Source organism: Streptomyces sp. Ru62 (genome assembly GCF_002920615.1).
GTDB lineage: Bacteria > Actinomycetota > Actinomycetes > Streptomycetales > Streptomycetaceae > Streptomyces.
This window is the reverse complement of the sequence record NZ_PQSU01000045.1, coordinates 1-56,927: the sequence shown is the minus strand read 5'-3', so window position 1 is coordinate 56,927 and position 56,927 is coordinate 1. Positions and strand designations below refer to the sequence as shown.

The 56,927-nt window shown below is 71.0% G+C and carries 51 protein-coding genes and 2 pseudogenes; 30 read left to right on the top strand and 23 right to left on the bottom strand.

Annotated elements, in window-relative coordinates; translation table 11 throughout:
- Window positions 1-56: 56 nt before the first annotated feature.
- The 18 genes from C3492_RS39310 to C3492_RS39220 all read right to left on the bottom strand — a co-directional run bounded on the left by C3492_RS39310 (window position 57) and on the right by C3492_RS39220 (window position 16,901).
- Window positions 57-452 (bottom strand): CBS domain-containing protein, encoded by a 396-nt coding sequence (locus C3492_RS39310; RefSeq protein WP_181140789.1) that lies wholly within the window; start codon window positions 450-452, stop codon window positions 57-59.
- A 984-nt stretch (window positions 453-1,436) separates the two neighbouring features.
- Window positions 1,437-2,654, bottom strand: coding sequence for a helix-turn-helix domain-containing protein (locus tag C3492_RS39295; protein ID WP_181140787.1), 1,218 nt, complete (start codon window positions 2,652-2,654; stop codon window positions 1,437-1,439).
- 176 nt (window positions 2,655-2,830) lie between these two features.
- Complete coding sequence (locus C3492_RS44985; protein WP_181140786.1) at window positions 2,831-2,971, bottom strand: hypothetical protein; 141 nt, start codon at window positions 2,969-2,971, stop codon at window positions 2,831-2,833.
- Between the two features lie 167 nt (window positions 2,972-3,138).
- A complete protein-coding gene (locus C3492_RS39290) occupies window positions 3,139-3,936 on the bottom strand; it encodes an ABC transporter permease (protein ID WP_103817400.1) in 798 nt (265 codons plus the stop codon).
- Window positions 3,937-3,962: 26 nt separating this feature from the next.
- Window positions 3,963-4,760: an ABC transporter permease gene (locus C3492_RS39285; RefSeq protein ID WP_181140785.1), complete on the bottom strand. Its 798-nt coding sequence runs from the start codon at window positions 4,758-4,760 to the stop codon at window positions 3,963-3,965.
- Entirely contained in the window at window positions 4,760-5,758 is a 999-nt protein-coding gene (locus C3492_RS39280) for an ABC transporter ATP-binding protein (protein ID WP_103817399.1), read from the bottom strand. Before C3492_RS39280 ends, C3492_RS39285 begins: the two co-directional genes overlap by 1 nt.
- 16 nt (window positions 5,759-5,774) lie before the next feature.
- On the bottom strand, window positions 5,775-7,991 hold the full coding sequence (gene asnB / locus C3492_RS39275; RefSeq protein ID WP_103817398.1) for an asparagine synthase (glutamine-hydrolyzing): 2,217 nt from the start codon (window positions 7,989-7,991) through the stop codon (window positions 5,775-5,777).
- Window positions 7,992-8,397: 406 nt separating this feature from the next.
- A complete protein-coding gene (locus tag C3492_RS39270; protein WP_103817397.1) occupies window positions 8,398-8,679 on the bottom strand; it encodes a PqqD family protein in 282 nt (93 codons plus the stop codon).
- On the bottom strand, window positions 8,679-9,476 hold the full coding sequence (locus C3492_RS39265) for a hypothetical protein (protein WP_103817396.1): 798 nt from the start codon (window positions 9,474-9,476) through the stop codon (window positions 8,679-8,681). Before C3492_RS39265 ends, C3492_RS39270 begins: the two co-directional genes overlap by 1 nt.
- Before the next feature lie 47 nt (window positions 9,477-9,523).
- The gene (locus C3492_RS39260) at window positions 9,524-10,549 is read right to left on the bottom strand and encodes a diiron oxygenase (protein ID WP_103817395.1); all 1,026 of its coding nucleotides are present in this window, start codon (window positions 10,547-10,549) and stop codon (window positions 9,524-9,526) included.
- Complete coding sequence (locus C3492_RS39255; RefSeq protein WP_181140784.1) at window positions 10,506-11,138, bottom strand: pyridoxamine 5'-phosphate oxidase family protein; 633 nt, start codon at window positions 11,136-11,138, stop codon at window positions 10,506-10,508. Before C3492_RS39255 ends, C3492_RS39260 begins: the two co-directional genes overlap by 44 nt.
- Entirely contained in the window at window positions 11,135-11,884 is a 750-nt protein-coding gene (locus tag C3492_RS39250; RefSeq protein WP_219822123.1) for an SDR family NAD(P)-dependent oxidoreductase, read from the bottom strand. The genes C3492_RS39255 and C3492_RS39250 overlap by 4 nt, the downstream gene beginning before the upstream one ends.
- Window positions 11,881-12,915 (bottom strand): Gfo/Idh/MocA family protein, encoded by a 1,035-nt coding sequence (locus C3492_RS39245; RefSeq protein ID WP_103817393.1) that lies wholly within the window; start codon window positions 12,913-12,915, stop codon window positions 11,881-11,883. The genes C3492_RS39250 and C3492_RS39245 overlap by 4 nt, the downstream gene beginning before the upstream one ends.
- Complete coding sequence (locus C3492_RS39240; RefSeq protein WP_103817392.1) at window positions 12,916-13,701, bottom strand: hypothetical protein; 786 nt, start codon at window positions 13,699-13,701, stop codon at window positions 12,916-12,918.
- Between the two features lie 68 nt (window positions 13,702-13,769).
- On the bottom strand, window positions 13,770-14,720 hold the full coding sequence (locus C3492_RS39235) for a hypothetical protein (RefSeq protein WP_219822122.1): 951 nt from the start codon (window positions 14,718-14,720) through the stop codon (window positions 13,770-13,772).
- A complete protein-coding gene (locus C3492_RS39230) occupies window positions 14,717-15,370 on the bottom strand; it encodes a dTMP kinase (protein ID WP_103817391.1) in 654 nt (217 codons plus the stop codon). Before C3492_RS39230 ends, C3492_RS39235 begins: the two co-directional genes overlap by 4 nt.
- Window positions 15,364-16,224, bottom strand: coding sequence for an HAD family hydrolase (locus C3492_RS39225; RefSeq protein WP_103817390.1), 861 nt, complete (start codon window positions 16,222-16,224; stop codon window positions 15,364-15,366). Before C3492_RS39225 ends, C3492_RS39230 begins: the two co-directional genes overlap by 7 nt.
- On the bottom strand, window positions 16,221-16,901 hold the full coding sequence (locus tag C3492_RS39220) for an HAD-IA family hydrolase (RefSeq protein ID WP_103817389.1): 681 nt from the start codon (window positions 16,899-16,901) through the stop codon (window positions 16,221-16,223). Before C3492_RS39220 ends, C3492_RS39225 begins: the two co-directional genes overlap by 4 nt.
- A gap of 274 nt (window positions 16,902-17,175) precedes the next feature.
- On the opposite strand from C3492_RS39220, the gene C3492_RS39215 reads away from it, so the two are divergent.
- Genes C3492_RS39215 through C3492_RS39180 form a run of 9 tightly spaced genes read left to right on the top strand, consistent with a single transcriptional unit; the run spans window position 17,176 to window position 25,847 of the window.
- Window positions 17,176-18,360, top strand: coding sequence for a hypothetical protein (locus C3492_RS39215; protein ID WP_181140783.1), 1,185 nt, complete (start codon window positions 17,176-17,178; stop codon window positions 18,358-18,360).
- The gene (locus tag C3492_RS39210; RefSeq protein ID WP_103817388.1) at window positions 18,360-19,460 is read left to right on the top strand and encodes a formyltransferase family protein; all 1,101 of its coding nucleotides are present in this window, start codon (window positions 18,360-18,362) and stop codon (window positions 19,458-19,460) included. Before C3492_RS39215 ends, C3492_RS39210 begins: the two co-directional genes overlap by 1 nt.
- 4 nt (window positions 19,461-19,464) lie before the next feature.
- The gene (locus C3492_RS39205; protein WP_103817387.1) at window positions 19,465-20,433 is read left to right on the top strand and encodes a nucleoside-diphosphate kinase; all 969 of its coding nucleotides are present in this window, start codon (window positions 19,465-19,467) and stop codon (window positions 20,431-20,433) included.
- Window positions 20,430-21,758, top strand: coding sequence for an aminotransferase class III-fold pyridoxal phosphate-dependent enzyme (locus C3492_RS39200; RefSeq protein ID WP_181140782.1), 1,329 nt, complete (start codon window positions 20,430-20,432; stop codon window positions 21,756-21,758). Before C3492_RS39205 ends, C3492_RS39200 begins: the two co-directional genes overlap by 4 nt.
- Complete coding sequence (locus tag C3492_RS39195; RefSeq protein WP_103817385.1) at window positions 21,755-21,931, top strand: (2Fe-2S)-binding protein; 177 nt, start codon at window positions 21,755-21,757, stop codon at window positions 21,929-21,931. The genes C3492_RS39200 and C3492_RS39195 overlap by 4 nt, the downstream gene beginning before the upstream one ends.
- A 49-nt stretch (window positions 21,932-21,980) precedes the next feature.
- Complete coding sequence (locus C3492_RS44040; protein ID WP_181140781.1) at window positions 21,981-23,246, top strand: FAD-dependent oxidoreductase; 1,266 nt, start codon at window positions 21,981-21,983, stop codon at window positions 23,244-23,246.
- Complete coding sequence (locus C3492_RS39190) at window positions 23,243-23,734, top strand: NUDIX hydrolase (protein ID WP_181140780.1); 492 nt, start codon at window positions 23,243-23,245, stop codon at window positions 23,732-23,734. Before C3492_RS44040 ends, C3492_RS39190 begins: the two co-directional genes overlap by 4 nt.
- Window positions 23,731-24,408, top strand: a complete 678-nt coding sequence (locus tag C3492_RS39185; protein ID WP_103817383.1) for an HAD family phosphatase — start codon at window positions 23,731-23,733, stop codon at window positions 24,406-24,408. The genes C3492_RS39190 and C3492_RS39185 overlap by 4 nt, the downstream gene beginning before the upstream one ends.
- Window positions 24,405-25,847 carry an MFS transporter gene (locus C3492_RS39180; RefSeq protein ID WP_103817382.1) on the top strand — a complete coding sequence of 481 codons (1,443 nt, stop codon included), beginning with the start codon at window positions 24,405-24,407 and terminating at the stop codon, window positions 25,845-25,847. Before C3492_RS39185 ends, C3492_RS39180 begins: the two co-directional genes overlap by 4 nt.
- Window positions 25,848-26,087: 240 nt before the next feature.
- On the opposite strand, the gene C3492_RS44980 is transcribed toward C3492_RS39180, so the two are convergent.
- On the bottom strand, window positions 26,088-26,969 hold the full coding sequence (locus C3492_RS44980) for a hypothetical protein (RefSeq protein ID WP_181140779.1): 882 nt from the start codon (window positions 26,967-26,969) through the stop codon (window positions 26,088-26,090).
- 552 nt (window positions 26,970-27,521) lie between these two features.
- Here C3492_RS44980 and C3492_RS39170 point away from each other — a divergent pair.
- From C3492_RS39170 to C3492_RS39160, 3 genes are all read left to right on the top strand, one after another.
- Window positions 27,522-28,778, top strand: coding sequence for a serine/threonine-protein kinase (locus tag C3492_RS39170; RefSeq protein WP_258056169.1), 1,257 nt, complete (start codon window positions 27,522-27,524; stop codon window positions 28,776-28,778).
- A 329-nt stretch (window positions 28,779-29,107) separates the two neighbouring features.
- On the top strand, window positions 29,108-30,427 hold the full coding sequence (gene hisS / locus C3492_RS39165; RefSeq protein WP_103817380.1) for a histidine--tRNA ligase: 1,320 nt from the start codon (window positions 29,108-29,110) through the stop codon (window positions 30,425-30,427).
- A gap of 190 nt (window positions 30,428-30,617) precedes the next feature.
- Window positions 30,618-31,448: an FkbM family methyltransferase gene (locus C3492_RS39160; RefSeq protein WP_103817379.1), complete on the top strand. Its 831-nt coding sequence runs from the start codon at window positions 30,618-30,620 to the stop codon at window positions 31,446-31,448.
- A gap of 5 nt (window positions 31,449-31,453) precedes the next feature.
- On the opposite strand, the gene C3492_RS39155 is transcribed toward C3492_RS39160, so the two are convergent.
- Window positions 31,454-32,395, bottom strand: coding sequence for a LuxR C-terminal-related transcriptional regulator (locus C3492_RS39155; RefSeq protein ID WP_103817378.1), 942 nt, complete (start codon window positions 32,393-32,395; stop codon window positions 31,454-31,456).
- Window positions 32,396-32,933: 538 nt separating this feature from the next.
- Here C3492_RS39155 and C3492_RS39150 point away from each other — a divergent pair.
- The 12 genes from C3492_RS39150 (at window position 32,934) to C3492_RS39090 (ending at window position 46,685) form a co-directional block, all read left to right on the top strand.
- On the top strand, window positions 32,934-34,238 hold the full coding sequence (locus tag C3492_RS39150; protein ID WP_181140778.1) for an MFS transporter: 1,305 nt from the start codon (window positions 32,934-32,936) through the stop codon (window positions 34,236-34,238).
- Window positions 34,239-34,263: 25 nt separating this feature from the next.
- Window positions 34,264-35,481 (top strand): acetyl-CoA carboxylase biotin carboxylase subunit family protein, encoded by a 1,218-nt coding sequence (locus C3492_RS39145; RefSeq protein WP_146075783.1) that lies wholly within the window; start codon window positions 34,264-34,266, stop codon window positions 35,479-35,481.
- 52 nt (window positions 35,482-35,533) lie between these two features.
- Window positions 35,534-36,817 carry an ATP-grasp domain-containing protein gene (locus C3492_RS39140; protein WP_103817375.1) on the top strand — a complete coding sequence of 428 codons (1,284 nt, stop codon included), beginning with the start codon at window positions 35,534-35,536 and terminating at the stop codon, window positions 36,815-36,817.
- A gap of 92 nt (window positions 36,818-36,909) precedes the next feature.
- Entirely contained in the window at window positions 36,910-37,728 is an 819-nt protein-coding gene (locus tag C3492_RS39135) for a class I SAM-dependent methyltransferase (protein ID WP_103817374.1), read from the top strand.
- Between the two features lie 9 nt (window positions 37,729-37,737).
- On the top strand, window positions 37,738-38,763 hold the full coding sequence (locus C3492_RS39130) for an LD-carboxypeptidase (protein WP_103817373.1): 1,026 nt from the start codon (window positions 37,738-37,740) through the stop codon (window positions 38,761-38,763).
- A 107-nt stretch (window positions 38,764-38,870) separates the two neighbouring features.
- Window positions 38,871-40,235: an ATP phosphoribosyltransferase regulatory subunit gene (locus C3492_RS39125; protein ID WP_181140777.1), complete on the top strand. Its 1,365-nt coding sequence runs from the start codon at window positions 38,871-38,873 to the stop codon at window positions 40,233-40,235.
- Between the two features lie 76 nt (window positions 40,236-40,311).
- The gene (locus C3492_RS39120) at window positions 40,312-40,851 is read left to right on the top strand and encodes a hypothetical protein (RefSeq protein WP_103817371.1); all 540 of its coding nucleotides are present in this window, start codon (window positions 40,312-40,314) and stop codon (window positions 40,849-40,851) included.
- Between the two features lie 11 nt (window positions 40,852-40,862).
- Window positions 40,863-41,864, top strand: coding sequence for a hypothetical protein (locus C3492_RS39115; RefSeq protein WP_103817370.1), 1,002 nt, complete (start codon window positions 40,863-40,865; stop codon window positions 41,862-41,864).
- On the top strand, window positions 41,857-43,056 hold the full coding sequence (locus C3492_RS39110) for a cytochrome P450 (protein ID WP_103817369.1): 1,200 nt from the start codon (window positions 41,857-41,859) through the stop codon (window positions 43,054-43,056). The genes C3492_RS39115 and C3492_RS39110 overlap by 8 nt, the downstream gene beginning before the upstream one ends.
- Window positions 43,057-43,088: 32 nt before the next feature.
- Window positions 43,089-44,003 carry a hypothetical protein gene (locus tag C3492_RS39105; protein WP_103817368.1) on the top strand — a complete coding sequence of 305 codons (915 nt, stop codon included), beginning with the start codon at window positions 43,089-43,091 and terminating at the stop codon, window positions 44,001-44,003.
- 186 nt (window positions 44,004-44,189) lie between these two features.
- The gene (locus tag C3492_RS39100; RefSeq protein WP_103817367.1) at window positions 44,190-45,221 is read left to right on the top strand and encodes an amino acid--tRNA ligase-related protein; all 1,032 of its coding nucleotides are present in this window, start codon (window positions 44,190-44,192) and stop codon (window positions 45,219-45,221) included.
- A gap of 654 nt (window positions 45,222-45,875) precedes the next feature.
- Window positions 45,876-46,685: a universal stress protein gene (locus C3492_RS39090; RefSeq protein ID WP_103817366.1), complete on the top strand. Its 810-nt coding sequence runs from the start codon at window positions 45,876-45,878 to the stop codon at window positions 46,683-46,685.
- Window positions 46,686-46,724: 39 nt separating this feature from the next.
- On the opposite strand, the pseudogene C3492_RS39085 reads toward C3492_RS39090, so the two are convergent.
- A pseudogene (locus C3492_RS39085) lies at window positions 46,725-47,102 on the bottom strand (lactonase family protein); the annotation flags it as partial.
- Between the two features lie 377 nt (window positions 47,103-47,479).
- Between C3492_RS39085 and C3492_RS39080 the strand changes: the two are divergent.
- The 4 genes from C3492_RS39080 to C3492_RS39065 all read left to right on the top strand — a co-directional run bounded on the left by C3492_RS39080 (window position 47,480) and on the right by C3492_RS39065 (window position 52,384).
- Complete coding sequence (locus C3492_RS39080) at window positions 47,480-48,529, top strand: NAD(P)-dependent alcohol dehydrogenase (protein ID WP_103817365.1); 1,050 nt, start codon at window positions 47,480-47,482, stop codon at window positions 48,527-48,529.
- 66 nt (window positions 48,530-48,595) lie between these two features.
- Window positions 48,596-50,443 carry a glycoside hydrolase family 15 protein gene (locus C3492_RS39075; RefSeq protein ID WP_103817364.1) on the top strand — a complete coding sequence of 616 codons (1,848 nt, stop codon included), beginning with the start codon at window positions 48,596-48,598 and terminating at the stop codon, window positions 50,441-50,443.
- Window positions 50,440-51,873, top strand: a complete 1,434-nt coding sequence (locus tag C3492_RS39070; protein WP_103817363.1) for a glucose-6-phosphate dehydrogenase — start codon at window positions 50,440-50,442, stop codon at window positions 51,871-51,873. The genes C3492_RS39075 and C3492_RS39070 overlap by 4 nt, the downstream gene beginning before the upstream one ends.
- A complete protein-coding gene (locus C3492_RS39065; RefSeq protein ID WP_103817362.1) occupies window positions 51,857-52,384 on the top strand; it encodes a gluconokinase in 528 nt (175 codons plus the stop codon). The genes C3492_RS39070 and C3492_RS39065 overlap by 17 nt, the downstream gene beginning before the upstream one ends.
- 414 nt (window positions 52,385-52,798) lie before the next feature.
- Here the strand turns inward: C3492_RS39065 and C3492_RS39060 are convergent, their stop codons facing one another.
- A complete protein-coding gene (locus C3492_RS39060) occupies window positions 52,799-53,377 on the bottom strand; it encodes a chloramphenicol phosphotransferase CPT family protein (protein ID WP_103817361.1) in 579 nt (192 codons plus the stop codon).
- 158 nt (window positions 53,378-53,535) lie between these two features.
- Between C3492_RS39060 and C3492_RS39055 the strand changes: the two genes are divergently transcribed.
- Entirely contained in the window at window positions 53,536-54,138 is a 603-nt protein-coding gene (locus tag C3492_RS39055) for a hypothetical protein (protein ID WP_103817360.1), read from the top strand.
- A 536-nt stretch (window positions 54,139-54,674) separates the two neighbouring features.
- On the opposite strand, the gene C3492_RS39050 is transcribed toward C3492_RS39055, so the two are convergent.
- The gene (locus C3492_RS39050; protein WP_103817359.1) at window positions 54,675-55,586 is read right to left on the bottom strand and encodes a hypothetical protein; all 912 of its coding nucleotides are present in this window, start codon (window positions 55,584-55,586) and stop codon (window positions 54,675-54,677) included.
- Window positions 55,587-56,704: 1,118 nt separating this feature from the next.
- Here C3492_RS39050 and C3492_RS39040 point away from each other — a divergent pair.
- Window positions 56,705-56,927 (top strand): annotated as a pseudogene (locus tag C3492_RS39040) (hypothetical protein); the annotation flags it as partial.

Sequence of the window (56,927 nt, the reverse complement as noted above, 5' to 3'; positions counted from 1 at the left end):
TCACGCGGTATTCGTGCCGGGATTCCTGTCGTGTTTCCTGCCGTGCGGACGGGAAGTCAGTCGCTGGAGAGAACCTCCAGGAGGTCGCCGACGGCTCGGTCGGGCAGGGCCCGGGCGACGTCCGCCAGGGCGACGATGCCGACGAGGCGGTGGCCGTCGATGACGGGCAGCCGGCGTACCTTGTGCGAGGCCATCGTGCGCAGGAGCTCTTCCACGTCGTCGTCCGCGCCGATCGTGACGGCCTCTTCCTGCGCCAGCTCACCGGCCTTGACCGCGGCGGGGTCCTTCCCGGCCCCGAGGACCTCGACGACGATGTCCCGGTCGGTGAGAACCCCCTTGAGACGGTCGTCGGCGCCACAGATGGGAAGCGCGCCGACGCCGAGTTCGGTCATCCTGCGGGCTGCGTCGAGAACGGTCTCCTCGGCGGCCACGCATTCCGCGCCCTTGGTCATGATGTCCCGTGCCGTGGTGGTCACTCGTCCTCCTGAAAGGTCGTAATGTCCGGGACATCTCGATTAACCCGTAACCGGTGGGCGAAACGACCTGCCGGAAGACCGGTGTGCGCCTTTCGCCGGTTGTCGGGGACACCTCCGTACCGGACGCAGGGGCGAGGGTGTGCGGCGGCAGCCGATGCGGATGCGCCCGGCACGGGGTGCGGCGGCCCTGCTGTCCGGGGTGGCCGCTCCGGCCCCTACGGCGGGGGCATCGCCCGGTGCGGCCGGGGTGAGCGGACACAGCATGTTCACGCGGACGCCCGGTGGCGGGCCGCCCCGTGGGCACCCGTCCACGGTTGCCTGCCGGGAGGGAGCCCGACCGTGGTCATCGTTGCCTGCCTTCTCCTGCCCTTCGTGGGGCTGCTGTTGTACGGCATGGACCGTGTGGAGGACTGGCTGACGCGCTCGCCGGAACCACCCCGCCATGCCGGTGCGCGTCGTCTGCGTGTGATCGCGGGCGGCCGGCAGGGACCCGCCACCCGGTCCCGGACGGGCCGGCGCCCGTCCCGCGCCGCCTGAGCGGCACCCGATGCCGCCGGGAGCGTAACGACCTGGTTCAGGAGACCCCCGCCAAGATGTACCGCTCCTGGCGGCGGATCAGCCGGGCGCAGGCCCCGGTGGCCTAGGCCGACACCGTGCTCGTACGCAGCTTCCTCTCCCGGCGCCGCCGCCGCAGCTCCACGGAGCGCCCCAGCGACCGGCTGCCGGAAACGGCCGCCCCGGCGCGGGACGCGGAGCTGCGGATGGCCCTGCTGGACGGCCTGGCCCGGATGACGGCCAGGGACCGCGCCGTCCTGGTGCTCGCGGCACCGAGGTCAAGAAGGTCAAGGGCCGGTCGGAGAAGGGCGGTCCGGCCGCGGTGTGGCTCGTCGACATCCTCGACGAGCGCTTCTTCACCGGCTGAGCGCTGCCGGCCCGCGGGCCGGCAGCGGACGGGAATCCCTAGATCGTGTTCTGGGCGACCGTGCGCCACACCTCGGCCGCCAGGTCGGGCAGGTTCGCCGTTTGGACCCGGGCGGCGATGTCCCTGAGGTCGTGGAGGGCGTCGCGGTCGCCCGAGCGCAGGGCGACCAGGCTGCGCAGGACGTCGAAGCGGATCTGGTCGCGGTACGACAGCAGGTGCTTGCCGTCCTCACCGGCGGCCAGCAACTGTGCCGCGCGGTCCGCCCGGCCCTGGTGGAAGGCCAGCTTCGCCTGGAGGAAGAGCAGTTCCTGCTGGTGGCGCTGGGTGCCGATGAGTCTCAGCGCGGGCTCGGCCTGCGCCAGGAAGTCCTCGGCGTCCGCGACCCGGGGCGGATCGGCTTCGAGGGAGAGGGAGGCACCGGCCAGCCGGAGCCGGATCCAGAGCATCAGGTCGTCGCGGCTGTCGATGGCGGCCACGGCCTCCAGCAGGCGCTCCACCGCCCGGGCGTGGTTGCCCTGCCGGGCGGCCACGGTGGCGGCGCTCCAGAAGGCCTGGGCCGCGAGCACCCCGGTGGTGCCCCGCAGCGACTGGCACACCTCGTCGACCAGCCGCGCGGCCTCGGCGAGGTCGCCGAGTTCGGCCTGGACCGACGCCAGCAGCAGCCGGGCGCGCACGAGATCGGCGGCGGACAGCCGCATCTGGCGCTCCTGGCTGAGCTTGAGCACCTCGGCCACCGCGTCCCGGGAGGCCTTCGCGTCACCGAGGTCGCGGGCGCAATGGGCGAGCCTGAGCCGGGCCCTGACCTGGAGGGCGGCGCGGCCCAGCTTCTCGCTGACCGCGTTGAGCCGGACCAGCGCCTCGTGCTCCTTGCGGAAGTCGCCCAGCACCTCGTACACCCGGGCGAGCTGGGTGAGCGCGTGCCAGTGGGTCAGGTCGTCCGCGTCGCCGGCGGCGGCGAGGCTGTCGGTGAGGAGCCTGGCCGTCTCGTCGTCGAGGTCGCGTTCCGGCATGGCGGCCACGGTGGCGACGACGTCGGTGAGGCTGTCCTCGGGCCGGTCGTCCTCGAACACCTCGACGGGAACGCCGAGACGCTGCGCCAGATAAGTGACGGCTCGCTCGGTGGGCCGGCGGTTGCCGGATTCCAGCCGCGACAGATAGGCGGCCGACATTCCCGGGCCGGTGAGGTCGACCTGCGAGATGCCCCGTTGTTGCCTCAGCTGGCGCAGTCGCTTGCCGAACCCTGGCTGCTCAAGCAAATTCCACCTCTGCGCGGAAAGATGTTCTCTTCCTTCCCGGCGGGAATCCAACGCCCGAACGGGGATGGGTCGAGTGACCCACCCCCGCATGATTCCACGCCCGGCACACCAGTGGCAAATATTGACCAAGCTGGCAATGTCCGGACGGGAATCGCCTGCGCAGCGTCTTCCGGCGATTACGGCCAGTCGATGCTCGACAGGCTGGACGCGCGCACCTCCGTGTCAGCCGAATGGCGCTCGGACCCGAGCGCTCCCGCGAAGGCCATGACGGCGAGCAGCGCCGCGAGGCCGCGTATGGCGGGCCTGACAATACCCATCTTTAAGTCCCCCTCCATGGGCCGCACGGATCCAGCCAGCGATACGCGCGGTATGAGACGCCAGGCCGGTGAGCTCCGGCCCGGCGGGTGCGAGTAGAAGGTAGATCAAGCCAGCCCGGCTTGGCAACTCTTGACAAACATTGGCAATCACCGTACGCGAGCGGTGTTCACATGACGTCCAGGGCCGCGTTGGCGCGGCTGCGCCACTCGAAGAACCGCAACAGTCCGTACGCCAGCACCGCATATCCCAGCGCGACCGCCGCCTCCCGTCCCAGACTCGACCACAGCACGCCCGGCGACGCCCCGTCGAAGACGCCGCGCAGCGCGGCGATGGCGTGGTACAGCGGCAGCACCGAGCCGGCCGCGCGCATCCAGCCCGGCATGGCCGCCGGCGGCAGGTTGGCCCCGCTGAAGAGGATCAGCAGGGTGAAGGCCGCGTTGGAGATGACGAACACGTCCCGGATGCGGATCGCCAGCGCTCCGAGCGCCAGGCCGAACAGGGCGCACGAGGCCGAGGCGACGACGAACACCTGCACCAGGCCGAGCAGCGTGGTGGCCGGCAGGTCCAGGCCCAGGACGAGGGAGCCCGCGAGCATCATGAAGGCCATGACGGCGAACCCGTTCAGGACGTAGGGCAGCACCCTGCCGCCCCAGATGAGGCCCCGGGACCGCGGACTGAGCAGCACCGCTCCCAGGGTGCCGTAGCGGCGCTCGTTGGCCACGGCCATGATCCCGCCGTACACACAGGGCACGCTGGTCGCCAGGACCGCGTTCCCCAGCAGGTAGAAACGGTCGTCGGCCACCCCGAGGCTCCGTCCGACATGGACGAAGAAGAAGATCTGGAACAGCGGGCTCACCAGCAGCGTGCCGATGAACATGGGGGGCGTGGTCCAGTTGAACAGGGCGCGGTAGGAAAGACCCCCGCCGTGGAAGGTCAGGCGCAGTGCGCGTGTCAGAGCAGTCATCGCTGTGTCTCCGCTGTGTCCGGCGCTCAGGTGAGTGCGAGGGTGCCCGCGCCGCGGGCACGGCGCTCCACCCAGACGAGGGCGGCCAGTGCCAGGGCCACGTAGCCGAGACCGAGGCCGAGGGCGACGGCGGACGGCCACAGGACGCCGCCGCCCCCCGTCGCCGCGTGGATCGCGCGGGCGGCCCAGCTCGTCGGGAGGGCCCAGGTCACCGGGCGGGTCCACGCCGGCAGGGACGCCGTGGAGACGAGGACGCCGGAGAACATCCACACCGGGTAGTCCAGCGCGTTGGCGAGCGCGTTGGCGTTGCGCAGCAGGACGAACGTGGCGGCCATCAGCAGGCCCATCATGCCGAGCGCCGCCACGCACGCCAGTACGGCCACCACGAACAGGCCGGGCGACACCGGCGCGAAGGGGATGCCGAACAGCACGACACCCCAGACCAGGGTGGCGACGAGCGAGTACAGGCCCACGAAGGCGGTCGCGAAGGTGATCGGCAGCAGGACCAGCGACAGCCGGGTCGGCGCGGACACCAGCGTCTCCAGGGTGCCCATCCAGCGCTGCTCCTGGATCGCGCCGCCGGCGCCGAAGAGGACCGCGGACCACACGCCCATCAGGCCCGCGCCCACCGCCGCCTGGAGGAGCCGGTCCGGATGGTCCCCGGCGCGGAAGAGGTGGACGGCGAGGGTCGCGTAGACGAGCGGGGCGAAGACCGCCATGACGAGCTCGACGCCGGAGCGGGACAGGTACAGCACGTGCGTGCGCAGACCGACCCTCATCAGCCGCCAGAAGCGGTACAGGACGTGTGCGGGACCGTGCGCCATCACGCACCCCCCGCCGTGGCCGGGCCGCTGATGATGGAGAGGTAGGCGTCCTCCAGGGTGGGCTCGCGCGTGGTCACCCTGCCGGTGCGCAGGCCGGTGAGCGCCGCCAGCACCGAGGCGTGACTGCCGTGGGACGGCTGCGTGTGGACGGTCACCACGTCCACGGTGCCGTCGGTCGCGACGGTGGCCTGCTCGACGCCCGCGGTCTCCCGGAGCCGGCGCAGATGCTCTTCCCGCACCTCGTCGTGGACCTCGACCTCCATGACGTCGAGCTTGCGGACCCTGTCCTTGAGCTCGGCGGGCGTGCCCTCGGCGCGCAGTGTCCCGGAGGCGATGACCGCGATCCGGTCGCAGAGCTCGTCGGCCTCGGCCATGTAGTGCGTCGTGAGCAGGACGGTGGTGCCGCCCTTCACGAGATCGGCGACCATCTGGCGCAGTTCGCGTGCCGCCGCCGGGTCCACGCCGATCGACGGCTCGTCCAGGAACAGGACCTCCGGCCGGTGCAGCAGTCCCCGCGCGATGTGCAGCTTCTGCCGCATGCCGCGCGAGTAGCCCTCGACGCGTTCCTTCTCCCGGCCCTTCAGACCGACCGTCTCCAGCAGTTCGTGGATGCGGGGGAGCTGTTCGCGCGGTTCGACGCCGTAGAGCTCCGCGAAGTAGCGCAGGTTGTCCAGGGCGGACAGCCGCTCGTACAGGCCGCGGTCGCCGCCGAAGACGTAACCGATGCGCCGGCGTACCTCCAGCGGGTCGCGGGCCACGTCGTGGCCGAGGACGCGTGCCGAGCCCGCGGTGGGCAGCAGCAGCGTGTTCAGCATCTTGATCGTGGTGGTCTTGCCGGCGCCGTTCGGTCCGAGCAGCCCGAAGAGCTCGCCGCGGCCCACGGTGAGGGAGACGCCGCGGACGGCTTCGATCGTCTTGCGCCGGGGCCTCAGCCAGCCGGTGCGCGTCCGGTAGGAGCGGGCGAGGCCCTCGGCCTCGATAGCCAGGTCGGTGGTCATCAGCAGCCTTCTCGTCCTACTCGGTGGGGGCGGCCGCGGCGGGCTCGGTCAGGCGCAGCAGGCCGAGGTCGAGGGAGTCGTCCAGCAGTTGCCGGAAGGAGTCGGGGGCGCTTCCCCGTTCCGCGCACGCCTCCGCGAGGGTGCGGGTGCCGTCGAGCGCGTGCAGCAGGGCCGTCCAGTCGCCGTCGCCCTCCAGCACGTACTCCAGGGAGCCGTCGACCGCCAGGTACGCGGTGCCGTCGGTGTCCGTCAGGAGGGTGACGTGGTCGGCCGGCGCGAGCACGCTCTGCCCGGTCCAGCGGGAGGGCGCGAACACCAGCGACTCGATCTCCGGTGCCGCGGTGTCCCAGTCGGTGACCGGGTGGGCGGGGCGTACGGCGGGCAGCAGCACCGCGGACTCCACGAGCGGGGGCGGGAGTTCGGTGACCATCGCGTCGAGCAGGCACAGGTTGAGCAGCGGCAGCAGCCGCTCCACGTGGGCGGACAGCGGTGCGTCCGCCAGTCGGCGCAGCAGCGCGCGGACCCGGTCGGCGTCGAGCATCGTCCGGCCGCGTTCGGTGGCCAGGGCCTCCTCGACCAGGGCGGAGCCGTCGTGCGTGAGCATCTCGATGAAGGGCCGGTGCGTGTGCTGGACGCCCTCGCCGTAGAAGAAGGGGACCTTGGGGCGGTGGACCACCTCGGCGGGCAGCAGGTCGGCGACGGCCTCGCGGATGATGGCCTTGTCCCACAGCAGGCGTTCCCGCCGGGCCGCCGGGATCGACGCGACCAGCTCGACCAGCCGCCGGTCCAGGAAGGGGACGCGGGCCTCGGTGCCGCTGCCGGCGGCGGTGCGGTCCTCGTGCCAGCAGTTGAACTGCTCGACGTCCCGCATCTTCGCCGCGACGAACGCGGCGTACGGGTCGCGGGCCCGCAGGGCCCTGCCGTGGTCGAGCGCGGCGTCGGTCAGCAGACCGCCCTCGGTGCCCTCCCACCACGCGGCGAGCTTGGGCCGGCCGTCCTCCAGCCGGCCGCGCCGGGCCATGTCGGTGAGGGCGTACTCGAAGCCCTCCCAGCCGCTGTCGCCGGCGATGGTGCCGGAGTAGCCGCCGCAGAACTCGTCGGCCGCCGCCCCCAGCAGCATGCCCTTGATCTCGGGGTGCTCGGCGCGGACGTGGCGGTGGAGTTCGTGCTTGTAGTACTGCTCCGGGCTGCACGTGGGCATCTCGGTGAGCCACAGCAGCCGCTTCCACTCGTCCGCGGTGGGTGCCTGCGCGGCGTCGAAGCGGATCTGGTGGTTGGCGACACCGAGTTTGCCTGCGACCAGGCGCGCGTGCCGGGCGTCCCCGTTGACCACGGTCGAGCCGCTCAGCACGGAGAAGGTCCGCAGCTCGGTCGTGCCGGCGGCCAGGGCCGCGACCGCGGCCGAGTCCACCCCGCCGCTGAGGAACAGGCCGATGGACACGTCCGCGGTGGCGCAGGCCCGCACCGAGTCGGCGAGCAGCTCACGGAACTCCCCGACGATCTCCTGGTCCGTACGGGTGGAGTCCCCGTCGAAGTCGGGCAGCTGCCAGTAGGTGTGCCGGCGGGTCGCGCCGTCGCGCAGGTCGATCTCCAGGATCGTGGCGGCCGGTACGGACTCCACGCCCTCGAAGTAGGTGGCGGGTCCGGCGAGGTCCAGCGAGGGGGCCGACGTCATGGTCGGGTTGACCAGCGCGCGGTCCCAGTCGACGCGTCGCGGGGTCGCCGGGTCGGCGAAGAGGGCCTTGATCTCCGAGGCGAAGGCGATCCGCCGGCTGTCCCGGGTGTAGAAGAGCGGCTTCACGCCGAAGTGGTCGCGGGCGAGGAGCAGTACGCCGCGCCGCCGGTCCCACAGCACGAGGCCGAACATGCCGCGCACGTCGTCGAGGAAGTCGAGGCCCTTGTGCCGGTAGAGGTGCACCAGCACCTCGCAGTCGGATCCGGTCCGGAAGCGGGTGCCGGCCGGCAGCGTCGCCGCGAGCTCCCGGTGGTTGTAGACCTCGCCGTTGGCGATGAGGACGACCGAGCGGTCCTCGCTGTACAGGGGCTGACCGCCGTTCTCGGGGTCCACCAGGGACAGCCGCGTGAACGCCATGCCGACCGGCCCCTGGCGCAGGAGTTCCTCCGCGTCGGGGCCACGGTGTGCCAGCGTGCGGGCCATGGTCGCGAGGATCGCGTCGGATTCGACGCCGAGGTCCTGCCCGTCGATGCGGGCCAGACCGCCGAGTCCGCACATGCTCCCGTTCCTTTCCGGTGGGACGTCGTTTCAGGAAAATCTCAGGAAAAGGGGAAGGGCGCCCCTCGACGTGATGAAGGAGAGGCGCCCTTGGGTCCGCTTGTGGTTAGCGGTTCACCATCATGACGCGGGTGAAGTCGATCTTCTTCGCCTGCGGCTTGTTGTACTGCTTCATATCAATACACCTCTTCACTGGTGAATTCCGCCGTTCCGATGTCCGGCCCGGCGTGCTCCACCGATATTAGGGGCCGATTTCGAGCGCCCGCAAGCCCGGACGGGAAATTCTCGGAAATTCGAGAAATGCATTTCAGGGAAACGCCTCCGAGCCGTCCGCGAATATCGCGAACGGCTTTTCCGTGCCCCTGGGGGAGTCGGAATCAGGGGGCCGGAATTATCGGTGGCAAATTCAGGCGGCCAGTTTCACCAGTTTCTCTTCGAGTAGCCACTCCAGCATCTCCGCGGTGTCCTGGAGTGCCGTGTCGGCGTCGACGCCGTAGGTCTCGGCCACCGCGCCGGCGATGTCCTCGACCCGGTCGGTGCCGTTGATGCGCCGCCAGATGAACGCCGCCACCTCGGGCAGCTCGTAGGCCTGGTGGTAGCGGGCGAGCAGGACCGCGCCCTCGGAGGACCTGATGCGCACCTCCAGGCTGTGCCGGGGCACGCTCCGCGCATGGACGACGGCCGGCATCAGACCTCCACCTCCATCGAGATGCGACGCACCCAGCCGATGACGTCCTCGATCCACCGTCCGGGTTCGGCGGGGTCGTAGTCGCGCATGGTCTCGATCTCCCAGTACCGCTCGAAGGGCAGCACCACGGGGGCGGCGGCCCGGTACTTCCTGGAGCGCCACTTGGCGGTGGTGCCGATCTCCCCGTGCTGGGCCAGCAGCGCGTCCACCGCGTACCCGAAGGCGAGCTTCGCGGTGAGCAGCGCGCTCTCCGCGTCGCCGGAGCCGAGCTGGCCCAGGGCGTCCTCGGCGAAGGTGTCGGCGAGGTCCAGGCTCCGCGCGGCGATGGTGCGGGCGAACGCGGACGCGCGCAGCCGGCTCTGCTGCTCCGCCAGCCAGTCCGCGCCGTCGAGGGCGAGCGCGTGCCCGAGCTTGACCAGGCAGTCGCGTTCGAACTGGCTCACGGTGGCGCCGACGTCCCGCTCACTGCGGTACGACTCCCAGGAGATCTTCTCCATCAGCTGGGCGTACTGCCCGGTCAGCCAGTACTCCACGTCCCCGCGCCGGTCGCCCAGGGTGGGCACCGCCACCGGGATCCGGTCCGGCACCAGGGCCACGGGGTGGAAGTCGACGGCGTCGTCCGCGGGGAACGGCGCGTCCGTGACCACGTACAGGTCGAGGTCGCTGGTCTCGTTGCCCCAGCCCCGCACCAGGGAGCCGGCCGCGTACACGCATAGCGGGGAATCCGGCAGCAGCCCCTGCTCCCGGAGCTGGCCGAGGAGGCGCGGGCCGTCCTCGGCGGTGATCGTCTGCATCATCGGCATGTCCTTCTGTCCGTGTGCGCACGGCGGTGCGTGCGTCGTCCTCACAGCAGTCCGTGCGTCGCGAACTCCGTACGCACCTGTTCGTCGTCCAGTGCCCCGACCGAGGCGAAATGCCGGACCGTCTGCTGCGCGACGTTCTTCGCGTACGCCGCGACGGCCGCGTCGGGGAACAGCTCGGCCACAATGCGTTTCGCGTCGTCGCGGGCGAGTCCGTAACCCGTGATCTCCGCTTCCACGGAGGGCACGTCCGGATCGGTGAAAATACGGATGAGTCGGGGCACCTGAAGTGCCGCGCGGTGTCGCACGGCGGGCGTCAGCTGTCCCCACAGATGACGCAGGAAAATGGCGAAATAGGCATGATGCCTGCCCTCGTCCAGCGCGTGGTCGCGAACGGTCTCCCGGACCGCCGGGGCGATGCCCTGGTCGTTCCCCATGTCGGAGAGCTGCGCGGTGATGAGTGTCTCCGACACGACGACGAAGAGGATTTCGGTGAGGGCCGCGAGATCGCCCGGGGTCTCCTCCAGGAAGCGCTCCAGGCGGGTGATGAAGTACGGCACCTCGGGCAGCCGCGCGCTGACCCGGGTCAGCGCGCTCACCTGACGGGTGAGGTCCGCCGAGAACAGCGCGTGGTACGCCTCGTCGCAGTAGATCTTGAAGGCGTCCAGCCGCATGGCGTCGGGCAGCCGGACGCCGATGGTGCCGTGCGCGATGCCGAGCACCGTCCGGTTGACGACCAGGTGCTCCAGCTTGGCCGTGAAGTCCAGGTAGCGGTACAGGTGCCGGACGAGCACGTCACGGTAGACGTCCGGCCGCTCGTCGCGCAGTGCCGCGATCAGCGGGTGGGAGGCCAGCGGCACCAGCTCGGGCGCGAAGAGGGCCTGACCGGCGTCGAGGGCGGTCAGTTCCCGGCGCGGGGCGGTGCGGACGGTGGCCCGCTCGTGCCAGTTGCGGAACGGGCTGACGTACTCGTCCGGCCCGCTGCGGTCGGCCCGCTGGTCGAGGAGGGCCTGCTTGGGGCACAGGCTAACCGCCGAGCAGCCCATGAACAGGCCCACTGTGCCGCACATGCTTCTCCCCTCCTGCCGTCGTGGCCGGACGCTTGGCGAGCGGCGGGTCCGACTGGTTGCGGTCGATCCGGGCGGTGTTCCACAGATCGGCGAAGCGGCTCGCCCGGCCGCAGTGGTAGTACGCCTCCTCGACGTGCACGAGCGACCCCCACAGCAGCCGTTCGCGCTCCTCGTCGTCGAGCGGGAGGTCCGCCCAGCGCGGATCGCTGCGGGACACCGGCTCGGCCCGCCCGTTGACCCGGGCGGTCTCCCGCATGCCGGGGATGAGGAAGAGCAGGCCGACGCCGGGGCTCTCCGCGAGGTTGCCGAGGGTCTGCAGGAGCCGGTTCCCGGACTCCTCGGGGATGAACAGCGTGCGTTCGTCGAGGACCCGCACGAAGCCCGGGGCGCCACCACGGGGCGAGGCGTCGCAGCGGCCCCGCCCGTCCGCGGTCGCCAGCACCACGTAGGGCGACAGCGCGATGAACTCGCGCAGCCAGGGGTGCAGAACCGGCGAGAGCTTGGCGCGCACCCGGTCCAGGGGGGCACCCCAGCTCTCGGCCAGCTCCTCGCGCACCGAGCCGGCGGACGGGACGTCGAGCGGCTTCACGGCACCATCACCGCCCCCCCGTTGACGCCCAGCGTCTGACCGGTCAGGTATCCGCTGCGGTCACCGGCGAGGAAGGCCACCGCGTCCGCCACGTCCTGCGCCCGCGCCACCCGGCCGAGCGGGATCCTGCGGCCCTCGGCCAGGAACCCCTCCTCGTCCAGGTTCGGCTGGGCGGTCCTGGTCACGCCGGGCGCGACGGTGTTCACGGTGATGCCGTGCACGGCGAGGGCACGCGCCAGCGACTTGCCGAGGGCGACCAGCCCCGCCTTGCTCGCGGCGTAGTGCGCGCCCCTGGGCGACCCGGTGAAGGCGGCGCTCGACGACACGTTCACGATCCGCCCCCCGCCCCGCGGGATCATCAGCGCGGCGGCCTCCTGGGCGCAGAAGAACGCGCCCTTGAGGTTGGTGTCGAGGACGAGGTCCCATGTCTCCTCGTCGAGCTCCAGCACCTGGGCGCGCGGGAAGACGCCCGCGTTGTTGACCAGGACGTCGAGCCGGCCGAACCGCCGGGCGACCGTCTCGAACATGCCGGTGACCTGCTGCCGGTCGCGTACGTCGGCCGCCACGCGGAAGCAGCCCTCGGGCAGCTCCTCGCCGTCCGGTCCGGGCTCGGCGCCGGGCAGGTGGTTGACGGCGACCCGGGCGCCCAGCGCGGCGAGTGTCGCGGCCACGGCACGGCCGATGCCGCCGGCGCCGCCCGTGACGAGCGCGGTGCGTCCTTCCAGGGACGGTGTCACGGCGTTCACGGGCGGGCCCCCGTCTGCCGCCGCACCTCGTCGAGGACGCGGTAGACCTCCAGGCAGGCCGCGAGCGGTGAGTCGCTGGGCTCACCGTGCCGGACGCTGTGGTGGAAGCTCTCCAGTTCGGCCGAGTAGCCGGTGCGGCCGTAGCCGCCGCGGCGGCCGGGCCAGTCGTACCGGAGCGTCTCCTTGCCGTCGAGGAAGCCCGCGCCGGGCGCGCCCGCCGGACGGCCGACCGTCAGCGTGTTGAAGTGGTCGAGGACCCCGGTGACGGACTGGTCGGTGACGAGTTCGCACCGGTACTCCAGGCGGTTGGAGTAGTTCCCCAGCAGCAGGGTGGCCAGCCGCCCGTCGGCGTACTCCAGCAGGACGCGGATCGCGCGACGGCGTGCGTCGATGTCGGCGCGCCGGGCGGTGATCCGGTCCGGGGTGCCCAGTTCGCGCAGGACCAGGTCGACCGCGTGGGTGCCGAGCCCCTGCAACAGGCTGTCCTCCACCGTCGTACAGCCCCACACGGGGGACGTCGGCTTGGCCGAGACCATGCGGACGTCGACCGTGCGCAGCGTGCCGTGGGCGCGCAGGGTGTCGCGGAGCTTCCGGTAGGACTGTCCGTAGCGGAAGTTGAAGCCGACGAACGCCACCGTGCCCGGTGGCGCGTCCCGTTCGCCGGCGGCCAGCTTCTCCAGCGTCGCGGTGTCGGGCGCGGGCGGCTTCTCGGTGAAGACGCTGATGCCGTGGGCGAGGGCCCGCCGCAGGACCTCGGCGTGCAGGTCGGGGGAGCCGGCGACGACCAGGGCGTCGATCTCCCGCGCGCCCTCGCCGTCGACCAGCTCGGTCCAGTCGTCGGTCCACAGGTCCGCGCCCCAGCGCCGGGCGGCCTCGGCGGCGGCGTCGGGCCGGCGCGCCGCCACGGCGGTCAGCCGGGCGCCGTCGAGCACCGACAGGGCGGGCAGCAGGTTCTCCTGCGCGTGCGTGCCGGGGCCGATGAGCCCGTAGCGCAGTGCCGCCCGCCCGGGCGTGAGCCGTCGGATGGCCATTCAGATGATCCCCAGCTCTTCCAGCCGGCGGCACCAGTAGTGGTACTTCTCCTTGGTCATCTGACGCTCGGCGCGGCGTTCGGCGGACTCCCGGTCCTCGCCGACCCGCCAGAACATGGTGCCGACCTCGGCCGTCTCCGGCTCGATCTCGGCCAGTTCGCCGCGGGGGCCGTCCTGGCCCTCCCGCAGCCGGCGCACGGCCTCCTCACGGCCGCGGGCCTCCTTGAACATGACCGGCGCCCGGTCCTTGACCGGGTTGCCGCGCAGCACGAGGGAGATGGTGCCCAGCTCGGTGAAGGGCGTGGAGTGCAGGGCGTTGTGGTGGATGGTGAAGCACTCGCCGGCGCGGTCCTCGTGCAGCAGCACCGGCCGCACGTCCTCCGGCAGGGTGTTCTCGTCGAAGCCGTCGCGCGCCACGTAGTTGCGGTGCAGGTAGGTGCCGCGCAGCACGAGGTTGGTGAACGAGAAGCGGTGGTTGTGGGCGAGCTGCTGCTGGTGGTCGGTGGACATCCGGAGCCTGATGCGCAGGCCCTTCTCCACGTCGTCCCAGAGCACGATCTTGTCCTCGACCACGTCCTCCTCGCACTTGGCCCACAGATAGGGGTCGTGCTCGACGGCGAACAGCAGCTTGCGGAAGAGGGCCTTGTCGGCGGCGAACTCACGGATGAGCCGCTGCGTCAGCACGGCCGCCGCGGGCAGGTCGTCCCAGTCGATCGGGCCGACGTCCTCGAAGAGTTCGACGACGGTGTTGTTGACGTGCACCCGGTCTGCCGTCTCGATGCTCATGGCTGGTTCTTCTCCTGTGGAGGGCACCGGTCGACCGGTGCGGGAAGGGAACGGGACCGCGCCGGACGTCAGATGACGCCGAGCCTCTCCAGGCGGTCGCGGATCTGGCGGTAGGCGTCGAGGCCCATGGCCTTCTGCCGGCGGCGCTCCTCGGGCTCGTCCTGGCGGCCGAAGCGCCACCACAGGGTGCCCTCCTCCTTGTCCATGATCACGGAGCGGTCCTTCTCGACCGGGCCGCGCAGGAAGAGGGAGACGGTGTCGGGCGTCGTGAACGTCGTGTGGATGGCGCTGTGGTGCATCGTGTAGCAGCTGCCCGGCCCCTCCCAGCGGACCACGTGCGGGGTCAGCTTTTCGAGCTGGTCCGTCACGCGCGGGTCCGGGTTGTGGCGGTTGAGGTACCGGCGGGCCTCCGGGTCGGGGCCGTCCCCGTAGAGGTCGCCGTCCATGTGGTACCAGGTGTGCGTGTAACCGCCCGTCACGATGCGGCTGGAGAAGGAGAACCGGTGGTCGTGCGGCCGGTCGAAGTGGTCCTCGGTGGAGATGTGCAGGCGCAGCCGGACGCCCCGGTCCAGGGCGTCGTACAGCACGATGTAGTCGAGCAGCTGGTGGCGTTCGCACATGGCGAGGAGCTCCGGCTTGTTCTCCACGTCGTGGACGAGCTTGCGCAGGGACTCCTTGTCCTCCGCGAGGCGGTGGACGACGTCACGGGTGATCTCACCCGCTGCTTCGAGGTCGCTCCAGTCGACGGTGAGTCGGTCGAGGTGGTCGATCACGGTTGCTCCTTGGGACGGGAGTGGGTCGGGCAGCGGCCCGCCGTGCGGGGCCGGCGGCTGCCGGGTGGGGTTCTCGGCGGCGCGCGCGTCCTCGTAGGCCCTGCGGATGCGCAGGGCGGCCGGTGAGCCGGCGGCGGGCAGCCGGCCGAGCTCGTCCGCCGGGCGCCGTCCGGCGATGACGTCGGCCAGCATGTCGGCGAAGACGTCGAGGTCGGAGGTGCCGACCACATCACGGGTGGGGCTCATGGTGTTCTCCTCAGGCCGCGCACCGCGGCCACCACGTCGGCCGCGGTGCGCTCCGGCGGATCGTCCGGGTCGGGAGTCAGGACGAGCCAGCCGCGCTCCTTCGCCATGCGCAGCAACTCGTCGCGTACGACCGACTGGTAGGCGCGGAAGGACTCGCGCGGCGGCCCGGTGAAGCCGTCCCAGCGGCCGAGCTCGGTGTCCTTGAAGTCGTCGCGGCGCGACCAGGCGACCTCGGGCGCGACGTCCAGCAGGACCGTCAGGGCGGGTTCGGGCACGGGGGCGAAGAGCGACTCGACCCAGTGCGCGTCCAGCGGCTCGCGGACCAGGGTCTTGGCGATGTTCCGGTAGTACCAGCCGTCCATCACCGTGACCGTGTCCTCGTCGGCGAGGCCGGGGCGCAGCCGGGCCAGTCCCGCGTACCAGGAGGCGATCAGCAGGATCCAGTGCGCGGCTCCGTAGGTGTCGCCCTGTCGCTCCGGCGAGGACCAGATGAGTTCGCGCAGCAGGCCGGCCCGTGCGGCGGTGCCCGGGTCCGGCGCCGCGAGGTCCTTCTTGCCGGCGGGGGTGCGGTCCGGGGCGAGCTCACGCGCGGCCAGCCGGGCCACGGTGGACTTGCCGCTGCCGTCGATGCCCTCCAGCACGATCAGCACGGCCCGGCTCCGTCCAGCAGATGGCGGACGACACCGTCCTCGTCGTTGGCGGCCGTGACGACGTCCGCCCGGGCGCGGACGTCGGGGTGGGCGTTGGCGGGTGCCACGGCGCGGTCGGCGACGGCGAACATCGGCAGGTCGTTGAGGTGGTCGCCGTACACGGTCAGCCGCAGGTCCGCGAGGCCCGCGGTCCGCGCGAGGTGGCGCACCGCGAGGCCCTTCTCGGCCTGCGGGTGCGCGACCTGGACCTCGGTCCAGCCGGGCACGTAGCGGTTGGCCGCCGCCAGGACGGTGGCGTCGGTGCCGAGGGCGGCTTCGAGGACCGTGACCGTGGCCTTCGCGTCCTCGTCGGGGACGAAGGCGATCACCGCGGCGGTGCGCGCGTGGGCGGTCCCGGCGTACGGATCCGGGCAGGGGCTCAGCCGGGGGTCGCCGTACGCCCGCTTCTCCGCCACGTACCAGGCGGTGGCGGGGTTGGTACAGGCGCCGTACAGGACGCGGTCGGTGGTGCCGTCCCAGGTGGTCAGCACCGGCTCGGCGGCCAGCCCCGCGAGCGCGTCCAGCGCGGCGGCCGTCACCGCGGGGCCGAGCGTGCGGTGGGCCAGGTGGCGGCCCGAGGCGAGGTCGGTGAGGAACGCGCCGTTGAGTTCGATGACGGGCAGCGTCAGCCGTACCCCGGCCAGCAGGCTGCGCATGGCGACGGCGCTGCGCGCGCTGGCCACGGTCAGCGCGGTGCCCTCGTCCAGCAGTGCGTTGAGTCCGTCACGGGCGTACGCGCTGAGCGTGGCGTCGGAGCGCAGCAGCGTTCCGTCCAGGTCGAACACGTGCAGGCCCGAGCGGCGGTCGTCGGTCATCGGCGGGTCTCCTCAAGTGGCCTGGTGGGAAAGAGCGCGGGAATCAGTTCCCGCAGCTCCCCCATGGAACCGAGGACCCGGTGGGCGTCGGCGAGCCGGGTGGGCGGGGTGAGGGAGGCCAGGCCGAACACCGTCATCCCGGCCGCCCGGGCCGCGGCGACGCCCCGTGCGCTGTCCTCGACGACCAGACATGCCCCGGGTGCGACACCGAAGTGCCGTGCCGCGTGCAGGAAGACGTCGGGCGCGGGCTTGGGGCGGGCCACCTGGTCCGCGCCGAAGACCCGGCCGGCCAGACGCGGGGCGAGGCCGGTCAGGCGCAGTGATACGGCGACCCGGTCCGCGGTGTCGTTGGAGGCGACGCAGTAGGGGACGCCGAGCGCGTCGAGGTCGTCCAGGACCCGGTGCACTCCGTCCGTCGCGGTGAGTTCCCGTTCGAAGGCGTCGAAGAGCCGGGCGTGGAAGCGGGGCAGGAAGTCGGCGGGGACGCGCGCGCCGGTGCGCCGGCGGACCGTGTCGGCCACGTCCGCGAACGACTTGCCCAAGTAGTGCTCGACGGCTTCGCCGAACGTCGTCGGCACGACCTCGTCGGTCAGCATCGCGGCGAGCAGACGGTTGCCGAGGGTCTCGCTGTCCACGAGGACACCGCTGTTGTCGAAGACGACCAGCTCGTGCTCCACCCGGGCCCTCCGCCTCGATTGACTGCAGTTGCCAGGTGAACCTAGGTCGCAATTGACAATCTAGTCAAGCCGTAGCGGCCCAGGATTGACAAGTTCCATGACCGGCGCCCTCATGGGTGACGGGTGAGTTCACCGGGAAGTTCGTAGGGAAGGTCACCGTCATCAGGCCCCTTGTCTCCGGTGACGCCGATGGTATGGTCAACGCTCGTCCACCCAATCTGTCAAGGCTTGTCAAAACGAAGTTGACAATCAGCAGGCACGCGAAGAGGGATGAATGATGGAGAACCTGTCTGGCTCGGCCGAGCAGACCCACGCCCCGCTGCTCCCGGTGGAGGTCCACTGTCATGGCTTTGCCGGCGTGGACTTCTCCGAGTTCTCCCTGCTCGACCTCGAACTGCTGGAGGAGGTCTGCGCCCGGGAAGGGGTGCTCAGCATCCCGACCCTGTACCTGCACCACCACCGGCTCGGCGAGTTCGAGAAGTTCATGCGCCGCTACGACCGGATGCGCCGGGCCGGCCGCATCCCGCACGTCGTCGGCGTCGCCCTGGAAGGGCCGCTGCTGTCCAGCCACGGCGGCACGCCGGCCGACACCGTGTGGGCCCCGACGCGCGCGGAGTGGGAGCGGCTGGCCCGCCTCGGCGACCACGGCCTGTGCTACATGGTCCTGTCGCCCGACGCGTTCTCGCCCGCCTCGGACTTCCACGGCCAGACCTTCGCCCGCCACCCCGGCTTCGAGTGGATCGTCCCGCTGCTGCTCGGCCACGGCGTGCGGCCCGCGCTCGGCCACTTCACCCGCACCGACCCGCTCCTCAGTGCCCGGCTGGTCACGGACATCGTCGACATCGCCTGGGACACCGAGTGGAACGGCAAGGGCGCCCGGGTGGTGACCGACCACCTGTTCAACGACATGCCGCTGACCATCCGGCACGCCTTCCGCACCACGCGGGCCCGCGCCGCCCGGGAGGCGACGCTCGCCTCGTACGACCTGCCCGGCTGGACGCTGGACGCGATGGACGAGATCGCCGGGCCGGTGCCGGCGGCCATCATGCGCGAGGCCGCCGCGGGCCGGATCGCCGCCTGCATCAACTTCGACGGCGAGCACGTCGACCTGGCCATCGCCGGCCGCGCCGTCGCCCTGATGGGCCTGGAGAACTCGATGATGATGACCGACCGCTGCGACTCCGCGCGGCTCGGCGGCCAGGATCTGACGCAGGGCGAGGAGAACGGCCTGTGGTACCAGTCCGGCGGCATCGTCGCCGCCGGCTCCCAGCCGTTGGCCCAGCAGATGCGCAACGCCATGGGCCGGGACATCAGGGGCCGGCAGCTCTGGGACCTGGCCGCCGGCACCGCCCACCGCGCCTTCGGGCTCACCGCCCTGGACGCGGGCCAGCTTCCCGACGGCATGCTCGCCGCGACCCACGAGCAGTGGGCCGCCCTCGACATCGCGGACGCCGCCTGATGCCGGGCACCGGCCTCTTGCCGGACCCGGGGTCCGTACCGGGCACCGGCCCTGCGCCGGGCGCCGGCCTCGTACCGGACGCGGGCTTCGTACCGGGCACCGGCCTGACCCCCGGCCCCAGCCCCGTGCCGGGCGCCGGCTCCGTGCCGACCACCGGCCCTGCGCCGGGCGCCGGCCTCGTACCGGACGCGGGCTTCGTACCGGGCACCGGCCTGGCACACGGCACCGGCCTGGCACACGGCACCGGCCTGGCAGACGGCATCGACCCCGCGCCGAGCGCCGGCGCCGCCCCGCTCCCCCTGCGCCGGATCAGTTCCTCCGGGCCGTTGCGGATCGGTGTGCTCGTCTCGGCCACCGGTGCCAACCTGCGCACGCTGATCGAGCTCCAGCGCGCGGAGCCGGAGGGGTACCAGGTCGCCCTCGTCGCCTCGCACGGCACCCGCTCCAAGGCACTGGACCTGGCCCGGGAACACGGCATCGAGGCCTGGCCGGGTGACTTCGACGCCCGCTGCGGCACGGCCTCGCGGGCGAGGACGCCCGGGGAACGCGCCGCGTACCGGCGGCGGGCGAGGCAGTGGCACGACGGGCTGGCCGCCCGGATCGCCGCATGGGAGGCGGACCACGGCCCGCTGGACCTCGTCGTGCTGGCCTACCACCGCTGGATCGAGGGCGATCTGCTCACCCGCCACCACGGCCGGATGATCAACCAGCACCCCGGCGACCTCACCGTGCTCGACGCGGACCACCGCCGGGTCCTGACCGGCAACGACCCGGTGGCCACGGCCATCCGCCTCGGCCACACGGCCACGCGGACCTCCTGCTTCCTCGTCGACGAGAGCCATGACGGCGGCAGCGTGCTCTGCCAGGGCCCTCCCGTAGCCGTGCGGCCCCAGGTGACCGCCTGGGACCAGGAGCTGGAGCAGAAACGGCTCAGCGACCGCCCCTGCCTGGAGTGGACCGTGCGGGCCTTCGCCGCCGGCTCGCTCGCACTGGCCGCGCACACGCATCCCGACGGAAGCCGGGCCGTCCTGGTCGACGGCGTGGCCATGCCGCCGGGCGGCAGACGACTGACCGCAGCAGAAACCCCCGAGGGGATGTGAACCCGTGTCCCGCACCGCGATCGGCGCCCGCGCCCTTGACCCGCTGACCCGCGATCCGCACAAGGCCGAGGCCTACCGCCTCGACCCCTACATGCGCGAGGCGCTCGGCTCGCTGACCCCGCTGCGCGACCCCGGGGTGCTCCACCGGCACACCTTCGTCGTGCTGAAGCCCGACGCCGTCGCCGGGCGCCGCTGTGAACTGATCCTGCGCATCCTGCGGTCGGAGGGCTGGCACCCCGTCGCGGCCACCACCGTGCGCTTCGACCCGCTGCTCGTCCGCGAACTGTGGCGCTACCAGTTCAACGCCGCCTCCGCGCAGCGCATCGCGGTGGTGGACCCGCTGCTGTCCTCGGGCCGCAGCCTGCTCGTCCTGCTGGAGGACCGCGACCGGCCCGACTGGCTGCCCGCCAGCGCGCGCCTGACGGCGGCCAAGGGTTCGGCCGAGCCGTCCGCCGCGCGCAGCGGTGACCTGCGCACCCGGATCGGCCGGGTCAACGGCCTGTTCAACTTCATGCACACCGCCGACGAACCCGCCGACGTGGCCCGGGAGTTGCAGCTCTTCTCGTACCAGACCGGCTGGGACTGGTGCGCGGGCCCGCTCTTCGGCAGGACGCCGGACTCCGCCGCCGGCCCCGAGGAGACCGTGACCCGGCTGCTGGCCGAACTGGAGGCCGAGATTCCAGCGCACGACCTGGACGTCGCCGCCGGCATCCGGCGACTGGCCCGGCAGGAAGGGCCCTGGGGGGACTGCGCCCGGGACCGGCCGGAGCCCGCGCACATCGAGGACTGGCTCGGCGTACTGCGCCGCGCACCGCTCCCCGAAGGCGCCGCCCGCTGGGACGTCCTGACCGTCCTCACGAGCTGGATCGACTGCAACGAGGAAGGAGTCCTCCCGATCATCGCCACCGGAACAGCCGACGCCTGGCGCACCGCGACGGCGGACGCCACGACGAACGAGGTGACGTACGCGTGACCGCAGCCGTCCCACCGTTCGCCGGCGCCGGCAACCTCATCTACCGCGCCGAGCACGTGCCCCGGTTCGTACGCGCCGAGGGAAGCTACCTCCAAGCCGCCGACGGACGCCGCTACCTGGACGCCGAGGCCGCCAACGGCACCGTGGCCTGGGGCTACGACCGGCAGATCCTGCGGGACGCCCTCACGTACTGCCAGGACCTGCCCGCGCTGCCGTCCTTCTGCGAGTCCGAGCTGCGCCTGGAGGTGCTCCAGCGGCTGGAACGGCTCTTCGGCGAGGCCGTCGGCGCCCCGGGCCGCGTCGAGCTGGACCTCGGCGGCGCGCAGGGCATGGAGACGGCCCTGCGCATCGCGTTCAGCGCGGTCGGCCCCGGCACGGTCGTGGTCTTCGAAGGCGCCTTCCACGGCAGGTCCGGGGTGACCAGCATGCTCAGCTCCAGCCCGCGCTACCGCGAACTGCTCGCCGCGTGGGGCCTGGAGGTCGTACGACTGCCCAGCCCCGACTGCGGCCGCTGCCCGCACGCGGCGGCACAGGCCACGGCGTGCGGGAAGGGCTGCATCGCGGCGGCCACCAGATGGGGCTCCGAGCTCTCCGGTGTCGGCGGGAAGGGCTTCTCCCGCAAGGTGAGCGCCTTCGTCTTCGAATCCGTGCAGAACGTCGGCGGCATGGCCGAGCCCGACCACGCGCTGCTGCGCGCGGCCGTGGACCACGCGCGGGCCAACGGCGCCGTGGTCATCGCCGACGAGATCTTCACCGGCATGCACCGCACCGGCCCCCGCTGGGGCTTCCAGCGCTCGGGGGTCAGCCCCGACGTGGTCGTCACCAGCAAGGCCCTGACCAACGGCGCCGCGGCACTCAGCGCCGTCTGGGCACGCGAACCGCTCGCGGCGCCGCGGACGTACCGGCCGGGCAGCCACTCCTCCACCTACATCGGCATCCCGCACGCCCTCGGTGTCACCCGGGCCGTCCTGGACCGGTGGGACGCCTGGGCCGAACCGGCCGCCGACATGGAAAGGCTCGCGGGCGCACTGACGAGCCGGCTCAGGCGCCTCCAGGCCGCCCATCCCGACCTGGTGCGCGACTGCCAGGCCTTCGGGGGCGCGGCCCGCCTCGTCCTGACCGGCGACCACGCGCCCGCGCTGCGCCGGCTGTGCCTGACCGCCGACCCCCGTACCGGGCTCGTCGTCGCCTCCACGGGCATGGCCCCGGACGTCATCAACATCCATCCGCCGCTGGTCATCGACGACCAGGACTTGGACGTCATGGCGGACGTCCTCGACCAGGCCCTGACCCTGCTGCGCGAGAGCCCGGAGGGCCGCTCATGACGTCGTGCCCCACGGAGGACCCGCTGATCTGCCTGTGCGCACGCGTCCCGGAGAGCGCCGTCCTCTCCGCGAAGACCGCGGGCATCCGCGACATCCCGTCCCTGCGCGAGGCCACCGGCGCCAACACCGGCTGCGGGGACTGCCTGACTGACCTCGAAGAACTGCTCGCGTGAGCGCTCCCCGTCCCGTACCCCACCGCCGACCCCGCCTGTCTGGAGCACTGTGAACACCTTCGACCTCGTCATCATCGGCGCCGGACCGGCCGGGCTCGCGGCGGCACGGCGACTGGCCGGCACGCCGTACGCCGTCGCCCTCGTCGACGGGGGGAAGCCCGTCACCGCACGGGACCGCTACGCCGCGGCCGACCTGACGCGCGGCCACGGAGGCGCCGGACTCTTCTCGGACGGCAAGTTCTCCTTCTTCCCCTCGGCCAGCGAACTGTGGACCCTGCCCCGCACGGCCGACCTCCGGGCCGCCTACACCTGGACCTGCGAACTCCTCGGCTCCTACGGCCTGGACACCCCGCCGTTCCCGTCCGATCCGAGCGCCTACACCGTGGGCTCCGGCGAGTGGATACTCAAGGAATACCCCTCCGACTACCTGTCGTTGGAGGCCCGCCTGAAGCTGACCGCGGACATGGTCGCCGCGACGGACGCCACCGTCATCACCGGGACGGAGGTCGTGAAGACCTCCTACGACCCGGTCGCCGACGTCTTCCGGCTGTCCCTGCGCGACGGCGAGGGGCAGGAGTCGGAACTCGTCGCCCGCCGGCTCGTCCTGGCCAGCGGCAGGTTCGGCCCCCTCGGGCTGGGCTCGCTGACCGAGGAGCGCTCGTTCCGCCGCCTGGAGGTCGGCTTCCGCATCCAGCAGCCGGCCGACAAGGCGTTCTTCAAGGACATGAAGCAGCTCGACCCGAAGCTCCGCTTCCGCGAGCAGGACGGCAGCGTGGAGTGGCGCACCTTCTGCGCCTGCCGGGACGGCGAGGCCGCCCTCACCGAGACCCAGGGCCTGTGGACGGTGTCCGGACGCTCGGACTGCCCGCCGACCGGCCGTTCCAACGTGGGCTTCAACACGCGCATCCTGGACGAGGCCGTGGCGGAGCGCGCCATGGCGCCCGCGCTCGCCGCGATGGCGCGGGAGGACTCCTACTTCACCCTCTCGATGGACGCGCTCACCGCCGGGGAACCGGAGACCGTGGCGGCCTTCGAGCGCGTCTACGGGCCGGAGCTGCGTGAGATCATGATGCGCGGCCTGACCCGGCTGGCTGAGGCCTACCCGACGATCCGGGACAGCGGTACGCAGCTGATCGGTCCCACGCTCGAAGGCGTCGGCTGGTACCCGAAGGTGGACGGCGACCTGCGGCTCCTGGACGCCCCGGCCTGGGTGGCCGGCGACGCCTGCGGACTGTTCCGGGGCATCGTGGCAGCGATGATCAGTGGTCACTACGCGGCGGACTCCGCCGTGCGGGAACTGGAGGAACTGCGGTGACGGACACGTCCGGGGAGCGCCCCCGCCCGGTCGTCGGGGTCGGCGTGCTGCTGCTGCGGTCCGACGGAGCCGTGCTGCTCGGCCACCGCGTCAAGCGGGGGGAGCCCGCGTCCTGGTGCCTGCCCGGCGGTTCGGTCGAGGCCGGCGAGACCTTCGAGGAGGCCGCCGTCCGGGAGACCGCCGAGGAGAGCGGCATCCACGACGTGACGGACGCGCGGGTCTTCACCGTCGCGCTCGACACCCGGGGCAGCCGCACCCATGTCACCGCGGGCGTGCTGGCCCGGGCGGGAACGCCCGACCCCGTGCCGGCCCTCCCGGAGCCGGACGTCTTCGACCGATGGGTGTGGGCCGGGCCGGACGACCTCCCCGCGCCCCTCTTCCCCGCGAGCGCGGTTCTGCTCGCCGCGTGGCGGGGCGAGTCCGTGCCCGCCGGCTGGACGCTGTACCCGGCGGCCGCCACCCCTGCGTACCCACAGGCAGGCCCGTGAGCCGTCTGCACGTCTTCGACATGGACGGCACGCTGCTGCGCGGCACCACCGCGAGCCTGGAGATCGCCCGCCGTCTGGGCTGCCTGCCCGAACTGCTCGCGCTGGAGGCGGCGTTCGCGGCCGGGTCCGTGGACACGCGCGCGTTCGCGTCCGAGGTGGGCCGGCTCTGGCGGGAGCTGACCCCCGAGGTCGCCGCGGACGTGTTCGCCCGCGCCCCCTGGATCGGCGGACTGTCCGACGTCCTCGCGGACATCCGCGGGCGCGGGGAGCGTTCGGCCGTCGTGACCCTGTCCCCCGACTTCTTCGCCGACCGGCTGAGGGGACTCGGCGTCGACGAGGTGGTCGCCTCCGGCTTCCCCGCGCTGCCGATGCGCACCCCACCCGATCCGGCCAGGATCCTCACGCCGGCGGACAAGGTCGTCGCCGTCGAGCGGATCCGCGCGGCCGCGTGCCTGGACCGTGACACGTGCGTCGCCTACGGCGACTCCCGTTCGGACGTCCCCCTGTTCCGCGAGCTGAAGCACACCGTGGCGGTGAACGCCGACAGCACGCTGCGGGAGCTCGCCCGCCACCGCTACGACGGTGACGACCTGCGGGTGGCCTACCGCATCGCCCGATCCCAGCTGACCGACTCCGGTGCCCAGCTCCCACCCCCAGCCAAGGAACGCGCATGACCACCATGTCCCAGGCGGCAGCGGAGACCTTCCGGTTCGACCGGCGCGCGTGGACGAGACTCCTGGTGCTGTGCACGGCCGTGCTCTTCGAGGGGATGAGCCTGTCGAGCATCAACGTGCAGCTCGCGGACATCCGGCGCGATCTGGCGCTGCGGCCCGACCAACTGCAACTCGTCGCGGGCGCGTTCCTCATCACGTACGCGGGCCTGCTCCTGGTGGGCGGGAAGTGCGCCGACCAGTGGGGAGGCCGGCGACTGTTCCTGGCCGGGGTGGCGGTGTTCGGCGCGGGCTCGCTCGGGGCGGCACTCGCCCAGGGGGCCGTCCCCCTCATCGCCGCGAGGGCCGCCCAGGGCGTCGGAGCCGCCGTCACCGCCCCCGCCGCCGTGTCCCTGATCGTCGCGGGCTTCCCGGCGGGAGCCGCGCGCAACCGGGCGCTCGGCGTCTTCAGCGCCATGGGAGCGGTGGGCTTCTCGCTCGGCGTCATCTGCGGCGGGCTGCTCACCCAGGGCCTCGGCTGGCGGGAGGCCTTCCTGCTGTACGTCCCCCTCGCGCTGCTGGTCCTGGTCACCGGGGCCCGCGTCCTGGAGCCCGGAGGCGGCGGGAGCACTCCCCGTCGGACGATGCCCTACCTCCCCGCACTGCTGATCACCGGCGGGCTGACGGCCGTGGTGTACGCGGTCGGACGTGTCGGTACGGGCTCCCCCACCCAGATCACCGTGGTCGCGGGCGCCGGTCTGGCCGCGATCCTGGTGTTCCTCGCCATGCAGCGGCGCGCCCGTCCAGCCCTGCTGCCGCTCTCCCTGATGGCCGACCGCCGCATGGCAGCGGCGTGTGTCGCGCTCGGCGGCGCGTTCGCGGGCATCACCGGCGCGATGTTCCTCGTCGCGACCGATCTGCAGGACCGCCAGGGCTACTCGGCGCTGGCCGCCGGACTCGTCTTCCTGCCCCAGGGCATCGCGGTGGGCGTCCTGTCCGCCCCCGCCGCCCGGTTGGCCAACCGCAGGCCGGTCGCGCGCCTGCTGCCGGCCGGTCTCGCCGTCATCACCGTGGGACAGCTGCTGTACACCACGGCGCGGCAGGACGGCTACGTCACTCATCTGCTGCCCGCGACGCTGCTGGTCGGCGCGGGCATCGCCGTGGCCTACCCCGCCGCCGTCATGCTGGCCAGCGGCGCCGCCTCCCCGCAGGACCAGGGCACCGCGTCGGGAGCCCTCGTCACCTGCCAGCAGGCCGGCGGAGCCCTCGGTGTCGCCGTGGTGACCGGCATCCAGAACACCACGTCCGGCACCTTCTGGTCCGGCCCGTACAGCCTGTGGGGCTGCTTCGCCTTCGCCGCCGTGGCACTGCTCGGCTGCACGGCGCTGCTGCTCGCGCGGGGGAGCGGGGCTGCCGCGACCGGCGAGGGCACGGCGGCCCTCGATGCCGGGATTCCCCAGTGACACACCGGGGGCCCCGGTACCGCGGCTGGAGGTTCGCGAAGCACGCTCGGAGTCGCCGCCGTCGTACGGGGACGGCCCGGCGGCCGTCAGCGCACCGAGGAAAAAGCGGTCGCAGGCGATGGCCGGTGAAGGGGGCGCTCCTTCGAGCGATTCGGCACGCCGGCAACCGGTCACCCTCTGGAGCGCGCCCACGACGTCCTCGTCCCTGCCGAGCCGGGTCAACGGGATTGTGCCGGCATGTCAACCGAGGCAGAGGCCCAGCAGGCACAGCTGGGTGGGTGTCGTCGCCGCCGGGGCGGGCGCGGTCCCGGTGGTGTCCGGCTGCGTGCCGCCGGTCGTCGGGGCGGGGGCCGGTGGGGTCGCCGTGTCGGTGCGGCCCGGAGCCGGTTGGTTCGTGCTCGTCGTACCGCCGGAGGACCCGGCTGTGGTGGTCCGCTGCCGCGGGGCCGACGTGCCGGCCGGGCGGGGAGGGGAGACGGTGTCCGGCCGGCTCACCTGCAGTGCGGTGCCGGGCGTGGCCGGGACGGTCTGGTGCCGAGGGGCGGCGTTGATCGGTGCGGGCCTCTCAGGTGCGGTGCGGGGCGCGCGATGCTCCGGGGCCTGCGGGGCATGCGGGGCCTGCGGGGCCTGCGTGGTCGGCTGAGCGGGCTCCGTGTCCACCCGCTCCCTGGCGGCGCCCATGCTCCGGTCGTCCGGTGCGGTGGCCGCCTGCGCCTGGCTGGTGGTGTGCCGGTCCATGGTGGCGAGCGACAGGCCGCCGCCGACGAGTGCGAACGCGGTGGCGACCATGGCCCGCCGCTGGTGTTTCTTCAGACGGGCGAGCTGGCGTCGGCGTGCCGCCCTGCCCGGCCGCGCGGGTGACATGCCCGCGGTGTCGGTGGACGGCCCGGCGGCGGACCCGGTGTCCTGCTCCGGCTCGGGCTCACTGTCCCAGGGGAATCCGTCGCCGCGGGTCCCGGGCGACGTGCCGGTGGACGCGCCCGCGGTGGTCGACTGGGCCGACCGGTCGGGGCCGAGGCGATCGGTGAGTACCGGCGGCGCGATGTCCGGGGCGTACGCACCGCACCCGGGACACACCAGGGCGCCATTGAGATGCCGACGACACGTGGAGCAGTAGTCCATCTGCGGTCTTCCTGGGTTGACTGCGCCTTCGGCCCGCCCGGGCCACGGCCTGGTCACGCTCGTACAGGGAGTCGAGCGGCCAGCAACGCTAACGACCCCTTCGAAAGGCTGTGTGCAGCCTGTGTGGCGCTCCTGCGCAGATTCCGGGACCGGGCCCGGCCCGCGAACGGGCCGGGCCCGGTATGCGCTCCCAGGGTGAGTACCTCGTGTCGGCCGTGGGTTCCCCTCTTCACAAAGGTGCCGGTCCGGCGAGGATGTCCGCCGCCCCGTGACACGGCCGCGGCGCGGGGCGCTGATCAGAGTGACCCCGGGCGGGGTCATGGTGCTCACCCTCCGGGGGGAGGCGCGCGGGCACCGATGCGCAGGGGCAGTGCCGGTCTTCCCCGTGACCGGTCTGTCCCTGCAGCTGACGACCAGGCGTGACACCGTTCGGCATCCTTGCGCTCCTTGTAGTTGGACCCACGCCGTCATGTGCGGGGGCAGACAGGCTCATTCACCGTGGTCTGCCCGCCTCGTGCGGACCGTGGGCGTGCGGGGACGTACGGTGTCGTGGTGATCGGGGTGGGTGTGCAGGGGTTGCCGGCCGACCGTTACCAGCTGCAGGACCGGCTGGGGAGCGGCGCGATGGGCGAGGTGTGGCGGGCAGACGACCGTCTCCTCGGACGGCCGGTGGCGGTCAAACTGCTGCGGACCGACGAGGCCGCCGACGCCGAGCGCTTCCGGCTGGAGGCCCAGACCGCGGGCCGGCTCAACCACCCCAACGTCGTAGGCGTGTACGACTTCGGCTCGCACCACGGCCGGCTCTACCTGGTCATGGAACTCGTCGACGGCTGGAGCCTGGCCCAGGAGCGCTCCCTGCGCGGCGCCCTCGACCCGCAGGAGGCGGCAGCCCTCGCTGCCCAAGTGGCCTCCGGTCTGGCCGCCGCGCACCGGCAGGGCGTGATCCACCGGGACGTCAAGCCCGCCAACGTGATGCTGAGTGCCGACCGCACGGCCAAGATCGCCGACTTCGGCATCGCCCGCTTCGCCGACGAAGCGGCCGCCGGTCTGACGGCCACCGGCAAGATCGTCGGTACCGCCGACTACCTCGCCCCTGAACGGGCCCTCGGCCGCCCCGCCCACCCCGCGTCCGACGTCTACTCCCTCGGCTGCGTGCTCTACGAACTCCTCACCGGCAGGCCCCCGTTCCGCGGAGCGACCCCGTTGGCCGTGGTGCAGCAGCATGTCGACGCGGTGCCCCCGCCACCCGCCCGGCTGCGCCCCGACGTCCCCCAGGAGCTGTCCGACTACGTACTGCTGCTGCTCGCCAAGGAACCGGCGCAGCGCCCCACCGCCGACCAGGCGGCCGACTGGCTCGCGTCGTACCGCCGGGTCCCCCGTGCCCCCGAACCGGGCGGCACCGCTTTCGCGTCGGCACCGGTCCCCGTTCCGGCCCCCGCCGTGCCCGCCACTTCGGCACCCGCCCCGCGAACCCGCGTGTCCCGCACCGTGACGCACTCCCGTCCACGGGTCCGCCGGAAACTGACAGCCAGGGCGGCGGTCACCGGTGCCGGCCTGGCCCTCTTCGCCGCTGCGGCTGCCCTCGGCGCGTCGCTGAACTCCAGGGAGGACGCCCCTCCGTCCCCGTCTGCTTCCGCTCCCACCCCGGTCACCACCTCCGCACCGGCGGCCGAGACCGCCTCACCGGCCTCGGCGCCCGCCACGTCGCCCACGCCGTGGCAGACACCGGAGCAAGCCGGTGACCAGGAAGGGGGCGGCAAGGACAAGCACGGCAAGGGAAAGGGCAGACACCACGGTTCCGACGACTGACCGTCCCACTGCGCGAAGACCCCGATGGGCATCAGCTCAGAAGTCGGCACCTCGCCATCATCGAGCCTCAGCCAACTCGAAGGTCGACATCGACGTGGGGCGTCACCAACACCACGGCCGGCGACGGTCAGTTGTACTGCACACAGCCAAGACAACCGCAGCCGGGTCGTACCGCTTCCTCGAAGGCGAAGACCACACCTGCTGGGCGAGGCCGGCACGTACGATGATCCGGTTCCGTGCGACGGACGTACACGTTGACAGGATGGTGAGCACCTCGGATCTCCCGCATCCATCCGTCCGCGCATCCCGTATCAAGGAAAGCAGCACATATGACCGATCAGCAGATGGTCCGCCCAGCGGCAATCAGCGGCTTCCCCGAGTGGCTCCCCGAGGTGCGGATTGTCGAGCAGCATTGGCTTGACGTGGTCCGAGCCGGATTCGAGAGGTACGGCTTCTGCTCCGTCGAGACGCCGTCGGTCGAGTCCCTCGACGTGCTGATGGCGAAGGGCGAGACCTCGCAGGAGGTCTACGCGCTCCGGCGACTCCAGGAAGACGCGGACGATTCCTCGGACTCCCGACTCGGTCTGCACTTCGATCTGACTGTTCCGTTCGCCCGCTATGTGGCACAGCACTTCAACGACCTGGTGTTCCCCTTCAAGCGGTACCAGATCCAACGGGTGTGGAGGGGCGAGCGTGCCCAGGAGGGGCGCTTCAGGGAGTTCACCCAATGCGACATCGACGTCATCAACGTGGACCACGTGCCGCTGCACTTCGACGCGGAGCTGCCGCGGGTCATCCACGACGTGATGACCGGCCTCGACCTCCCCGAGTGGACCCTCAACATCAACAACCGGAAGGTCCTCCAGGGCTTCTACCAGGGACTCGGCATCGACGACCCGCTGGAGGTCATCCGCACGGTCGACAAGATGGACAAGATCGGTGCCAAGGGGGTCGGCGAGCTGCTCTCGGCCAAGGCCGGCCTGACGGGCCGGCAGGTCGACGCCTGCCTGGAACTCGCCTCCGTGCGCGCCACGCACGCTTCCGTGGTGGACGCCGTCCAGGCCACCGGAGTGCGCTCCGAACTCCTTGCCGAGGGGCTCGACGAGCTGGCCTTCGTCATGGACGCGCTGCGCGACCTTCCCGAGGGAAGCGTGGTGGCTGACCTGTCCATCGCCCGCGGCCTCGACTACTACACGGGGACCGTGTACGAGGGGAAGTTCAAGGACTGGCCGAACTACGGCAGCATCTGCTCCGGTGGCCGGTACGAGAACCTGGCGGGGTCCTTCATCCGCCGGAACCTGCCCGGCATCGGCATGTCGATCGGTCTCACCCGTATCTTCGCCAAGCTGCTCGCGGAGGGCCTGGTGACCACGGGCCCGTCATGCCCGAGCGACGTGTTGGTGGTACTGCCGGGGGACGAACACCGCGCCGCCGCCGCCGAGGTGGCCGGCAGGCTCCGGGGTCGGGGCCTGAACGTCGAGCTGTACCACCAGGCGGACAAGGTGGCGAAGCAGATCCGGTACGCCTCCCGCAAGGGCATCCCGTTCGTCTGGTTCCCGCCGTTCTCCGAAGGCCGGGAACACGAGGTCAAGGACCTCGCCACGGGCGAGCAGAGGGCCGCCGACCCGGAGACGTGGCAGCGTTCCTGAGCCACGCGGCCCCGCCGCACCACCTCCCCGCCGACGTCCGCGTCCGCCGAGCGGGACGCTCCCTGCCGCTGGCGTGTTCCGGACATGGCGAGTGGGGGAAGCCCGGGATGCTGGAAGTCGGCCGGGCGTGCGCCAAGGATGGGAGCCGGATGCCGGGGGCGTCCGTCGGCTCTCTCCGAGGTTGGTGTGCATGGTGCGGGAATTCACGAAGGTCGGCATCGAGACCGAGTGGGGCGCGCGGCTGACCGTGCTGCGCGAGGACGCCAGCCACTACGGTGACGTGCTGACCTCGGGCGTGAGCTGGGAGCACGAGACCAGGCTGCTGCGCCGGCTCACCAGGGCGGGTGCGGCGGTGCTGGACGTCGGCGCCAACTACGGCTACACCGCCTCGCTCTTCGCCCACCACGTGGGCCGGGGCGGGCGGGTCGTCTCCGTCGAGCCGGAACCCGTGATGGCCGGGCTGCTCGAACGGAACATGGCCGCGAACGGTCACGACAACGTCGACATCGTCAGGGCCGCGGCCGGGTCCGCGCCGGGCAGACTGGAGCTGTGGCGCAGCGCGACGAACCTCGCCTGCCACGCCCTCAACCCGGGCCTGGTGCCCGCCCCGGTCGACTCCGTCACCGTGCCCGTCACCACGCTGGACGACGTGTGCGCGGACCACCTCACCGGACGGGCACCGGATCTGCTCAAGGTCGATGTCGAAGGCTGGGAGCTGGAGGCCCTCAAGGGCGCCCGGCGCGTGCTGGAGGCTGCCCGCCCCGACATCTGGCTGGAGTTCTGGCCGGACGGCCTGCGTGTGAACGGCCACCGCCCGGTGGAGCTGCTGGAGCTCCTCCGGGCCGCCGGTTACGACCTCACCGGCCACGATCTCGTGACCGGTGAGGAAGTGCCCGCCGCTGGGGAGGCCGCGATCGACTATTGCGACGCGGCAAGCGAGGCCCTGCGAGCGGAGGGCCGCACGGACCTGTACGGGATCGTCTACCTCCTCGCCAGACACCCGGGCCGCCCGGGACGTTAGACCGGTCAGCTGGCCAGGTCCCGGACCGGGGTGTCCGTGATGTCCAGGACGCCGGCCCGGGTGAGCTTCACGGCTGCCTGGAAGCGCGTCTGCACGCTCAGCCGTTCCAGCAGCTGGGAGATCTTACGGCTCAACGTGCGGGTGGAGACGCCGAGTTGCCGGGCGATCGCCTCGTCCTTCGTGCCCATCGCCATCATGTGGATGACCATCTTCTCGGACGGACTGAGCAGGTTGTTGACCTCCTGCCGCTCGGATGAGGCGGCCAGCGGCGCGGCGGCGGCCCAGTGGAACCGGAACACGGCGCGCAGTGCTCCGATCACCTGGTGGCTGCGGATGGCGAAGGCGCCCCTGGCGGTGTCGTGCGGGTCCATCGGAAGGATCGCGAGGTCGTCGTCGATGACGAGCATCCGCAACGGCACGGCGGGGGCGACGCGTACGTCCGCTCCGTACCGGCTGACCTCGGTGAGGTACTCGTGCAGATGCGGCACCGCGGCGAGATGGTGGGCGTAGATCGCCTGAAGGCGGACTCCCTGCCGGAGTGCGGCGACATCACGGTGGATCATCTCGTCCACGAGTTCCACGGGTGGTACGCCGCCCGGGTGCATGGCCTGTTCCTGCTCCCGGGCCTGCAGTGTGTGCTCCTCGATGAAGTCATTGACCGCGGCACCGCCGGGCAGCAGGTCGATGGTGGCCTCGGGCGTCGGTCCGGTGTGCAGGGGGAACTCCCTCAGCAGGGACAGGATCTGTTCCTGCCGGTGCGTCCGTTCCCGGATCCATCCCTCGGTGAGTTCCCGTTCGAGGGACATGAGGCGTGAGAGGGCGTTGCCGGGCCGGACCGCCTGGTAGCCGGACGGGTGCGCGGGGGCCGGCACCAGCAGCCCCATCTCCTTCAGGTGCTCGATCGCCTGCTCCGCCTCCAGGGGCGAACAGGCTATTTCCTCGGCCACGTCGTCGGGATCCCACGAACATCGGCTCCGGGCGGTGCGATACAGCACCTGGGCCAACGCGTCTGTGGAATTGGTGCCCGTTCCCACGAATCATCCCCCTTGAATACAGCCAGTATTCATGGCCGGCCCGTTGGATGCGGCCGGATCCCCGTTGGCCGGGGTTGTAGGGCCCCGGCGGTCGCCCGTGACAGTACACCAACGGCCTGCGTTTCTTAAGACTTTATTTCTGATTCAACTTTGTTGCCCGGTTTGTCGCAAGCTCCCTCGGGCCGCGCAGGTGAGGGTTGGTCCGTCTCGGATGGTGAGACGCACTGCAGTCGTGTCCTGCTTGCGCCAAGGCGATAGGACGAAGCCTCGAAAGCTGGACCGGAACCCTTGATACGCGAAATGATTTCAACACCGGGCGGACGACGGTCTGGTGTCACCGGGAATCACGGCCGACGGGGGAAGGGGGGCAATGGAAATGCTCATAAGCGGCTGGTGGTAAGCACTTCGGAAATCTGTGACGGAGTTTTTGAAATCTGATCGGGGGAAATCGGTGGTAGTCGGACTGGGCAGGCAGTACTGGATCCTCTGGTCTTCCTCGACGCTCGCGAACCTGGGAGACGGACTGCGTCTCGTGGCGCTTCCCCTGATCGCCTATTCGGTCAGCGACGACGCCGTCGACATCACCTTGATCGCGGTCTTCGCCGCCCTGCCCGGGCTGCTCGTCGGTCCGCTGGCCGGCGTCGTGGTCGACCGCCTCGACCGAAGACGGGTGATCGCGGTCGCCCACGCACTGCGCACCCTCCTCGTCCTCGCGTTCGCGCTGCTGGTACAGGCGGGAAGGACCGACCTCGCCTTCGTCTACGCGCTGGCCGTCCTGCTGCCGCTGTTCGAGGTGTTCGCCGACAGCGCCGCACAGCCACTCCTGTCCGAGCTGCTCCCGGAACGGCTGCTGGAGAAGGGCAACGCGCGCCTCTTCGTCGCCCGCATGCTCGCCCAGGACGTCCTGGGCTCGCCGGCTGCCGGACTTCTCATCGGGGTGTCCGCCAGTCTCCCGTTCTTCGCCAACGGGGCCACGTTCGCGGGCGCCATGGTCCTCGTCCTCATGCTGCGGGCCCCGGCGCGACCGGTCGAGGGCCGGCCGGGCGTGGAACCGTCCACCCGGGCAGGAGGGCTCCGGTCCGCCGTCTCGGGGATCGGCCGGGACATGCGCGAGGGGCTCGCCGCCGTCTGGCGCACACCTCTGGTCCGTGCCATCGCACTGACCTCGGCGGTCCTCAACTTCGTCCTGCTCACCGGGTCCGCCCTGCTCGTCGTCTACGCCAAGCAGGACCTGCGGCTGACGGACGAGGAGTACGCCCTGCTGTTCACCGCGGCGGCGGTGGGCAGCGCCCTGGGCGGATGGGCCGCGCCGTACATCGCCGGCCGGCTCGGCACGGGGCCGACCATGGTGCTGTCCCTGGTCGCCGCCGGCCTGTCACGCGCCGGATTCGGCCTGGCCCGAGGACTCTGGGTCGCACTCGGCACCTTCTTCGCCATCGGCGCGGCCACCTTCGTCTACAACGTGGCGGTCGCCTCGTACCTGCAGCGAGTCACCCCGAACGCGCTGATCGGACGGGTGTACGCGACGACCCAGGCGGCGAGCTACGGAGCCGCCGTGCTCGCCGCCCTCACCGCCGGCGGACTCGCCCAGGTCACCAGCCCCCGCACGATCATGCTGGCCGGCGGCATCGCCGCGATCGGCTGCGGCATCGCCTGCTGGTGGACGACGCCGCGGGACGACGGCGCGCGGGACGCGCGGGAGGAACGGACACCCGTCACCGCCGCGCCCGGTGCCGACCCTCGGTCCGAGAAGTGACCGACCGAACAGAGGAAATGTCCAGATGACACACTCTCAAGACGTGCTCGTCCTCTCGAAGAGGTCCGTCGGTGGGGTCCGCCACGTGGCGGAGCTGCTCAGGAACCTGGGCAGGCGGCCGGTCCTGGTCTCGGAGAATCCCGACGACATCAACCGTGAGGCGTGCGACGCGCATGTCGTCGTCGAATGGGACGACGCCACCGTGGACGAGGCCGTGAAGGCCGTCGAGGCCGCCGGTGTGGCCCCGGCGGGCGTGGTGAACCTGGTCGACCCGCTCGTCCGGTGGCAGGCCCGGCTCGCCCGGCACTACGGCGTGCCCGGCGGAGAACACGCACGCGAGGTGCTGGTCAGCAAGGCCGGGGTCCGGGCCGAGATGCGGCGCCTCGGACTGTCGTCCCTGTGGTTCGACAGTGGCCGGGCGGGCACGTACGACATCTCGGCGGTGCACTCGTACCCGGTCGTCGTGAAGCCCTGCGTCGACTCCGGTGCGTCGCGGCTGGTGCGCCGGGCCGACAGCGAGGAGCAACTGCGGCGGCACCTGCGGGACATCGCCGAGGCGGCCGGCCCGGACTTCGAGATCATCGTCGAGGAACACATCGACGGCGTCGAGATCTCGATCGACGGGCCCGTGATCGACGGCGAGTTCCGTGGCCTGTTCTGCGTCGACAAGAGCGCGCGCGACGAGGAGCGCAACCATGACACCGGGATGCTCCTCTCCCCGCTGTCCGCGGGTGCGGTGCGGGCGGGCGCCGACGCCATGACCGGCAGGATCAGCGCGCTGTGCACGGACCTCGGGCTCGCCAGGGGCTGGCTGCACGTCGAGGCCCGGGTGGCCGAGGACGGCTCCGTGGAGTTGATCGAGATCAACCCCCGGGTCGCCGGCGGTGTGCATCCCGCCGCCATCCGGCGCACCTGCGGCATCGACGCGGTCGAGCAGATGGTTCTCATGGCACTGGGTGACGAGGACGCCGATCACCTGCGGACCGTGACGCGCAACGACGAACTGGTCGGCCTCGTCCATGTCGAACCCCGTGCCGCCGGCACGATCGTCGACGCCACCCCGCTGGAGCGGATGAAGCGGCTGCCCGGGGTGGTCGACGGCTATCTCTGGGAGGGGTTCCGCGTCAGCTCCCTCGAACACGAGAACTTCTTCGCGGCGTTCCTGATCAGCGGGGACAGTGAACCCGCCCTGCACGAGGCGGCCGCCCGCGTCCTTTCGGAATTCTCCTTCCGCGTCGAATAGACCGTCACCGCCCTGTTTCCCGCCCTGATTTCTTTCCCAGCCTGGATGTGCCATGTCTTCGTCCACCGGACGCCCTCAGGTAATCATCTGCAAGTGGAGCGAACAACTGGTCCGCTCCATGCTCGACCTCACCCCGCACGTCTTCGTCGTTCTGGACGAGTTCGACACCACGTTCATGAATCCCGACCAGGAACTTCTGGCCAGGGCCGAGCGGGTGTACCGGATCAAGGACTTCGACTCCCTGGAGGAGATGTCGGCCGTCGCGACCGACCTCGTCCTGCGCGGTGCGGCCATCGACCACATCGTGAGCTTCACCGAGTTCAGCCAGTTCGGCGCGGGGTACCTCGGCGTTCTGCTCGGGCTGGCCGACGATTGCATGCGGCACGTCTCCTTCCGGGACAAGCGGCTGATGAAGGAGCGTGTCCGCCGAGCCGGCGTCCCGACCGCCGACTGGATCACGCTGGCCGATCCGTCGCGTGCCGACGACGTGGCCGCCGTACGCGATCGGCTCACCTTCCCGATCGTGGTCAAGCCGGTGGCCGGCTCTGGCACCATTGGCGCGCTCCGGGTCGACAAGCCCGAGGAGCTGGAGCCGGTGCTGGCGGGGATCGTGCCCGACCCTCACCTGAAGTCCCACCAGCTGACCGCCGAGGAGTTCGTCCCGGGACGCGAGTACCACGTCGACGCGCTGTGGCACGACGGCCGGCCGCTGTACCTGCTCGTCAGCACCTACTACCGGCCCCGGCTGGCGCTGCTGGACCCGGAGGCCGTACCCGACCCCGACGGCACCCCGGAGGACGGCAGCTACCTCATCACCGAGGACGACGCACCCGAGTTGTACCGGCGCGTGACGGAGCTGCACTTGGAGGTCAACTCGGCACTGGGCATCACCCACGGCGCCACCCACCTGGAGGTCTTCGAACGGCCCGACGGCGAACTGGTCTTCTCCGAGATCGCCTCCCGCATGGCGGGCGGCTGGATCGGCGCCGTGATCAGCGAGTACCTCGGTTACGAGATCCACACCGCCATAGCCCGCGCCACGGTGACCGGACGGATCCCCGAGCCCCGGCCCAGCAAGCCCTACCTCGGCGCACTCCATCTGCGTCCCACGCAGGCGGGGCGGATCACGGCCATCCCCACCGTGGAGGAGATGCGTGCGGTCGACGGCGTCCTGCGGGCGCAGCGGCTGCGCGGGGTCGGAGACAGCGTCGAGCGGACGAATCCGTCCGAGTGGTGCGCCTTCGTGGTCCTGGGTGCCGACAGCCGCGAGGAGTACGAGGCGCTCGCGCGCCGCGTCGCCGGCGAACTGAGGACCGAGGTTGACCCGGGCGCCTGACACCTCACGACGACCCCCACAAGAACCCATCGCAGAAACCCATCGCAAGAACCCATCACAAGACCCATCACGAGAAAAGGGACGAACCGCGAATGTTCACCATCGGTGAGATCGAGAAGATGGACTACAACCAGCTCATCGGCGTGGTCCGGGAGACCAACCGCCCGCCGGGCGGTATCCGCAGCATCGCGCAGATCGCGCAGCACGGCTTCCTCACGAAGGACTCGCACGTGCTGGAGATCGGCACGAGCACCGGCATCACCGCGGTGGAGCTCGCCAAGCTCGTCGGCTGCCGGATCACGGCGATCGACATCAACGAGGAGAGCCTGGTCGAGGCCCGCCGCCGGGCCGAGGAGGCCGGCGTAGCCCACCTCATCACCTTCGAGCGCAAGGACGCCACCGACACCGGTTATCCGCCCGCGCACTTCGACATGGTCTTCTGCGGGAACGTCACGTCGCTGATCCCGGACCGGGACAAGGCCCTCGCCGAGTACACCCGGGTCCTCAAGCCCGGAGGGTTCATCGGCGCGATCCCGATGTACTACATCGACGTGCCGTCCGACCAGCTCGTGGCCGATGTGTCCGCCGCCATCCAGGTCGACATCACGCCCCTCTACCGCGACTTCTGGATCGACTTCTTCGTCGGCGCCGAGCGGCACGAGTACTGGCTCCAGGACTACCGCTTCGACGCGGTCCCGGCCGACGCGGTCGACCGGTTCGTGGACGACATCCTGCGCCGCCCGCACCTGGCCGAACTCGCCGATGACGCCCGTGAGTTGCTGGGCAAGCGGTACCGCGAGCAGATGCAGCTGTTCCGCGTCAACCTCAGCCACATGGGCTTCACCACGCTGCTGGTCCGCAAGGAGCCGGCGGATGTCGAGCCCGAGCTGTTCACCTCGACCGCGCTGTAAGGACCGCTCATGACCACGTGGCCGTCCCCCCTGACCGAGGACGCGACCATCGCGGTGTGGGCCCCCAGCTCGCCGGCGCCCGTCGCCTTCCCCGGGCGGTTCGCCCGGGGGGTGCGGGCGCTGGAGGGCGAGGGGTTCACGGTGCGCCCGCTGCCCTCCTGCGCCGCCGCCGAGGGGGTGTCGACGCGGGACCCCGCCACGCTGGCCGCGGAACTGCACCGGGCGCTCGACGACCCCGCCTGCGACGGCATCGTCGCAGCGGTCGGAGGCTGGACGCTGATCAATGTGCTCCCGCACATCGACTGGCAGCTGGTGGGCGCCGCCCGCAAGCCGCTGATCGGCTACAGCGACCTCACCTCCCTGCTGAACACCACGGCCCGGAGGGCGGGCCTGGTGGCTTTCCACGGGCCGATGGTGATCTCCGAATGGGGCGAGGCGGGCGGCGCCTGGCAGTACACCCGGGCGGAGTTCCGCGCCGTCGCCGGTCTGAACGGCCCCTGGGACCGCCGTACGCTCACCGGACCCGACACCTGGTCGGACGAGATGCTCTGGTGGGACAAGGAGGACGACCGGCCCCGCGCGCCCCGCGCGGGCGGTGAACGGGTCCGGACCGTCCGCGCGGGCGCGGCGGAGGCCGAGGGCGTCCTTTGGGGCGGCTCACTGGCCGTGCTGTCGCTCACGCTCGGCACCCCCTACGCCGACCCGCCGGAGGACAGCCTGGTCTTCCTGGAGGCCGAAGGCGTCGCACCGGACGAATTCGCCGCCAGGCTCGGCCAGTTGCGGCATGCCGGGGTCTTCGACCGGTCGGTGGGCGTGCTCGTGGGCCGGATCGGCAGACCCCAGAGGTGCCTGAGCGGATTCGCCGACTACGACCAGGTGCTGCGGGACATCGTGCCCGCCCGCCTGCCGATCGCGGCCGGTTACGCGTTCGGCCACTCGACCCCCATGGCGACGGTACCGGTCGGCGCGAGGGCGCGCCTGCTCTGCATGAAGGAGGAGGCACCGCGCCTCACGCTGCTCGGCCCGGCCGGCTGATGGGCCGGTACAGCCCTCGCGGCAAGGGCTGGGCCCGCCTCTCGGCGGAACAGCCGTACCCGGGACGGGCCGGTCGCGCCGTCCCGCAGACAAGATTGGATCAATCGATGAGCATCACGACATCTGGGCGCGAGGAAACCGCGGCCAGGCAGCTCGACATCTCCATGCCGGGGTTCCCCGAGTCCCTGCCCGCCGATGTGATGTTCGAGCAGGACGTCATCCGTACGATCGGCCGGGGCTTCGAGGCCCGCGGCTTCCGCCCGCTCGACTCGGCCTGCATCCAGCGGCAGGAGGTCCTGGTGGCCGGCGGGGCCCAGTACCTGGACGGCGGCATTCCCGAGTTCGCCTTCACCGTGCAGGAGCCCCCCGAGTCGTACACCGGGGCCAACCTCGCGCTGCGCTACGACCTGACGGTGCCCGTCTCCCGGTTCATCGCCGAGCACTCCGCGAAGCTGTCCTTCCCGCTGCACTGCTACCAGATCAACAAGGTGTGGCGGGCGGAGCAGATGCCCACCGCCACGCACTGGCGCGAGTTCTACCAGTGCGACGTGGACGTCATCGGGCAGGGCGAACTCAGCCTGCTCTACGACGCGGAGATCGCCAACGCGCTGGTCGGCGCCTTCCAGAACATCGGCGTCGACGGCTTCACCGTGCACATCTCCAACCGCAAGGTGCTCGCCGCGCTGCTGGACAGCCACGGCGTACGGGTGCACCGGGCCAGGGCGATCGTGCAGATCCTCGACAAGGGCAACCGGCAGCCGGTGGAGCAGACGGTCCAGCAGCTGGCGGCGTCGGGCATACCCGAGCATGTCGCGGCGGACCTCGGCCGGCTGGTCGGCTCGCCGACCCTGTCCGACGCCCGTGACCTGCTCAAGCTGCGCGGCGCCGACCTCGTGGGCGTGGACGAGCTGGACACCGTCATCCGGGCGGCCCACGACCTGGGCATGCCCGAGGACCACCTGGTCCTGGACTTCTCCATCACCCGGGGACACGACTACTACACCGGAACGGTGTTCGAGACGTTCGCCACCGGACGTGAGCACTGGGGAGCGATCGGCGCCGGCGGCCGCTACGAGGACCTGCTCAAGCACGTCAACGGCAGGAGCTACCCCGGCGTGGGGATGTCCGTCGGCCTGGCGCGGCTGATGGGGCTGCTGCGCGAGGACGGCGTGCGCAAGCAGCGCGGCCTGCGCCAGGACGCCGTCACGGTCGTCCGGCACGAGGGCGGGGACGACCGGACCGTGCTGGAGACCGTGCGCCGGCTGCGGGACGCGGGCCTGTCGGTCCAGGCCGTCTTCGACCCGGTGGACGAGGCCAAGGCGCAGAGCATCGCAGAGGAGGCGGAAGTGGCCCGTCTGGTCTCGGTCCTGGGCACCGGCGAGGCCACCGTCACGGACATGGCCTCCGGCGCGGAGCGGCGAGTGGCTCGCGACGGGATCGTGGCGGCCGTCACCGCGGCGAACGGTTCCTGATCCGGTCGAACGTCGGCGGACGGCCCGGCCGGGGGCGGTACGACGCCCCCGGCCCGGCCACCACCCGGAGGCAGTCATGACCATCCAGCGCCCCGCGCGGGCCGTTCTGGCGGCAGCGGCCGGCTACCTGGCCGTCCAGTTCTGGCACACCTTCCGCAACCGGAACACCTGGCCGTTCTGCGCGTACAACATGTTCAACTACGACCTGCCGGACCGATGGCACCAGATGCGGGTCGTGCTCCACGACGCGGACGGGGGCACGGTCGGGCCGACCGACCCCTGGTGCCTGCTCCCGGTGGAGTTCTTCCGGGTCATCTCGATCCTGAACAAGGTCTTCTTCGTCTCGGAGGACCGGGAGCTGCGCACCAGGTTCTGCGAGCGGACGCTTGAGCTGATCAACGAAACCCCCTGGGACGACTTCGACGAGGTGCGAGCCTCCCCGCGGTCTCCGACGGGGGCACCCTTCCAGGCCATCGACTTCCATCTGGTGGAGGTCGACGACACCTGCGATGCCCGCGACCGCGCCTCGGTGCGGTCGGCGCAGCTGCTCCACCGCCACGATCCGCGCGGAATCGCCGCGGACGACACCATCCACTGGCTCGTACAAGACAGGTAGGAGAACCCACCATGGGGCGTTCGGAGCCCGCCGGTCGCGAACCGGCCACCCGGCTCGCCGGCCACTGGCTCAGCGCCGTGGCAACGGCCGGACTGCACCAGGACGGGACAGCGGACCGGCTGCTTCTCTGCCGCCTGACCACGGGGGCCGCCGTGCTGCGCACGGTGTGGCACCTCCCGCCGGGCAGGTTTCTCGCCGACTACCGGCCCCTGGTGGAGGAGGCCGCCGGGAAGCGAGGGCGCAGCCGCACTCTCCACCCTGTGACCTATGAGGCACTGCGGTACGTCGCGGCCGCGTCGACCGGAGCCTGGATGCTCGGCGCCCGGCATCCGGCCGTCAAGCTCACGGCGAACGCGTCCTTCGCCCTGCTGCAGCGCCAGGTGGTCGGTCTCGACGACAGCCTGTACAGCTACAACAGCCATCTCAACGTGTTCCTGGGCCTGCTGTCCCTCGTCGACGACACCGCCGCACGCGGCGGTACGCAGGAGACGGACCAGGAGTATGCCGCCGCCCTGCTCCTGGCCATGCAGGCCTACTACGCCGCCATGTACCTGCAGTCCGGCCTGTCCAAACTCAACACGGTGGGCTGGAAGTGGACGCGGGGACGGACGCTGCGGGGAGCGTGGGCGGAACTGGGAACGCCGGCGGGCAAGCGGCTGTCGGCGTCGAGTCCGGCGCTGGCGCGGGCCGCGTCCACCGGCGCGCTGCTCTACGAACTCGCCTTCGCGCCCGCCCTGGTCGCGATGTGGAAGCGCAAGGCACTGCTGGGTCTGTCCTCGGCGGCCTTCCACGGGACCGTCAAGGCGACGATGAACATCTCGTTCTGGCATCTGTCCTGGTTCTCCATGCCGCTCTTCACGGCGCCCGCCAGGTGCTCCCACGGATACCGGCGGCTACTGGCGGCAGGCGCGCGCGGCACGCGGGCGGGGCGCGCGCTCACGGCCGCCGGGGCGCTCGCGGGTGCGGCGCCCCTGGTGACGTCCTGGCTGAAAAGGAGGAACCGGAGTGTTTGACCCGGCCGTACTGCTGTCGCCGGAGACGGCCGTCGACCCGTATCCCGCCTTCGCACGGATGCGGGCGGCGGAACCCGTCCACTGGAACCCACCGACCAACTCCTGGTACGTCACCACGTACGACCTGGTGTCCCGACTGCTGACCGAGCCGGCCCTGTCGGCCGTACCGGGCGACTACACGGGACGGCAGGACGCCGCCGACCTTGCCGAGGTCGAACAGGCGGTCGCGTTCTTCAACTCCTGGATGGTCTTCAGCGATCCGCCCCACCAGACCCGCCTGCGCGAGGTGGTGGCGCCCGCCTTCCCGCGCCGTACCGCCGAGGCATGGGCGGGCCTGGCGCGCGGGACGGCGCACGAACTGCTGGGGGAGCTCGGGGAGATGCCCCGGGGCGAGGTCGATCTCTTCGACGCCTTCGCCGCTCCCCTGGCCGCGCGGCTCACGTGCGCCGTGCTCGGCGTGCCGGCCGGCGACGTGGACCGGGTCAGGGAGTGGTCGGCCCGGCTCATGGGCTTCCTGAGCACACCGACGGCGGACCCCGCACGGGCCCGTGTCGCCCTGGCGGCCATCGGTGAACTCCGCGGATATCTCCAGGACACCGTCTGCCCGCGGTTGCTGACCACCGGGGACGACCGCCTGGTCCCCTTGCGCGGCCTCGCGAGGCTGTGCCCGGACGAGGCGCTGGCTCTCTTCTCCCAGCTGCTCACGGGCGGCATCGACCCGGTGGCGAGCGCCCTGGCCACGGCGGCCGATGCGCTGCTCTGTCGCGACCCGCGGGAACGGGCGGTGGCCGCTGCCTCCACCACGGCTCTGGAAGCCGTGGTGGAGGAGGCCCTGCGCTACGACGCCCCGTTCCACTTCGTGCCGCGCACCACCACGGCCTCCCTGCAGATCGGCGGACACCGGGTGCCGGCCGGTCAGCGCGTGGTCCTCGTCATCGCTTCCGCCAACCGGGACGAAGCCGTGTACGACCGCCCGGACACGTTCGACCCCGGCCGGACGGGCCCACGTCATCTGGCGTTCGGGCTCGGCAAGCACTACTGCCTGGGCGCTGTGCTCTCGCGGGTCGTTCTGCGGGAGAGCCTGGGCGCGCTGCTGACCTGGCTCGGCACCACCGGGCCGCGTGCCGTGCGGAGCGTGAGGTCGCCGGCGTTCGGAGCGACCACCTGGCAGAGGGTGGCGATCTCCGTTTGAGCGGCGAAAGCCGGCCTTCCGGAAAGCCAACCATGCCGATACTCACCGCTGTTGTCGGTGACGGGCTCGGTGCCTGGAGAGCGCGGGACACTCTGGGGCGCTGCGAAGTCTTCGGCACGCACGCCGAACGCGATCTCCGGGACGTACCGGGATCAGGGCCCGAGGCCGCACGGAGATGGGCCGAACTTCTCGACAGCCCGGAGATCGAGCTGCTGGTCCTCGCGGTCCCGCCCGAGGACCGGGTCGCCCTCAGCAGGGCGGCCCGTGCCGCCGGCAAGGCGGTGCTGCTGGAAGAGGGACCGCCGCTGTCGCTCACCGAGCTCGATCAGCTCGCCGAGGACGACGTCGTCGGCGAAGCCCCCATGGGCATGGTGCTTCCGCTGCGCGGACTGCTGACCCTCGACCATGCCCTCACCCGGATTCCCTGGACCGCGTTGGCCTGCGGCGGACTGCTCGTCTCCACCTTCGCGCCGGACCTGGGACCGCCGCCCGGCCAGGGCCGGGCGCTGCGGCCGGTCACGGACCGGGTGCGGCCTGCGTCACGGGCCGCGCTGGACGCCGTCAGCCCCTACCTCGACCTTGTCTGCCAGCTCTTCGGAGAGCCGGTCACAGCCGGCCTCGAAGGTCTCGACACCGGGGTGGCCGCGGGCTCGGTCGCGTTCGCCTTCGGGGCCCGGCTGTCGCTGGTGGTCACCGTCCGCTCGGTGATCAGCGACATGCAGTTGAGACTCACGGACACCGAGCGGTCCGTGGTCCTGCACGGCCGCGAGCTGTGGGTGGAGGACGCGAGTGGGGTCATGCGGCATCCCGTTCCGCCGCCGGGTGAACTGCGCATGTCGTCCTACCTGGACATGGCCCGCGCGCTGAGGTCGGGAGCGGCCACCTGCCGCCACTCACCGCAGTCCACGAGGCTCCTGGCGGACTGTCTGGCACTGCTGCGGACATGAGGTCGCCGCTGCCGCTCCCGCCGTTCCCGGCATGTGAGAAGGGGACCAGGGGTGGCGGCGACACGTCATGGCAACCGCCCGCACTCCAAAAACCTGGACCGGCCCACGCTCCGGGAAAAGTATGGGACGTGGCGGATTTCGACGGTAAGAGCACGTCTTCACGTATGAATCGACGGAGGAGAACCAATGCCCATTGCGTCCGGGGAAACCATCAAGGCCCCCCGCTCGTGGACCCGCCCGGAAAACCATTACCTGGCCGTGCTGGAAGATCCGTGGTACCGCAACCTGGCTGTGCTCCAGGACATCGTCACGCACAGCACGACGGAATTCTGGACCGCCAAGGGCGCCCGCAACCTGCACCTCCCGGTCACCACCGGTTCCATCTCCAGCCCGATGGGCCGGGGCAGCGACAGCTCTCCGGTGGAGGTGGAGCTCGATGGCGTGCGCACCTACTTGGCGGACTCGATGCAGTTCATGCTGGAATTCGGCTGCCGAGTCGCGCCGCAGGGGGCGTACTACCTCATGCCGTCGTTCCGCGGCGAGCAGGCGGACCAGACGCATCTGTGCCAGTTCTTCCACAGCGAGGCGGAGATCCCGGGCGGTCTCGATGAGGTCATGGCGGTCGTCGAGGAGTATCTGAGGCACCTTGCCGCCTCGTTCCTCACCCACGGCCGCCAGATCGTCACCGAGATGGCCGGCACCGTGGAGCACCTGGAGATCCTGGCGGGCAGCAGCGCACTGCCCAGGGTCCCCTTCGAAGAGGCGGTCGACCTGCTCGCGGGCGAACCCGACACGGTCAACGTGCTGGAGCCGCAGTGCCGCAGCCTGACCCGCAAGGGGGAGCGGCTGCTCATGGACAAGTTCGGCGGATACGTCTGGCTGACGCATCCCGACCACCTCAGCGTCCCCTTCTACCAGGCGTTCGCGCCGGACGACCCGGCCAAGGCGTTGAGCGCGGACCTGCTCTTCGGTATCGGCGAGACGGTGGGTGCCGGCGAGCGGCACACCGATGTCGCCGACCTGCGGCGCGCACTCGCGCTGCATGAGGTCCCCGAAGACGCGTACCGGTGGTACGTGGACATGAACGCCCGGCACCCGCTGCGTACGTCGGGATTCGGACTCGGTGTCGAACGGTTCCTGCTGTGGGTCACCCGGCACGACGACATCCGCGATCTCGCCCTGCTGCTCCGCTTCAACGGAACGGACATCCTGCCGTGACCGGGTCACCTCCGCAGACGGACACATGCGACTCGTCGGCGGATTGCGACCGCTGTCCGCCACCCGGATTCAGTGATGCGACAGCCGGCGGACCGCCTCCCATGGAATGCGTCCGCCGCTGGACGCGAAGCGAGGACGACGCATCAGCAGCCGGACATTCCTGACCCGGAACACCTGTTGCCGGCCTTCCGCCCTCGGCCGGCCTTCCGCCGTGAGGAGCGAAGCGGGAGGCGCGGGTGCATGCCGGTGGTGAGAGCCCGTCCGCGCCGGGAACCGTCCCGGCGCGGACGGGACGACACCGCGGTCTCCCCGGGTCGGCCGGCGCGGCCGGCGGGCGTGTCGGCGGTGTCCCGGCCGCCGTGCTGCCGTACCCGAACTCCGCCCAGGCCGCCCACCCGGCAGACAGCCCCAGCCCGGAACGGTTGCGCCAGATGGACGTCCTGCCGGCCCCCGGGCTGTCCGGGCGGCCGTCATCAGCGCCGACGTGCCTGCGGCAGCTGCGGGAACGGAGGGCAGCCCCTTCTACAACGTTGATCGTTCACGCCCAGGTGCCGACGCCTTCGTTGCCGGCTGGCGGCGGCACCTGGACGGCGTGAAGCTTGGAGTTGAAGTGGCCGGTGGGAGACCGGAAGCGAAGTGAGTGCTGGAGGCGCCGTGGGCGGCCTGGTCGTCGTAGGGGTGGATGGCTCGTCGGCGAGTGACACCGCGGTGGTGCACGCCGCCAGGGAAGCCCAGCGACGTCGTGCGAAGCTCCATGTGGTGTATGCCTTCACCTGGCCGGTCAGGCCCATGTACGCACCACTGGACCCGGCACCGTTCACGAGCCTGGCGCACGACGCCGCACAGCGTGCCCAGGGTGTGGCGCCCGGGCTGGAGGTCGCCCATACCGTGATGATGGGCGATGCGGTATCGGTGCTGAAGGCTGAGTCGCGGGGCGCGGACCTGGTGGTCGTGGGCAGCCGGGGCACGGGGGGCTTCATCGGCATGCTGCTGGGTTCGACGGCGGTGTCCCTGGCCGCCCACGGCGAGTGCCCGGTGATGGTGGTCCGCGAGGAATCGGATGGCACCGGGCCGGTCGTGCTGGCCGTCGACGGCTCCGCCGAAGGCGAGAGAGCGGTCGAGTTCGCCTTCGGTGAGGCATCGTTGCGGAGAACCGGGATCAGCGCCGTGCACGCGTGGCTGCCGGACCACGCGCCGGCCGGTACGGGCGCGGAAAGTGCGGAACGTCTGCTGGCCCAGGCGGTCGCCGGTCGCGGGGAGAGGTATCCGGACGTCACGGTCGGACAGGAAGTGCTGAGTGGGGAAACCCGCGAGGTCCTGATCGAGGCGAGCAGGAACGCTCAGTTGATGGTGGTCGGAGCCAGGGGGCGCGGCGGCTTCTCCGGAATGCTGCTGGGTTCGGTGAGCCAAGCGCTGCTGCACCACGCGCACTGCCCGGTCGCCGTCGTCCGCGGGAAGGCGTGACCGGAACGGTGCGCGCGGCCGTCGGACGAAGACCACGCTGGAGGCCGCCGGGACCGACAGCGGACCCGCGCGGTACGGGATGCCGGTCGTGGGGTCCGCGTCCAGCCATGTGACGTCTTCCGAGCGCTCGTTGGCCGCGTACAGGCACGCGCCGGACGGGTGCAGGGCGAGATCGCGTGGCCATCGCCCTCCGCACGGGACCGTCGCGACCGGCTCCGCATGCTCGCCGGCCGCGTCGAGAGCCAGGACGGTGATGGTGTCGGTGCCTCGTACCGCCGTCCACAGGTGGCGGCCGTCGGGCGAAACGACCGGCGCCGACGGGGAGACGTTGCGGTGGGTGCCGTCCGGGAGCGGGGCGAGGGGCAACGAGGTGACGTTGCCGGAGCCGTAGTTGGCGGTGAGCAGGTGTCCGCGCACGACCGTGTGAGGGGTGGACCGCCACGGGGACACCGAGCGGGTACGGCATCGATGACGCCGGTCTCGGTCGGTGCTCCCGTTGCCGGGTCCACGGCCACCGCGTTCTCCGTCCTTGCCCGCGCGAAGCCCGACGCTGACCAGCGTCGCCCTCGTCGCCGGGTCGGGCGATGCGGACGCGCGGGCGGGTCAGCAGGATGGCCCCGGGTCCGGCCCTGATGACGGACCTTTCCCGGTTGAGGACCGCGATGCGGTCGAGTCGCGAGCGGGCTCGGATCTTGCGACAGTGGCAGGAGTGACCGGTGATGCCGGATGCCAGAGCCGAGCCGGCTGGCCACTGTCGTCGCGGACGACGGTGAGCCAGGAGGAAGGACAGGCGCATGAAGGCGTTCGTGATGAAGGAGATCGGTCGGGTGGGCTTCATGGAGAAGCCCGTCCCGGAGCCGGGGCCGGGCGACGCCGTGGTCCGGACGGCCAGGGCCCTGATCTGCACATCCGATTCCCACACCGTTCACGGCGGCATCGGCCCACGGGAGAACCTGACACTGGGCCACGAAGCGGTGGGCACGGTGCACGCCGTGGGCAGTGAGGTGAAGGACTTCCGGCCCGGCGACCGGGTGCTGGTCGGCGCCATCACCCCCGACTGGGGGGACCTGGCCGCTCAGAACGGGGACCCGTCGCAGTCAGGAGGACCGCTCGGAGGGTGGAAGTTCGCGAACCACAAGGACGGGGTTTTCGCCGACTACTTCCACGTGAACGATGCCGACGCCAATCTCGCGAAGATCCCCGACGGCGTCAGCGATGACGTGGCGGTCTACTGCGCCGACATGATGTCGACGGGATTCATGGGAGCCGAGAAGGGGGACATCCCGCTCGGCGGGACCGTGGCCGTGCTCGCGCAGGGACCGGTGGGCCTGATGGCGACGGCGGGGGCCAGGCTCCGCGGCGCCGGCCAGGTCATCGGTGTCGAATCGGTCGCCAGCCGGCAGAAGCTCGCGCGCGAGTACGGCGCCGACGAGATCGTCGACTTCACCAGCGAGGACGTTGTCGAACGGATCCACGAGCTGACCGGGGGCCAAGGGGTCGACACCGCCATCGAGGCACTGGGCGCGGACATCACCTTCCAGACCGCGGTGAAGATCACCAAGCCGGGCGGCACGATCTCCAACATCGGCTACTTCGGCGAGGGCGAGTTCGTACGCATCCCCCGCGTCGAATGGGGCGTCGGCATGGCGGACAAGACGATCGCGACAGGGCTCTGCCCCGGCGGCCGGCTCCGCATGGAACGGCTTCTGCGCGTGCTGCTGGCGAAGCGCGTCGACCCCACGCGCATGACCACCCACACGTTCCATTTCGACGACATGGACCGGGCTTTCGAGGTCGCGGACAAGAAACTCGAAGACGTCGTGAAGGTGCTGATCACCTTTTAGGTGACGTCTTTCCGGACCTACACGCCGCGCCGGACGGTGCTCTCGGCGCTGCGGAAGCGAGGAGCCATGCACGATCCCGATCCTCCGTTCCGTCCGGTCCGCAGACGGGAGGGCTACCTGCCGTTGGAGGACCTCGGCCTCATCGGGGACGGTTCGACGGCCGCGCTGGTAGGCCTGGACGGATCGATCCCATGGATGTGCCTTCCCCGGTTCGACTCCGACCCCCTGTTCTGCGGCCTGCTGGACACCGCACGAGGAGGGCACTTCACCCTCACGCCGGAGGACCTGGTGGAGGCCCGGCAGCGCTATGAGTCCGACACCGGCGTACTGACGACCGAGATGCGCAGTGCGACCGGTCTGGTGCGGGTCACCGACGCGCTGGCCCTGCGGCCCGGCGCCGACCTCACCGACGACCTTCCTGCCGGGCGGCGCGAACTGGTGCGGTCGGCCGTGGTCCTGTCCGGGCACGTCCGGCTGCGGGTGGACCTGGAGCCGCGCGGCGGCGGCACGGCGCAGGCGCTGTTCAGCGGCCTGGGACTGAGGCCCGCGCGGCGGCCGGACCTGCGCCTGCACCTGCGCTCCAACCGGCCTCTGACCGGCCTGCACAGCGTCCACGACCTCAGCCAGGGCGAACACCTCGACCTCGTCCTGTCCTCGGGCCGCTTCCATCGCCACCACCGGTTCCAGGTCGACGCGTTGCTGGCGGACACCGTCGAGGCGTGGCGGCGCTGGATGAAGCACTTCGACTACTCCGGTCCCCAGGAGGCACTGGTCCGGCGTGCCGCCATCACCTTGAAGCTGTGCGACGACTGGGCCAACGGCGCCCTGGTCGCGGCCCCCACGTCCTCCCTGCCCGCGCCGGTCGGGGGAATCCGCAACTGGGACTACCGCTACGCCTGGATCCGGGACGCTGCCTACGCCGTGTTCGCCCTGCGGCGCATCGGCTTCACCGGCGAGGCGGACGCCTTCCTCGGCTGGGTCCTCGACGCCGTCGAGCAGAGCCGCAGCCCCCGGATCATGTACAACCTCGACGGCGGCCCCGTACCCGACGAGATCGAGGACCCCGAGTTGGAGGGGTACCGCCGTTCCGCCCCGGTGCGGTGGGGCAACGGCGCGGCCGACCAGCGCCAGCACGACGTCTACGGCGAGATCCTGGACTGCGCCGACCAGTGGCTGCGCACCGACCAGTGGCTGCGCGCGGGCAGGCAGGTGCAGCCCGCGCTGTGGGCGGGCCTGGCGGGGCTGGCCGACACCGCGGAGCAGGCGTGGCGCCGGCCGGACCAGGGAATCTGGGAGGTGCGCAGCGACGGCCGGGTGTTCACCTACTCGGCCGCGATGTGCCAGGTGGCCCTGGACCGGGCCGCGGCCATCGGCGAACGGCTCGGCCTGCCCGGGCCGACCACGGCCTGGCGTGCCTCGGCCGAACGGCTGCGCCGGCTCATCCTGGAGGAGTCCTGGGACGAGGACGCGCAGACGCTGAGCGCACACTTGAACGGCGGCGGCGTGCTGGACGCGAGCTTGCTCGCGCTCCCGATGCGTCGGGTGGTACCGGCCGACCACCCGCGGATGGCGGCGACCACCACGGCCATTGCCGAGCGCCTGTCGGCCGGCGACGGGCTGCTCCACCGCTATCTGCACCATGAATCAGCCGACGGCCTGCCCGGCGACGAGGGCGCCTTCGTGCTGTGCAGCTTCTGGCTGGCCGACAACCTGACCGCCCAGGGCCGGATCGAGGAGGCCGAGGAGCTGTACGCCTCGCTGTGTGCCCGTGCGAGCCCGCTCGGACTGCTGCCGGAACAGATCGACCCCACGTCGGGGGAGTTCATGGGCAACTTCCCCCAGGCGTTCAGCCATATCGGGATCATCGCCAGTGGCGTGAATCTCGCCCGGGCGAAGGCAGGTGCTCGCGCATGATCGATCGGCTCGCCGTCTTCGGCGCGACGGGAGACCTCACCGCTCGCTACCTCCTGCCGGCCCTGGCCGCCCTGCGGGCCGCGGGGCACGTCCGCGACGGCTTCCGGTTGACCGGCGCGAGCAGGGAGGACTGGGACAGCGACCAGTACCGCGGATGGATCACCGACCAGCTCGACCGCCACGGCGGCTCCCACCCCGCCGGTGTCAGGAAGGCCGTCGCGGCCTCGGCCCACTACCGGCGGGCCGACGTCACCAACTCCGAGGACGTCGCCGCGGTCGTCGCCGGCGACGACCCGATCGCCGTCTACCTGGCCCTCCCGCCGGCGCTCTTCCCGCACATGGTCACCGCCCTGCACGAGGCGGGCCTGCCGCAGGGCAGCCGCATCGTGCTGGAGAAGCCGTTCGGCGAGGACTTGGCGAGCGCCCGGGAACTGAACCTGCTGCTCGCCGGTCTCGTGCCCGAGCAGGCGGTGTTCCGGGTCGACCACTTCCTCGCCATGACGACCGTCCAGAACGTGCTCGGAAGCCGGCTCGCCAACCGGGTGCTGGAGCCCATCTGGAACAGCACCCACATCGCGGAAGTGGAGATCGTCTGGGACGAGACCCTCGCCCTGGAAGGCCGGGCCGGTTACTACGACGGCGTCGGCGCGCTGAAGGACATGGTGCAGAACCATCTGCTGCAACTGCTGTGCCTCGTGGCCATGGAGCCGCCGATCACCCTCGGCGAGCGGGATCTGCGCGACCGCAAGGTCGACGTGCTGCGGTCCGTGCGGCTCCTGACCGACTACGACGTCGTGCACCGCACGCGCCGCGCACGGTACCTGTCCGGCCGGATCGGCGACCACGCCACTCCCGCCTACGTCGACGAGGAGGGCGTGGATCCCGGGCGGCGCACGGAGACCTTCGCCGAGGTCGAACTGGAGCTGGACAGCTGGCGCTGGTCCGGGACGACGTTCCGGCTGCGCAGCGGCAAGGCGCTCGGACGGGACCGCAAGGAGGTCGCCGTACGCTTCCGCTCCGTTCCCCACCTGCCCTTCGGCCACGAGGGAGAGGCCCTGCCCAACGTCCTGCGGTTCGGACTGGAGCCGGAAGGGATGACCCTCGACATGACGGGCATCGGCGCACGCGCCCAGGCCCTGACCCAGCTCTCGCTGACCGCGCGGATGGAGCCGCCCGACCTGCCCGCCTACGGCCGGCTCCTGCTGGACGTCATGAACGGCGATCCGGCCCTGTCCATCCGTGGCGACGAGGCGGAAGAGGCATGGCGGGTGCTGACACCCGTCCTGAGCGCATGGGAGAACAACCTCGTCCCACTGGAGGAGTATCCGGCCGGATCCGACGGACCTCCTCCCCGGCCGCACGAGGGCGCACAACGGCGGCGCAGCGACCTGCTGCATCCCGAAGCGCTACCCGATGATGGACCGCACTGAGCATCGGCCCCCGTGCGTCGTGGTCACCGGCGTCGCAGGGATCGGCAAGACCACGGTGGCCCGTCTGCTGGCACAACGGCTGGCCGTTCCCTTCGCGGATGGCGATGACTTCCACTCCCCTGCCCACATCGCCAAGATGTCGGCCGGCACGCCGCTCGACGATGCCGACCGCCGGCCCTGGCTGGAGTCCATCGGCCGCTGGTTGCACGAGCACGATGTGGCGGGCACCGGTGCGGTGGTCGCGTGCTCCGCACTCAAGCGACGCTACCGGGACACCCTGCGAACGGCCTGCCCGGACGCCTTCTTCCTGCACCTGACGGCCGACCGCGAGCTGCTGGCGAGCCGGCTCCGGCGACGCCACGGCCACTTCATGCCGGGCTCGCTGCTCGACTCGCAGCTCGCCACGCTCGAGCCCCTCGAACCGGACGAGCGAGGAGCCCAGCTCGACGCCGCACCGACCCCCGGCGCCCTCGCCGACCTGGCCGCAGACCTTCTGGCACGACAGCTGTAGTGCCAACCACAACGAGAAGCCCACCGGCAGCTAGCCGCGCCCTTGTGGTGCGGATGTGGTGTGCAGCCCGCGCACTGGTCTAGACAACAAACAACCCCCGGGTCTATGACCTGGGGGTTTCTCAAAGAGCGGGTGACGAGAATCGAACTCGCGCTCTCAGCTTGGGAAGCGATGGTGCTTCGGCGCCCGGACAGGCTGTGACCTGGGCGTATGCAATCTGGTGATGTTTACGTGTGGGCGGGATGACACCGCTGTTGGCCGCAGTCGTCCGTCCTTAAGGGCACGCCAAGGGCACGACCACCTTAATACTCCAGCCGTAGACGTGGATCTTCATGAACAGGCTCTTGCCCGTAAGGATCAGCCCCAGGGCTCAGGTGCCGGCCACGAGCGAACCAACGGCCGAGTACGCATGCCTCACGCCGTCAGCGGTTCCCGGCCGTCAGTCAGGCGGCGTCGGCGGAGGCGGGTGAAGGCGGTGGGGCTGGGGCGGTGCGGGAGAAACTCCTTGATCCGTTGCGCGCATTCACGTGGGCTTGCCGTGCTGGTGTCGCACTCCAGGTCGTAGTCACCGTGGCCGTGGACCAGGTCGTACTGGTGCGCCGCGAGGCCCGGCGGGCGGTCGCCCCTGGCCAGTTCGCGGCGGGCAAGCTCGTCCAACGGGCAGTGGACACCGACGAACAGCACGTCCTCAGGCCGTAGCAGTGTCAGGCAGTCGAGCAGCCGCCACGGTTCGCTCAGCACATGGTCGACCACGATGTCGTTGCCCGCCTCGGCCATGGCCGCAATCGAGCGGTGGAAGCCCATCCTGGTCCGCCGCAGCGCGGCATCGAGTTCCTCCGCCCCCAGCTCCCGCTTACTGCGCATCGCGTTGAAGCCGTCGACCGCCATGTGGAAGAAGACACCATCGTCCAGGATGTCCAAAAGCTCCCTGGCGATGCTCGACTTCCCCGAGCTGGAGGTGCCATTGAGGAAAATGATCCGACCAGATGCCATATCGGCATGATCACACGTTGTCCGCTGACTGCCGGGACCTATGCGCGGGCGGGGCTACCTTGAACGAGCATGAACGCTGCTGAATGAGACGGAAACTGAGACGGAGCCCGCGCATAACTCGGGTGACGGTTGGTTGCAGTCGGCGCTAGCGTGCGGCGGTGATCAGCAATGAGGGAGTACGTCTGGGTGTGGAGGCCGCACGTCGCCTGGCACAGACGGGCCTCTATGAGTTCGAGCCGGGGCTGACGGACGCCGAGTTCACGCGCATCGAGCGCGAGTACGGCTTCGAGTTCGCGGACGACCATCGAGCATTTCTTGCGGCCGGGCTCCCGGTCAACGTCCCTCCAGAGGACGGGCAGACCTGGTCCAGGCCCTGGCCGGAGTGGCGCGGCGGCGATCTGGACGGCTTGCGTCGACAGCTCGACTGGCCGGTCGAGGGTGTTCTGCTCGACGTTGAGCACAACGAGTTCTGGTACGAGGGCTGGGGCGAGCGTCCAGCCGACGGGGCGGCGGCACTGGCTACGGCGCGGCATCATCTGGCGGAGGCGCCGGTGCTGGTGCCCGTGTATGCCCACCGATACCTGCCTGCCGGCCGGGGAAGCTTCGGGCATCCGGTGCTCTCAATGTGGCAGACCGACATCATCTATTACGGCCTGGACCTGGCCGACTACATGCGCCAGGAGTTCGACGAGGCGCGGGGCGAGGTCGACGAGAGCTGGAACCCGCGAGCAACGGTGCCCTTCTGGCGGGATCTCCTATGACTCCTCGGAGTACACGGACAGCGGCGGGAGCGCTCAGCTTGGGAAGCCGCGGACACCGAGTACCAGTTGTAGGGGCTGACCTGCTGGAACGGTCTGTTCCTGACCCTGCAGACTCGGCAGCTTTCACCGTGATTCCCCGCTGTTCCCCGCTCGATCTGGTGCGCTCGTGGTGCGCTGGGCGGCCATGGGTGCCGCACTCTTGCACACCGGACACAGTTGAGAAGCTGTTGTTCTATCGATCGTGAGTGCGGTGTGATCGAAAGTGGCCATCGGGGCCGGTGATTCTGGCGTGGCGGAGCATGAAGACAGGGGGTCTCCGGCACGCGTCTTTGGGTTCCGCGTCGAGCCGACCCCCGGTCGCAGACGCATGTCAGCCGTCGCCTGGTCCGGGATCCGGGGTTGTCCTCGATCACCGTACGCAACTCCTGAGAACCAGGACATAACAAGGTGAGGTTCCGCACCGGATACGCCGGCGCGGAACCTCACCTTGAAGAACGGTTCACCCGGTCCGGTTCATTGCCACGGTGTGCGGCTGATCAGTCCTTGCTCAACGCGACCACGGCGGTCTGCGTCACCGTCACGGTCTGGCCGTAGTGCGGGTCCTGGGCCTGAGCCTGGGCCTGCACCTCGACGTCGCCCTTCTGGAACGGGGTGGTTCCGGTGGGCGCGGCCGTCGCGGTCCAGGTGACCGGGGCGCCGGGCTCGCAGGCCACCTTGGTGGCGTAGGAGCCCTTGATGAGGATGCGGTGGGCGACCTGCGTGACAGTGCCGGAGACGTTCACCTGGGTCGGCTCGTTGCAGCTGACGGTGCCGCCGATGGTGGCCTTGCCGTTCAGGTAGCTCGCCGTGCCCTTGACGTCGATGGCGACGCCCAGGTCGAGCGCAGCCGGCGGCGCCGGGTTGTTGATGTGGATCTCGCCGCGCAGCGCGGCGGTGCCGCCCTCACAGTGCTGCTCGTAGGTGGCGTCGAGTTTCTGCACATAGCCGTTCGGGCCGAAGACCACGTCTGCGACGGAAAACGATCCGGTCAGCGTGTTGCACCCGCGTCCGTTGCCGTCGATGGAAAGGCCGGGCTCCGCGGCCTCGTTGAACGGATAGCGGGTGGCGCCGGTGTAGTCACCGGGCGCGAGCTGTTGCCCGGCGGGAGCAGCGAGATCGAGGTACCACCAGTCACCGTTGGCGCCATCGACGCTGACGGAGATGTGGTTGTCGTCGCTCGAACCGTTGACGTTGAGGGTATCGCCGGCGGCCGGCGAGTAGGAATACGACTGGCCGCCGCTGATGTAGTCACCCGCGTCGCCGCTGAAGCTCATCGAGCCGGACGATACGGTCAGTGCCTGCGCTTCGGGCCCGTGCAGCAGGCCGGTGCTCGCACCGGCGAAGGCCAGAGTGAGCGCGAGCGCGGTGGCAACTCGGGTGAAGGCGCGGTTGGGCACGCGAAGGTTCAAGGGTCCCCCTGGGACGTGTGGACAGAGGAATGCGAGTGGAGGCGAACTTCGAGGACACCTCCCTACATGCACTCAGCGCACAGCGGATGCCCAGATGTCACAGGTTGCACGCATGTCGCTTCTCACGCGTCGAGTTGGACCGGCGTGCACAACCCTTGGTCAGTGTCGTGAGTCTTCCATGCCCCGTACGTACGTCGGGCGGCGACCACCATCCACTGAACCGCTCCCGGTTCGGTAGGGACGGCAGGACACGAGCCTGCGACACCCACTTTACGAGTTGGTGAGTGATAGCGGGTGAGGCATCGTGTTTGGCAGCTGGCATGATCCGGATGGCGATCACGGTCAATCGAGCGGTGCTGGCGCATCAGCTGTTCACGGGGATCACTCGGCGTCATCTCGCGGAGTTGATCAAGGAGTTGGCGGTGCCTGGCAGGCCGGCCTTGAGCGTTGCCGCCATGCTGCACGAGACGGGGCCAGGAAGCGGGCGGAGGGTGTCGGCGCCCGTCACCGTGCGAAGAGATCACCGCCCGACAAAAAGGCCCAGGTCTCTGACCTGGGTCTTTAGCTTGGAGCGGGTGACGAGAATCGAACTCGCACTCTCAGCTTGGGAAGCTGAGGTGATCTGGGGCTAGCTGGGGGACTGACCTGGGGAGGAAGGGACTCGACGCCTGGAGGCGAGTTCCTCGACTCCCCGGTGTTCCCCGCGGTTCCCCGTACGATCTGGCACGCGTCTGGCACGACCTCTCCGTCCCGAACTCTCGGCGGGATGGTCACTGAGGTTTGCTGGGCTGATCAATCGGCCGTAGACGGCTGCTGAGAGTCATCTGTGGTCGTTGGGGTTGCTGTACTTCCGTGCTGTACGGTTTCAGTCCTTTGGCGGTCATGGACGAGTTTATGGCGGCTGGTGGCGGTGTGGGTGTCATCGAAGAAGTGCACGCGCTGGGTGCCGGTGCTCTCCAGCAGAGGGACGGTTCTGCGGGTGGCGTAGTTTCCTGTCGTCCGGTCACCGGCGTCACCCTGCCGTACAACCGTTCGTTCCCTTGGGCGGTCTCCTGTGGCGCAGCCCTGATCTGAACGGCAGATGTCCGTGGGCTGAAGCGGTACGAAAGGACGGACGTATGCGCAGTGTTCGAAGGCTGGCCGTGCTGGCCACCGTGACGGCCATGTCGATGGGCGCGGTCGTCCTGGGTGCGGGCTCTCCCGCCGGTGCGGTGCCGAACCCCAAGGCGTCGGCGGCCGGCAGGTCGGCCGACTTCAACGGGGACGGCTACGGTGACCTCGCCGTCGCGGCGAAGGGGTACATGACGGTGATGTACGGGACGAAGACAGGTCTCAGTGCTT

Coding starts and splice junctions, on each gene's coding strand:
- C3492_RS39135 (WP_103817374.1), top strand. CDS start 36,910: ATGTTCACCATCGGTGAGATCGAGAAGATGGACTACAACCAGCTCATC.
- C3492_RS39160 (WP_103817379.1), top strand. CDS start 30,618: ATGGTGCGGGAATTCACGAAGGTCGGCATCGAGACCGAGTGGGGCGCG.
- C3492_RS39130 (WP_103817373.1), top strand. CDS start 37,738: ATGACCACGTGGCCGTCCCCCCTGACCGAGGACGCGACCATCGCGGTG.
- C3492_RS39180 (WP_103817382.1), top strand. CDS start 24,405: ATGACCACCATGTCCCAGGCGGCAGCGGAGACCTTCCGGTTCGACCGG.
- C3492_RS39285 (WP_181140785.1), bottom strand. CDS start 4,760: ATGGCGCACGGTCCCGCACACGTCCTGTACCGCTTCTGGCGGCTGATG.
- C3492_RS39065 (WP_103817362.1), top strand. CDS start 51,857: ATGATGGACCGCACTGAGCATCGGCCCCCGTGCGTCGTGGTCACCGGC.
- C3492_RS39125 (WP_181140777.1), top strand. CDS start 38,871: ATGAGCATCACGACATCTGGGCGCGAGGAAACCGCGGCCAGGCAGCTC.
- C3492_RS39270 (WP_103817397.1), bottom strand. CDS start 8,679: ATGCCGGCCGTCGTCCATGCGCGGAGCGTGCCCCGGCACAGCCTGGAG.
- C3492_RS39115 (WP_103817370.1), top strand. CDS start 40,863: ATGGGGCGTTCGGAGCCCGCCGGTCGCGAACCGGCCACCCGGCTCGCC.
- C3492_RS44985 (WP_181140786.1), bottom strand. CDS start 2,971: ATGGGTATTGTCAGGCCCGCCATACGCGGCCTCGCGGCGCTGCTCGCC.
- C3492_RS39290 (WP_103817400.1), bottom strand. CDS start 3,936: ATGACTGCTCTGACACGCGCACTGCGCCTGACCTTCCACGGCGGGGGT.
- C3492_RS39235 (WP_219822122.1), bottom strand. CDS start 14,720: ATGAGCCCCACCCGTGATGTGGTCGGCACCTCCGACCTCGACGTCTTC.
- asnB (WP_103817398.1), bottom strand. CDS start 7,991: ATGTGCGGACTCGGCGGTCTGGCCCGCATCGACGGGCAGGACCTCGGC.
- C3492_RS39195 (WP_103817385.1), top strand. CDS start 21,755: ATGACGTCGTGCCCCACGGAGGACCCGCTGATCTGCCTGTGCGCACGC.
- C3492_RS39075 (WP_103817364.1), top strand. CDS start 48,596: ATGCACGATCCCGATCCTCCGTTCCGTCCGGTCCGCAGACGGGAGGGC.
- C3492_RS39310 (WP_181140789.1), bottom strand. CDS start 452: ATGACCAAGGGCGCGGAATGCGTGGCCGCCGAGGAGACCGTTCTCGAC.
- hisS (WP_103817380.1), top strand. CDS start 29,108: ATGACCGATCAGCAGATGGTCCGCCCAGCGGCAATCAGCGGCTTCCCC.
- C3492_RS39265 (WP_103817396.1), bottom strand. CDS start 9,476: ATGATGCAGACGATCACCGCCGAGGACGGCCCGCGCCTCCTCGGCCAG.
- C3492_RS44980 (WP_181140779.1), bottom strand. CDS start 26,969: ATGGACTACTGCTCCACGTGTCGTCGGCATCTCAATGGCGCCCTGGTG.
- C3492_RS39140 (WP_103817375.1), top strand. CDS start 35,534: ATGTCTTCGTCCACCGGACGCCCTCAGGTAATCATCTGCAAGTGGAGC.
- C3492_RS39225 (WP_103817390.1), bottom strand. CDS start 16,224: ATGACCGACGACCGCCGCTCGGGCCTGCACGTGTTCGACCTGGACGGA.
- C3492_RS39105 (WP_103817368.1), top strand. CDS start 43,089: ATGCCGATACTCACCGCTGTTGTCGGTGACGGGCTCGGTGCCTGGAGA.
- C3492_RS39100 (WP_103817367.1), top strand. CDS start 44,190: ATGCCCATTGCGTCCGGGGAAACCATCAAGGCCCCCCGCTCGTGGACC.
- C3492_RS39280 (WP_103817399.1), bottom strand. CDS start 5,758: ATGACCACCGACCTGGCTATCGAGGCCGAGGGCCTCGCCCGCTCCTAC.
- C3492_RS39070 (WP_103817363.1), top strand. CDS start 50,440: ATGATCGATCGGCTCGCCGTCTTCGGCGCGACGGGAGACCTCACCGCT.
- C3492_RS39080 (WP_103817365.1), top strand. CDS start 47,480: ATGAAGGCGTTCGTGATGAAGGAGATCGGTCGGGTGGGCTTCATGGAG.
- C3492_RS39120 (WP_103817371.1), top strand. CDS start 40,312: ATGACCATCCAGCGCCCCGCGCGGGCCGTTCTGGCGGCAGCGGCCGGC.
- C3492_RS39240 (WP_103817392.1), bottom strand. CDS start 13,701: ATGAGCATCGAGACGGCAGACCGGGTGCACGTCAACAACACCGTCGTC.
- C3492_RS39145 (WP_146075783.1), top strand. CDS start 34,264: ATGACACACTCTCAAGACGTGCTCGTCCTCTCGAAGAGGTCCGTCGGT.
- C3492_RS39060 (WP_103817361.1), bottom strand. CDS start 53,377: ATGGCATCTGGTCGGATCATTTTCCTCAATGGCACCTCCAGCTCGGGG.
- C3492_RS39260 (WP_103817395.1), bottom strand. CDS start 10,549: ATGTGCGGCACAGTGGGCCTGTTCATGGGCTGCTCGGCGGTTAGCCTG.
- C3492_RS39245 (WP_103817393.1), bottom strand. CDS start 12,915: ATGGCCATCCGACGGCTCACGCCCGGGCGGGCGGCACTGCGCTACGGG.
- C3492_RS39215 (WP_181140783.1), top strand. CDS start 17,176: ATGATGGAGAACCTGTCTGGCTCGGCCGAGCAGACCCACGCCCCGCTG.
- C3492_RS39210 (WP_103817388.1), top strand. CDS start 18,360: ATGCCGGGCACCGGCCTCTTGCCGGACCCGGGGTCCGTACCGGGCACC.